Source organism: Streptomyces gobitricini, from assembly GCF_039532985.1.
GTDB classification, from domain to species: Bacteria; Actinomycetota; Actinomycetes; order Streptomycetales; family Streptomycetaceae; genus Streptomyces; species Streptomyces gobitricini.
In genome coordinates, this window is sequence record NZ_BAAASR010000029.1 from 1 (window position 1) to 57,135 (window position 57,135).

Sequence of the window (57,135 nt, forward strand, 5' to 3'; positions counted from 1 at the left end):
GCGCTTTCCCTTTCCGGCGGTTCCGACTCTATCAGATCCTTATCGGGCCTGATTCCCAGTCAGAAGGGTCTGTCATTCCGGCTGTTGGGCCGTTCCGACGTTTCAAACCCTAGCGGATTTCCCGGGCGACTCATAATCGAGCCTTCGAAATATATTTCGGCACACCGAAATATGTCCCGATCGGGAGTCCGTGCTGAGTTTGGTTGCCGCGCAGTGCGGCGGGATGGCTACCGCAGAACCGTTACGGCTCCGTGGCAACCCGAAGAACTTTACGGATCAGGCCGAGGCGTGTCAACCCCCGGCCCCTGGAGCCCGGTTAGTCCAGGTCCTTGAGCCGTCCGCCCGCGTCGGGCTGGGCGTGTTCCACGCGGCGCAGGAGCCGGATGAGCATGTCGCCCAGGGCCCCGCGCTCGTCCGTGGACAGGTCCTGGAGCAGGTCCTCCTCGAAGGCGGTGGCCATGCGCATGGCCTCCAGCCACTTGGTGCGGCCCTCGTCGGTGAGTTCGACGATGACGCGCACCCGGTTGTTCTCGTCCCGGTCGCGGGTGACCAGGCCCTCGGCGGCCATGCGGTCGATGCGGTGGGTCATGGCCGCGGGGGTGAGCCCGAGACGCTTGGCGAGTTCGCCGGGTCCCAGCCGGTACGGCGCGCCGGAGAGGACGAGGTGCTTGAGGACCTCCCACTCGGCGCTGCTGATGCCGAGCTCGGCGACCTGGCGGCCGTACGCGACGTTCATGCGGCGGTTCAGTCGGCCCAGGGCGGAGACCACCTTCTCGACCTGGGGGTCGAGGTCGCGGAACTCGCGCTGATAGGCGGCGATCTGCTCGTCGAGGCTCGGTTCCTGCGTGTCGGACATGCGGGGAGTATCCCACGGCGGTCGTTGGCGTTGAAGTCCTTCGATGTGTACAGTTAAGGATCGAACTTTAGTATTGAAGTCTTCAGGACTGAGTCCTACAGAGTCGAAGTAGGTGAGTGTGACCAAGGCGAGGGGCGCTGCGATGCGCCGGATCCAGGCGGGGAACGTGCTGAGCGCGTTCGGGCTCGGGTTCACCGTTCCGTATCTCTATGTGTATGTGGCTCAGGTGCGGGACCTGGGCGCCGGTACGGCGGGGGCCGTACTGGCGGTCTTCGCCATGGCCGCTCTGGTGGTCCTCCCCTTCATCGGGCGGGCGATCGACCGCCGGGGGCCGTTGCCCGTGCTGGTGGGGGCCGCGCTGCTGGCAGCCCTCGGGGCCCTGGGCATGGGGCTGGCGGGAAGCGTCCCGGCCGTCGTCGGGGCGGCCGCGCTGCTCGGTGCGGGTACGGCGGTGATGCAGCCAGCGCTCGCCACGATGATCGTCTGGTGTTCCTCCACGGCGACCCGGACCCGGGCGTTCGCCATGCAGTTCTTCCTGCAGAACCTCGGGCTCGGTGTCGGCGGTCTGATCGGCGGGCAGCTCGTCGACGAGAGCCGGCCGGGCAGCTTCCTGCTCCTGTTCTCGATCGAGGCCGCGATGTTCCTGGTGCTCGCCGGAATCGCCGTCACCGTGACGATGCCGCGCACGCCGTCCCTCGGCCAGGCCCCCAAGGACGAGAAGTCCGGGGGCGGGCTGCGGGCGCTGCTCGGGCACCGGGCCATGGTGCAGCTGTGCGTGCTGGGCTTCGTGCTGTTCTTCGCGTGCTACGGGCAGTTCGAGTCGGGGCTCGCCGCGTACGGGACCGAGGCCGCCGGGATCGAGCCTTCGGTGCTCGGGATGGCGCTGGCCGCGAACACGGCCGTCATCGTGGCCGCGCAGTTCCTGGTGCTGCGGTTCGTGGAGCGGCGCCGGCGGACGCGGGTGATCGCGTGGGCCGGGCTCATCTGGACCGTGGCGTGGCTTTTCGCGGGGTACGCGGGGCTCGGGCACGGCAGCCAGGCGATGGCCACGGCCGCGTTCATCGCGACGTACGGCCTGTTCGGGCTGGGCGAGGCGATGCTGTCGCCGACCGTGGCCCCGCTGGTGGCCGACCTGGCGCCGGAGTCGATGGTCGGGCAGTACAACTCGGCGTTCGCGCTGGTCAAGCAGCTCGCGCTGGCGGTCGGTCCGGCCGTGGGCGGTCCTATGGGGGCCGCGCTCCATGGGCCGTACATCGTGACCTTCGTGCTCTTCTCGCTGGGCATCACGCTGCTGGCGCTGCGACTGGGCAGGAAGCTCACGCCGGAGCAGGACCACCCCTACCTCGTGGCGAACGCGCGGGTGGTGGCGCGGCACACGCCGGAGCGGGCCGTGGAGGCGGCCGCCTAACCGGGCAGCGCGAACTCGCACCAGACCGCCTTGCCACCCCCCGGTGTGCGGCGGCTGCCCCAGGACGAGGCGATCGTGGCGATGATCGAGATGCCGCGACCCGCCTCGTCCTCCGTTTCGGCACGGCGGCGGCGCGGGAGGTGGTCGTCGCCGTCCGTCACTTCGATGATCAGACGCCGGTCGGTGCGGCGGAGTCTGAGGCGCATGGGCGGGGTGCCGTGCTGGAGGGAGTTGGCCACCAGTTCGCTGGTGGCCAGCACGCCCAGGTCCCGGAGCTCGACCGGGAAACGCCAGCTGGAGAGGACCCCGGAGGCGAAGGCACGCGCGCGTGGCGCCGCCTCGACGCCACCGAGCAGGTCGAGGGCGGCGTTGTGGAACAGCTCCGCGTCCGGTCCCGTGCGGGACGGGTGCTGGAGCACCAGGACGGCGACGTCGTCATCGTGCTCGGCGGTGACGCCGAGTGCCCGCAGCAGCCGGTCGCAGACGACCTGGGGGCTGCCGGTGGCCCCGGACAGGGCGCGCTCCAGAGCGGCGACGCCCTCGTCGATGTCCTCCCTGCGCCGCTCGACCAGGCCGTCGGTGTAGAGCACGGCGGACGAGCCTGGCGGCAGGGCGATGGTCCCGGAGGTGTGGAGCCAGCCGCCGGTGCCGAGCGGGGGGCCGGTCGGTTCCTCGGCGCGGCGTACCGTGCCGTCCTCGTCCCGGACGAGGATCGGCAGGTGGCCGGCCGAGGCGTAGACGAGGCGCCCCTCGTTGGGGTCGTGGACGGCGTAGACGCAGGTGGCGATCTGGCTGGCGTCGATCTCGGCGGCGAGGCCGTCGAGGAGCTGGAGCACCTCGTGGGGTGGCAGGTCGAGGCGGGCGTAGGCGCGCACGGCGGTGCGGAGCTGGCCCATGACGGCCGCCGCTCGGACGCCGCGGCCCATGACGTCACCGATGACGAGAGCGGTACGGCCGGCGCCGAGGGTGATCACGTCGTACCAGTCGCCGCCGACCGCGGCGTCCGTACCGCCCGGCTGGTAGGTGGCGGCCACACGGAGGTCGTCGGGCTGCTCCAGCTCCTGTGGCAGCAGCGAGCGCTGCAGGGTGACGGCGGTCTCGCGGTGGCGGCGCTCGCTGGCCCGCAGCCGCTCGGCGGCCTCCGCGTGGTCGGTGACGTCGGCGGCGTGGACGAGGACCCCGGACTCGGCGGTGCCGCGGGTGTCGACGGGCAGGCAGGTCACCGTGTACGAGCCTCCCGCGTGCGTGCGGCGGGACTTGACCGTGCGGGGCTTTCCGCTGCGCAGCACCTGGTCCATGAGCGGCGGCAGCCCCAGCTCGGCGAGCTCGGGGCAGACGGTGGCGACGGTCGCGCCGGGCGGGCGGGGGCCGAAGGCGGCGGCGTAGGCGTCGTTGACGTATGCGACGCGGTGCTCGGGGCCGTAGGTGAGAGCGACGAGGCCGGGCAGGCTGCCGAGGATCTCCCGTACGGAGAAGTCCTCCAGGGCCGGCACGTCGTCGGACACGGGCTCCAGCTGCTGGTCGGACTCACCTCGCGCCGCGGGGACGGAGTCGCCCCGCTGCGCCGGCGAGACCCCATGGCCGGTGCCGCGCGCGGCGGCGCGGCGCTGCGTACCGGGGAGCCGGGCGCTCCAACGCGTGAAGTTCACGGATCTGTATGCCTCATGGTGTCGGTGCCGAGCGTTGCCGTGCTGAGTCACTCTGTGCAGGTGTGAGCCCACCTATGGTCACACGGCCAGTGTGACCGACCGCACTGACAGGAGGCGTCTGTCGCGTCCCCGCCTCGTCAGGTGCCCTTCCCGGGGTCCTTCGTCAGGTCCTTGTCAGGGGCCTTCCCTTGTCAGGGTCCTTCGTCAGTCGGACTTCGCGCCGCCGTCCGCGGTTCCGCCCTTGGACGCCTCGTCCTGGGGCTCGGGCGGCCGTGGTCCGGCGGCGAGTTCGAACTCGGCACGCGGATGTTCCAGGGAGCCGAGGGAGACGATCTCCCGTTTGAAGAGACCCGCGAGCGTCCACTCGGCCAGGACGCGTGCCTTGCGGTTGAAGGTGGGGACGCGGCTGAGGTGGTACGCGCGGTGCATGAACCAGGCGGGATAGCCCTTCAGTTTGCGGCCGTACACATGGGCGACGCCCTTGTGCAGTCCCAGCGAGGCGACGGAACCCGCGTACCGGTGGGCGTAGTCCTTGAGCGGCCTGCCCTGGAGCGAGGCGACGAGGTTCTCGGCGAGGACCTTGGTCTGGCGCACGGCGTGCTGTGCGTTGGGCGCGCATTCCCGGCCCGGTTCGTCCGCGGTGATGTCGGGGACGGCGGCGGCGTCGCCCGCTGCCCAGGCGTGGTCGGTGCCTTCGACACCGAGGCGGGCGGTGCACTTGATGCGGCCGCGTTCGTTGAGCGGGAGGTCGGTGGAGGCGAGGACGGGGGCGGGCTTCACGCCGGCGGTCCACACGAGCGTGCGGGTCGGGAGCCGGGTGCCGTCGCTGAGCACGGCGACCCGGTCCTCGCACGACTCCAGGCGGGTTTCGAGGCGTACGTCGATGTTGCGGGCGCGCAGCTCGCGCACGGTGTACTTGCCCATGTCCTCGCCGACCTCGGGGAGGATGCGGCCGGTCGCCTCGACCAGGACCCACTTCAGGTCCTGGGGCTTGATGTTGTGGTAGTACCGCGCGGTGTAGCGGGCCATGTCCTCCAGCTCGCCGAGTGCTTCCACGCCCGCGTAGCCGCCGCCGACGAAGACGAAGGTGAGGGCGGCGTCGCGGATGGCGGGGTCGCGGGTGGAGGAGGCGATGTCCATCTGCTCGATGACGTGGTTGCGCAGTCCGATGGCCTCCTCGACGGTCTTGAAGCCGATGCCGTACTCGGCCAGACCGGGCACGGGGAGGGTGCGGGAGACCGAGCCGGGCGCGATGACCAGTTCGTCGTAGGTGAGCTGGACCGGGCCCGCTCCCTCCTCCTCGGTGGCGAGGGTGGTGATGGTCGCCGTGCGCTTGGCGTGGTCGACGGCCTTGGCCTCGCCGATGACGATCCGGCACTTGTCGAGGACCCGGCGCAGCGGGACGACGACGTGGCGGGGTGAGATGTTGCCGGCGGCCGCCTCGGGCAGGAACGGCTGGTACGTCATGTACGGGTCGGGAGTGACCACGGTGATCTCGGCCGTGCCGCTTCTCAGCCCGGCCTTGAGCAGCCGTTGGAGGTGCAGGGCGGTGTACATCCCGACGTAACCACCGCCGACAACGAGAATGCGCACAGGTTCGGTCACCATCCCATGACGCAACGGGCTTCGGCGTTTGTCCACAGGCTCGGCAAATTGTGTGACCGGAGACCCGGCGGGGTCCGGGGTGGCGCGGAAGGCCCGGGCCGGGGAAGGGGCGCAGGTCAGGGGGCGGGAGGGGGGTGGCGTGAGGGGGCAGAATCGGGAGTCTTCCGGTCCTTGCTCCGATCGGGGGGCGCACCGGTCGGAACTGCCCCTTCTGAATTGACCTCGACTCAACTATGTTCGTATGTCGTCGGGGAGACGGTTCGATGCGCATGACCTGAGCGTGTGGTCCGGGCCCCGCTTGTCAGGGTGGGGGAGTCTCCGGGGGGAGACACATCATTTCCGGGGGAACATTTATGCATATTCAGGATTCGCGCTGGTCGACCGCTGTCGCCTCGGCGTCCCCTTCGTCCGGTTCGCCGGCGGAGGGACTCGGCGGCGGGGTGAACGGCCGGATCGGCACCGGCGGGCCTTCCAGTCGTACGGCGCCGCTGCGGGTCGACGCGCAGCGGAACCTCGAGCACGTGCTGCGCGCGGCTCGGGAGGTGTTCGGCGAGCTCGGGTACGGGGCGCCGATGGAGGACGTGGCGCGCAGGGCACGGGTCGGGGTCGGCACGGTGTACCGGCGGTTCCCGAGCAAGGACGTGCTGGTGCGCCGCATAGCGGAGGAGGAGACCTCCCGGCTCACCGAGCAGGCGCGTACGGCGCTGGGGCAGGAGGAGGAGCCGTGGTCGGCGCTCTCCCGGTTCCTGCGGACGTCCGTGGCCTCGGGCGCGGGTCGCCTGCTGCCGCCGCACGTGCTGCGCGTGGGCGTGGACGAGCCGGGCGTGGTCCCGGCCGGGACGGTGGCCGCCGGGCCGGCCGACGAGGCGGCACGGGTGCCTCAGCAGCGGGGCGTGCCTGCCCTGCCGGAGCTGCGGGTGGTTCCGCCCCGCGCGGTGCCGGCGGCGGAGCTGGACGACGCGGGTGCGTCGGAGCTGCTGGAGGTCGTCGGCCAGCTGGTCGACCGCGCCCGGGAGGCGGGTGAGCTGCGTGGCGACGTGACGGTCGCGGACGTGCTGCTGGTCATCGCCACGGCGGCGCCCTCGCTGCCAGACGCGGCGCAGCAGAGCGCCGCGTCGGCCCGGCTGCTCGACATCCTGTTGGAGGGGCTCCGGTCCCGCCCGGCGTGAGGTCCCCCGAACGGGGCATGTCCGTTCCGGCGTTCGGGTCTTTTCCCCGGATGGGTGGTTGACGGGCGCTTGCCCCCGGTGGGGGACGTTCCCTGTGGCACTCTTGCCCGGTGTCCGGGTCTGAGCAGGGGTACGGGGCTTCCGCGACGAGCGGTGAGGGTCGCGACGAGTCGTTCGGCGGCGGGCCCGCCGGGGCCGGTGGGCCGCCCTCGGCACCGCTCCCCCCGCCGGCCGCCGTCCCCTCGCCGGCCGCCGTCCCCTCGCCGCAGGTGCCGGGCCGGGGCGGACCCGGCGAGGCTCCGGCTCCGGCTCCGGCTGGCGGTGACACCGGGGCCACCGTGCCCGCCCAGCGGGAGGGCCGTGCCGGCGGGTCCGTGCTGCCGCCGCCCGTCGAGCTGCCGCCGTCGGACGCCGAGCTGGTCCGGCGGCTGCGCGAAGGTGACGACACTGCGTACGAGGAGCTGTTCCGCCGGCACGCGGAGGCGGTGCGGCGCTACGCCCGGACGTGCTGCCGGGACGCCCACACCGCGGACGACCTGACGGCGGAGGTGTTCGCCCGGACACTCCAGGCGGTGCGCGGGGGCGCCGGGCCCGACCACGCCGTGCGCGCGTACCTGCTGACGACCGTGCGGCGCGTGGCCGCCGCGTGGACGAAGACGTCCAGGCGCGAGCATCTGGTGGAGGACTTCGCGGTGTTCGCCGCGCAGGCGGTGCGGGTCTCCGCGGTGTCGGACGCCGACACCCTGGATCTGGGCGCCGACGTGCGGGCGATGCACGAGGCCGAGCAGTCGCTCGCCATGCGGGCCTTCCGTTCGCTGCCCGAGCGGTGGCAGGCGGTGCTGTGGCACACCACGGTCGAGGAGGAGTCGCCGAGCGAGGTCGCGCCGCTGTTCGGGCTGACCCCGAACGCCACGGCCGTGCTCGCGAGCCGGGCCCGGGAGGGGCTCAAGCAGGCGTACCTCCAGGCGCACGTGAGCCGGTCGCTCACCACGGGCGGGGACTGCGCGCGCTATGCGGACCGGCTGGGTGCCTACGCCCGGGGAGGCCTGCGGATGCGGGCCGAGCGGGGGCTGCGCAAGCACCTGGAGGAGTGCGTCCGGTGCCGGCTGGCGGTGGGTGAACTGGAGCAGGTCAACGCCGGGATCCCGGCGCTGCTGCCGGTCGCCGTCATCGGCTGGTTCGCGGCCGGGTTCTCGCTCAAGGCGGCCGGGCTGGCCGCCGGTGGCGCGGCGGGGGCCGCGGGCGCCGGTGCGGGAGCGGCGGCCGCGGCGAGCGGATCGGGCGGTTCGGCGGCCGGCGGGGTCGCCGCCGAGGGGCTCGGCGCCCCGGTGAAGGCGGGCATCGCCGCGACCGTGGCCGTCACCGCCGTCGCCGGGTTGGTGTGGGCGCTGTCCGGGAACCCGGCGCCCCCGCCCGGGCCGCAGGCACGGCCGCCGGCCGTCGAACCCGTCGTACCGCAGCAGCCCGTGGCCGCGCCGAGCCGGGTCACGCCGCCGCCGGCCCCCGGGCCCGTGGCGGAACCGGTCCCGCCGAGCCGGAAGCCGACGGAACCCGCCCCGTCCACCACGCCCACGCCCGCGCCGCCCGCTCCCGCCGCACCCGGTCCGGGGCCCACGCCGCCCCCTCCGCCGCCACCCGCCCCGCCCGCCCCGTCGGCCCCGGCGCCCGCTCCGACGCCTCCGCCCCCGTCGGCCCCTGCCGCCGTCTACCAGGTCAACCAGCTCGGCTACGGCATCTACGGCGACCACACCGGCCCGGAGGTCCGGCTGGGGGCGTCCAGCTGGATGTGGCAGCGCCGGGGGATGTCGATCGGCGGCGAGCGGTACGGGCACGGCGTCACCGTGCACGCCCGGTCGTCGCTCACCATCGACCTCAACCGCCGCTGCTCGGTCTACGAGGCGCTCGCCGGGCTGGACGACATGGCGCTGGGGCTGGGCGCGGTCCGTTTCTCCGTGTACGGGGACGGCAGCCGGCTGTGGCGCTCGCCGGTGCTGCGCGGCGGTGACGCGGCGGTGCCGCTGCGCGTCGGGATCGCGGGCCGCGGCACCATCCGCCTGGTCGTCGAGCCGGATCCGGCCGCACCCCTCGGTTCCGTGGCGCCCGCCGACTGGGCGGAGTCGCGGATCAGCTGCGGCTAGGGCGGCGCGGCCGTCACGACCGGAGCGTGGGGCGCGGGGGCACCCCGGCCGCCACGGCGCGCTGCCGCGGAGCCGCCGTGCCGGTCCAGCAGGTGCCCCGCCGGGCCAGGAGGCGGCGCAGCCACAGCTCCGTGGAGACCAGGTCGGCCAGCCCGTCCAGCGGGACCGGCTCGCCCTCGGAGGCGGCGCGCAGGGCCTTGCGGACGACCCGGGCCTCGATCAGGCCCGCGTCCGCGAGGAGCGGCGCCTCGAAGAGCGCCATGAGCTGCGGCAGGGCGGCGCGGAGCCCCGCGCGGTTGGCGGTGGCCGTCGGGGCGTGCGAGGTGGCGCCCCAGCCGGGCGGCAGGTCGCGGATGCCCGCGCCGGCCAGGACGGTGCGCAGGATCGCGGCGCGGGCGCCGGGCTGGACGCGCAGCGACTCGGGCAGGTCGCGGCAGGCCCGTACGACCTGGTTGTCGAGGAAGGGCGAGTGGAGCCGCTGGCTGCGGATCTCGGCGGACTGCTCCAGCACGCGGTGGTCCGCCGCGTACCGGGCGAGGGCCGCGCGGGCGCGTGCCTCGCCGGGGCGCTGGACCGAAGTCGGCCTGGTGGCGGCCTGGTTGAGGCGAACCGATACTTCTGCGAGGGCCTCGCCGGTCAGCCAGCGCGCGGCGGGTCCGGGCCGCGCCCAGGCCAGGGCGGCGAGGGAGGCGGACAGCGGGCCGTTCACGGCGGGAGCCGACCGGTTGGCCTCCAGGAGCCGGTCCGCGGCCGATTCCAGACCGGCGCGGTACGGCGTACGGGCCAGTTTGCGGGCGGCCCGGTAGACGGTGAGCGGGACGAGGAGGGAACCGGCCGACGGCCCGGTGGCCTTGGCGAGGGCCGCGACCGGCCGTAGCAGGTGGCGTCGTCTGCGGTCCATCAGCAGGTCGGCCAGGCGCGCGGGGTGGGCGTCGAGCACCTGCCGTGCGCCGTGCCCGGTGAAGTGGTCGGCGCTGCCCGCCGCGAGGCGCCGCCGGTGCCGTTCGGCGGTCACCAGGGAAGGCCCGGGTTCGTCGGTGAGCGGGCCCTCCAGCTCGGCGTACGGCAGCGCCTCCTCGGACGCGGCCACCACGACGTGATGCAGGCGCGGGTTCTCGGCGATGGCGCGGGCGCGGGCCCGTTCCGCCTCGGCGTCCCGCCCGCCGGTGGCCAGGTCGTTGAACGTCACGGCGAGCAGCCGTTCGCCGGCCTCCGTGCCGTGCCCCAGGATCGTGCCCGGTACGCCGGGCAGGCCGGCCGCGAGCAGGGCGAGCGTCCCGGAGGCGCTGCCGCCGGACAGGTCGGCGCCGATGCCGGGCGCGGGGGCTCCGCGCGCGGCGCGCCGTTCGGCGGGACCCATGCCGGGGACGGGGCCGGGGTCGGGCGGCAGCGTCTCGGGGGCGTGCCGGGGCGCGGTGAGCCGCGCGCGCACGGCTTCGACGAGCGCGTGCCGTACGCCGTCCACCGCGTGGTCCGGGTCGATCTGGGGTGCCGCCACGGCGAGCGAGGCAACCGGTTCGTACCCGGTGATCTCGCGCGAGCCCTCGCGCAGCACGAGCGCGTGGCCGGGCGGCACGCGCTTGACGCCGACGTACGGTGTCGAGTCGCGCAGCGCCTCCGGAGTCTCGGGGCAGGCCAGCAGCGCGGCGAGGTGGCCGATGTCGAGCTGGGCCTCGATGAGGTCGGCCAGCGGCAGGGCGGCGGTGGCGTACGCGGTGCCGCGCGCCCAGGGGGTGTGGAAGACGGGCCGGGCGCCGGCCAGGTCGCCGGTGACGATGATGCGGCGGCCGACCCGCACGACGGCGGTGTAACTGCCCGGCCAGGCGGTGAGGTGACGCATCGCACCGCCGCGGGCGGCGAACAGCCCCACCCGCAGTTGGTCGTCGCTCGCGGCACAGCAGCCCAGCACCGCGAGGCGGGTGTCGGCGTCGACGGCGACCACGCGGATCTCGTCGGGGCGCCAGTCGCCGACCGCCCAGAGCGGATCGGGGTCGCCCCACAGGAGTTGCGCACCGACGGGGTGCACGGTGCCGTTCTCGTCATCGTTCCCGACGGTCCCCGCGGTGGTGAAGTCCGCACCGAAACGCGCGGCGATACTGCTCCACCCCACCAGCCACCGCATCGCCGCCTCCACAGCCTGTGGACAACTCAGCACTCTTGATGGAGACATGCTGCCACGACAACGGCGTACGGGAGGGTCCACGGCGCGCCCCCGCGAAAGGGGAACACGCCCCTGGCATTGGCCAGTTGGCAATGATCGGCGAAACGGTTCGGCCGACCGAACGATGGGCGTTATTCAGCCAATCTCCGTGCCTGCCCGAACCACACAAGTGCTTACATACACCCCCACAAGCTCGGTCCGGGAGGCGCTGTCCGCCTCCCGGACCGGTCCGCCACCCGCGGGGATTGAGGCGGCGGTGTCCCCCAGCCCGCCGCTTTCCAGTACGGCGGGCCGACCCACGCAGCACCCATGGAAGCGCTCCCCCACGGGACGAGCCAGAGCGCACGGACAGGCGCACGGCCACACACCGGGAGCACGTCACCGGCGCGGCGCACCTGCGCGGGGCGCGCGCCGCCCGCGCGCGCGTCGCCGGACGGCCGCGCGACGACGCCACCGGGCGCCCGCGCACCGGCCGGGCTCCCGGCCGGCCGGCGCGACCACCCGTACGCACAACAATCCCGCCATACGGAACACCGCCCCTTAACGGTGGGGATGCGGCGAACTACGCTGGGTTTACGAATGCCGCGCGCCTATGCCTGGCGTCGCGGCGGCCGTCTGTGGTCGAGGGGTGGCGCATGTCCAGGGAGCAACGCGGGCCGAACGAGAAGCTCGGCACCGTTCTCGCCCTCGCGGGAATCAGCAACGCCGGTCTGGCCCGGCGGGTCAACGACCTCGGTGCGCAGCGCGGTCTGACCCTTCGGTACGACAAGACGTCGGTCGCCAGGTGGGTGTCGAAGGGCATGGTCCCGCAGGGTGCCGCACCGCACCTCATCGCGGCCGCGATCGGGCAGAAGCTGGGCCGCCCGGTGCCGCTGCACGAGATCGGCCTCGCCGACGCGGACCCGGCGCCCGAGGTGGGGCTGGCCTTCCCGCGCGACGTGGGCGAGGCGGTGAGGTCGGCGACCGAGCTGTACCGGCTCGACCTGGCCGGACGGCGGGCCGGGGGTGGCGGGATCTGGCAGTCGCTGGCCGGCTCCTTCGCGGTCAGCGCGTATGCGACACCCGCCTCCAGATGGCTGATAACCCCCGCGGACTCGTCGGTCGAGCGTTCGGTGACGGCGGCGCCGGACGGTGCCGCCGACGAGGGCGCCGCGGTGCGGGTCGGCCACAGCGACGTGGCGAAGCTGCGGGAGGCCGCGGAGGACGCGCGGCGCTGGGACTCCAAGTACGGCGGCGGGGACTGGCGCTCGTCGATGGTGCCCGAGTGCCTGCGGGTGGACGCGGCACCGCTGCTGCTCGGCTCCTATTCGGACGAGGTCGGCCGGGCGCTGTTCGGCGCGACCGCGGAGCTGACCCGGCTGGCCGGCTGGATGGCCTTCGACACCGGCCAGCAGGAGGCGGCCCAGCGCTACTACATCCAGGCGCTGCGGCTCGCGCGGGCGGCCGCTGACGTGCCGCTCGGCGGGTACGTGCTGGCGTCGATGTCGCTCCAGGCGACCTACCGGGGCTTCGCCGACGAGGGCGTCGACCTGGCGCAGGCGGCGCTGGAGCGCAACCGGGGCTTGGCCACCGCGCGGACCATGTCCTTCTTCCGGCTGGTGGAGGCCCGCGCGCACGCCAAGGCGGGTGACGCCGCGGCGGCGGGGGCGGCGCTGCGGGCCGCGGAGGGGTGGCTCGAGCGGTCCCGGGAGGGCGACACGGACCCGACCTGGCTGGGCTTCTACTCCTACGACCGGTTCTGCGCGGACGCCGCCGAGTGCTACCGGGACCTCAAGGCCCCGCGCCAGGTGCGCCGCTTCACCGAGCAGGCCCTGTCCCGGCCAACGGAGGAGTACGTCCGCTCGCACGGCCTCCGGCTGATCGTGAGCGCCGTGGCCGAACTGGAGTCGGGCAACCTGGACGCCGCCTGCGCGGCCGGTACGCGCGCGGTGGAGGTCGCCGGGCGGATCTCGTCGGCGCGTACGACCGAGTACGTACGGGACCTGCTGCACCGGCTGGAGCCGTACGGCGACGAGCCCCGGGTGGCGGAACTGCGGGAGCGGGCGCGTCCGCTGCTGATGACTCCGGCGTGAGCCGTGTCCCACCTGGTTTAAGGCCATTGTCAGTGGGCCAGTGCACTATCTGGGGTGGGAGGTGGCACAGGTGTCCGCGTACGGCAGCAGGGGCTTCGGCCGGTTCGACTGCGACGTGCTCGTGATCGGCGGCGGGATCGTCGGGCTGTCGACGGCGTACGCGATCACGCGCGCCGCCCCGGGGACACGCGTGGTGGTGCTGGAGAAGGAGCAGGGCCCCGCACGGCACCAGACGGGGCGCAACAGCGGGGTGATCCACAGCGGGATCTACTACCGGCCGGGCTCGCTGAAGGCGCGGTACGCGGTGCGGGGCGCCGCGGAGATGGTGAAGTTCTGCGCGGAGTACGGCCTGCCCCACGAGGTCACGGGCAAACTGATCGTCGCGACCGAGCGGGCCGAGCTGCCCCGGCTGCACGCCCTGGTCCAGCGCGGCCGGGAGAACGGCATTCCGGTGCGGGAGCTGGGCCCGGCCCAGATCTGCGAGTACGAACCGCGGGTGCGGGGCGTGGCCGCCATCCACGTCGGCACGACCGGGGTGTGCGACTACGGGGCGGTGGCGGCGCAGCTGGCGGAGGGTTCCCGGGCGGACATCCGGTACGGGTCGGAGGTCGTCGCCGTGGACCGGCGCCCCTGGGGCGTCGCCGTGCGGACGGCCGACGGGACGATCGTGCGGGGCGGCGTCCTGGTGAACTGCGCGGGTCTGCACTGCGACCGGGTGGCGCGTCTCTCGGGCGACGACCCGGGCATGCGGATCGTTCCGTTCCGGGGCGAGTACTACGAGCTGGCCCGGCCCGAGCTGGTGCGGGGCCTGGTGTACCCGGTGCCGGACCCGGCGTTCCCCTTCCTGGGCGTGCACCTGACGCGCGGCATCGACGGGGGCGTCCACGTGGGGCCGAACGCGGTGCCCGCGCTGGGCCGCGAGGGGTACGGCTGGTCGGTCGTCCGCCCGCGGGAGCTGGCCGGGACGCTGGCGTGGCCGGGTTCCTGGCGGATCGCGCGCCGCCACTGGCGGTACGGGGCGGGCGAGCTGCGCCGGTCGGTGTCGAAGCGGGCGTTCACCGAGGCGGTACGGCGGCTGCTGCCGGCCGTCGGCCCCGAGGATCTCCACCGCGCCCCGGCGGGCGTCCGCGCCCAGGCCGTGCTGCGGGACGGCACCCTCGTCGACGACTTCCTGATCCGCGAGGCCCGGCGGACGGTGCACGTGCTGAACGCCCCGTCCCCGGCGGCGACCGCGTCCCTCCCCATCGGCCGCGAGGTCGCCCGGCGGGCCCTGGCGCACCTGGGCTGACCCGCGGCCGGGGCGCTCGGCGGCCCCGGGGGCGGTGCGGCCCGGAGCGGTGCGCCGACAGGGCGCCGTAGAATCGGGGCATTGTGTCTGAGTCCCGTGAAACCGCCGCCCCCCGCCGGCCCAAGGGTGAGCCCCGCTTCCCCGAGGGGCCCGCGCCCGACCCCGCCGGGTCGCATTTCGAACGGCGGATCCGCAGCTTCCAGCCCCGCCGCAGCCGCGTCACGCCCGGACAGGGCGATGCCCTTCGGCGGCTGTGGGGCACATGGGGCCTGGACATCGACGGGCAGCGCACACTCGACCTGGGCGAGCTGTTCGGCGGGCTTCCGGTCGTGCTGGAGATCGGGTTCGGCATGGGCGAGGCCACCGCGCAGATGGCCGCGGACGACCCGTCGACCGGCATCCTCGCGGTGGACGTGCACACGCCCGGACAGGGCAACCTGCTCTCCCTCGCCGAAAAGGCCGGCCTGACCAACGTACGGGTGGCCAACGGTGACGCGATCATCCTGCTGCGGGAGATGCTGACACCCGGCGCCCTCGACGGCGTACGCGTGTACTTCCCCGACCCCTGGCCCAAGAAGCGGCACCACAAGCGCCGGCTGATCCAGCCCGAGTTCCTCGCTCTGGCGGCCACCCGGATGAAGCCGGGCGCCGTGCTGCACTGCGCCACGGACTGGGAGCCGTACGCGGAGCAGATGCTGGACGTGCTCACCGCGCACCCGGACTTCCGGAACACCCGGCCCGACGGCGGTTACGCGCCGCGCCCCGCCTTCCGGCCGCTCACCCGCTTCGAGGGACAGGGCCTCGACAAGGGTCACGTCGTGCACGACCTGCTGTTCCGGCGGGTGTGACCACGCGCCCGTGCCGCGCGCGGCACGGGCCCGGCCGTGGCGATGCCGTCGCGGGCTGTCGGTGACGGTGGTTAGGGTCGATCGCGTGTCCCATTCGTCTGCGCAGCACCAGTCGCCGTATCCGGCCGTCCCGGCGTACGGAGCACAGCCGTTGTTCGACGCCGTGCCGGAGCGCGCCCGCTGGCGCTACAAACCCCGCCGCGCCTTCTGGCGCGGCAAGGTGGTGCGGGTCTCCGCGGTCGCCGGCGTACTCGCCCTGTGCGGGCTGGTGATCCTCGCGCTGGTACGGGAACAGACCGGCACCGAGGGCTTCCTGGTCGGGCTCGGCCTCGCCCTGCTCCCCGTCCCGCTCCTCATGGCCGCGTTCCGCTGGCTGGACCGGGTGGAGCCGGGCCCGTGGCGGAACCTGCTGTTCTCGTTCGCGTGGGGCGCGTGCGCGGCCGCGCTGATCGCGATCGTCGCCAACACCTTCGCGACCCGCTGGATAGCCACGGCCACCGCCGACCCGGCGTCCGCGGACACGCTCGGCGCCACCGTCGTCGCGCCGGTCGTGGAGGAGAGCGCGAAGGCCGCCGCCGTACTGCTCGTCTTCGTCTTCCGCAGAAGGGACTTCACCGGCATCGTCGACGGCGTGGTCATCGCCGGGTTCACCGCGACCGGGTTCGCCTTCACGGAGAACATCCTCTACCTCGGCAACGCCTTCGGCGAGGACCAGCAGTTCGGGACGTCGGGCTTCGCGTCGGTCACGGCCGCGACCTTCTTCGTACGGATCGTGATGTCGCCGTTCGCGCACCCGCTGTTCACCGTGCTCACCGGTATCGGCTTCGGCGTCGCCGCGGTCACCGCCCGGCACAAGAAGATCCGCAGGGTCGCGCTGCCGCTGCTGGGACTGACCCTGGCGATGGGCGTGCACGCGCTGTGGAACGGCTCGGCGGCGTTGGGGCCATGGGGCTTCTACGCCGTGTACGGGGCGTTCATGGTGCCGGCGTTCGGGCTGTTGACGTGGCTGGCGGTCTGGTCGCGGCAACGCGAGCTGCGCACGATATCCGGCGAGCTGCCCGCGTACGCCGCGGCCGGCTGGCTCTCGCCCGCGGAGCCGCTCGCGCTCTCCTCGATGCGGGCGCGCGGTCTGGCCCGGGGGTACGCGGCGCGCTGCTTCGGCCCGGCGGCGACCCGCGCGGTCGGGGAGTACGAGGCGTTCGCGACCTCGCTGGCGTTCCTGCGCCACCGGGCCCGGCGGGGCGCGGCGGACCCGGACTTCGTGGCGCGCGAGCAGGAGCTGCTGCACCATCTGTGGCAGCGCAAGGAGATGGCGGGGCCGGCGCTGACGTACGCCGCGCGGGCCACCGGCCGGGTGTGGGCGCCGCCCCCGCACCTCGACTACGGCGGCTACAACCCGTACCGGTACTAGCCGGCGGGCGACGCGTGACGGGCGGCGCTTGACGGCCGGGAGGGCGGGGCGGCGAGCCCGGGCTGGCGGGCGGGCGGCGAGCCGTGCCGGGGGCGCCGGGTCCAGGGCCGGAGCCCGGTCGCTCACGAGCGGGAGCCGGTCCTCACGAGCGGGGTCTCAGACGGTGAGGCCCTTGCCGCGCAGCCAGGCCAGCGGGTCGATCCCCCCGCCGCCCGCGGTGTGCACCTCCAGGTGCAGGTGCGGCCCGGTGACGTTGCCGGTGGCGCCGACCCGGCCGATGGTCTCCCCGGTGGTGACCGTCTGACCGGCGCCGACCGTCATCGACGACAGGTGGCAGTACCAGACCTCCGTGCCGTCCTCCAGCTCCAGGACGATGCGGTAGCCGTACGAGCCCGACCATCCGGCCGACTTGACGGTGCCGCCGTGGACGGCCTTGGCGGGCGTGCCCGTGGGCGCGGCCAGGTCGAGGCCCGTGTGGTAGCCGGAGGACCACATGTTGCCGGCCTGGCCGTAGGTGGACGTGATGGTGTACGAGGACGTCGGCAGGGACCAGCTTCCGGCCCGTTCGGCCAGCTCGGCCAGCCGGGCCTCTTCCGCCGCCTTCGCCTCGGCCTCGGCCTTCGCCTTCGCTTCCGCGTCCGCCTTGGCCTTCGCCTCGGCGGCCTGCTTCTCGGCGGCGGTCGCCTGCGCCTTCGCCTCGGCGGCGGCCTGCTCGGCCGCGGCCGTCTCCGCGGCCGCCTTCGCCTCGGCGTCGGCGGACGCCTGCTGCTGCTCGGCCTGCTGGAGGATGCGGGCGCGCAGTGCCTCGCCCGCGTCGGCGCCGCCGCTCTGCTCCCCGGCGGCCTGGTCGGTGGTCCCGGCGAGGGAAGCGGTGGTGAACGGCCCGTCGGCCGCCTCGGCGGAACCGGCGGAGTCGGAGCCGGACTCTTCGGTGCCTTCCGAGTCGCCGGAGATCAGGGAGCCGATGCCGGGCAGGGAACCGGCGTCCGGGAGGCTCTCCGTGAGGGCGTCCGGCAGGGATATGGAGACCGCCGGCTTGTCCTGCGCGGTGGCCATGCCGCCCGCGCCCACCGCGGCGATGACGCCGACGCCGAGGACCGTGGAGCTACGGGCGAGTCCGCCGCGCTGCTTGGCCACGCGGTGACGGCCCCGGACGGGGCGGACGGTTTCCTCGGTGGGGTTCCATTCTTCCCACTCCCCGTTTACGGGGGCGGCGTCCGGGATACCCGAAGAGTTGAACGAGCCGATGGAGCCGTACGGGGCTTCGGGGGCAGGCCTGTTGGACGCCACGGAGGCGCACTCCTTTCCTTCCTTCTCGCCTACCGGGTTAGCTGACGGGTTCGGAGCAGGAAGGTCTCCTACGGGCCCACTTCGGCCCGATTCACCCCAAGGTGGTGGTTCCCCGGTTCCCTCGCGGAATTCGGCGCACGCGCGCGGTGCCGTTTCTGTCGACGGCTGGGACGACCGCGCTGCGTTATCGAACGTTAATAGACGCGGGCTCCGGATTCCAAGCCGTTCCTACTGATCATTAACCAGTAGCGCCATGGATCAACCGGGCCACATCCGGACACACACGGTCGAGTTGACCGCGCATCAGAAACGTTTACCGACCACGGTAATACTGACGGTGTGTCATATGTTATGCGCAGTGACACCCGCCGGTCACAGACCGTGCTCAAGGACCGGGAGCCGACCGGGGCACGACCGGAATCGTCCGCCGCCGCCCCGGCTGCCCCTCCGCCGGCCGGCTCACCGCCAGCAGCGCCAAGTCGTCGGTCGCCCCGCCTCCCGTATGCCGCCGTACGTCGCTCACCAGCGCGTCCAGCACCGCCTCGGGCCCCGGGAAGAGCCGCCCCGCCAGCCGCGCGACCGGATCGTAGAAGACCCCCTCCGCGTCCCGCGCCTCCGACAGACCGTCCGTATAGAGGAGCAGCGTCGCACCCGCCGGGTACGGCACCTCGTACGCCCGGTCCGGCCACCCGCCCAGCTCGGCCATGCCCAGCGGCAGCGCGGGCTCCGCCTGCTCCAGCGGTTCGACGCGCCCGTCCGCGTACAGCATCAGCGGCTCCGGGTGCCCCCGGTCCACCACCCGCACCACCGCCTCCCCGCGCGGGATCTCCGCCAGCACCGCGGTGGTGAACCCCTCGAAGGCGTCCAGACCGTCCCGCCGCGTCCCCTCCCGGGCCAGCGCCCGCTCCAGCCGCTGCGCCACGCCCTCCAGGGAGCTCTCCTGCTCCGCCGCCTCCCGGAACGCCCCGATGACCACCGCCACCGCCTCGACCGCGCCCATGCCCTTCCCGCGTACGTCGCCGACCACCAGCCGCACCCCGTACGGGGTGTCCTGCACCGCGAAGAGGTCACCGCCGATGAAGGCGTCCGCCTGCGCCGCCTCGTACCGCGCCGCCACCTGAAGACCCCCGATCCGCTCGGCGGGCGTCGGCAGCACCGCCCGCTGCGCGGTCTCGGCGATCACCCGGGCCGACGCGAGCCGCTCACCGCCGCGCCGCACCACCCGGTTGATCAGCAGCGCGAGCGCCGCGACCACCGCCACGGTGACGATCTCGGTGATGGTCTGGGTCTCGTCCAGCGTGCCGTTGCCCAGGTGCAGGGCCAGCATGGCCAGGACCGCGAAGAGGCCGGACAGCAGCGTCGTCCGCGCGGCGAACAGCGGCGCCGCGACCAGCGGGGCGGCGACGAACAACGGCACGGCGGTGAAACTGCGCGGGGTCGTCAGCTCGTACGCCACACCCCCCGCGACCAGCAGCCAGGGCAGCGAGCGGGCGAATAGCCGGACACCCTCCCGCCCGCCGTCGCCGTCCCGTGCTCGTCGCGCCACCGCTGCTTTCCTCCCCGGTCCACCCACGGCTGCGGACGGTACCGTGCCCCGTCCCGGCCGCCCGGAGCCGCGCCGCACGGCGGCCCGCCGTCCGCCTACCGAGCGACACGCTCCGGTCCGGACATGACGAAGGCCCGGTGCGCATGCGCACCGGGCCTTCTCATCAGTAGCGGGGACAGGATTTGAACCTGCGACCTCTGGGTTATGAGCCCAGCGAGCTACCGAGCTGCTCCACCCCGCGTCGGTGAACACCACCCTACGCCATCCGGAGCACGATCCCTAACCAATATCGCTGGCAGCCGACCCGGAGGGGACAAAACGGTCCTGATGGCGCCCGGCCCCTGCGCGGCCGGAGCGCGCCTCGTCGCCCCCTGCGGCACCCGGCGGGTCCCGGGGCGGCTTCCGCGGCGTTCCCGAAACGGCGTCAGCCCCAGGTCGGAGAGTCTCCGACCTGGGGCTGATTCGTAGGCCGTGTGGGACTCGAACCCACAACCAACGGATTAAAAGTCCGCTGCTCTGCCAATTGAGCTAACGGCCCTCGACGCGCCACCCCTGAGCATAGCCCCACGGCGCCCGCCATCCGATCGGGTATCGGGTGAACGGGCCACGTCGTGCCGTGGAGTGCGGGGAACAGCCGCAATGGCGCGCGGTGGTGGCGCCGACCGGTGGCCGACGTCACTGCCCCTGGGCGCCGTCGTCCGCGTACGGGTGGATGTCGCAGGTGGTCGTCTGACGGGCCACCAGGTCGGGCCGCCGTCACCCGTCAGGTCACCCGGGGAGGTCAGCGCGTCGCACCGCGCCCGCACCGTGCCCAGCGAGGGGTACGCGGCCGTCGGCACCAGCGCCCTGCCGCGGGCGGGCCGGGTGGACACAGGGCAGGGCCCGTACCTCTGTACGAGATACGGGCCCTGCTCAGGAGGTCACGGCTCAGCCGTTGCGCTTCCAGCGCGGCTTGTCGTCACGGCGCCCGAAGGAGGAGCCGGAACCGGAGCCGGAGCCGGAGCCGCCGCGGTGGTCGTCACGGCGGCCGTAGGGGCGCTCGTGGCCGCCGGAGCGGAAGCCGCCGCCCGAGGGCCGGTCGTCACGACGGTCGCGGTTGAACGGACGGTCGCTGCCGCGGTGTCCGCCGGTGGGCCGGTCGCCCCGGTCGTCACGGCGGAAACCGCCCGACGGACGGTCGTTGTCGCGACGGAAACCACCGGAAGAGGGACGGTCGCTCCGGTCGTCACGGCGGAAACCACCGGACGGACGGTCGTTGTCGCGACGGAAACCACCGGAGGACGGACGGTCGCCGCTCCGGTCGTCACGGCGGAAACCGCCCGACGGACGGTCGTTGTCGCGACGGAAGCCGCCACGGTCGTTGTCACGGCGCTCGAAGGAACGGCCACCACGGTCGTCACGGTCACGGTTGAACCCACCGCGGTCGCCGCCCCGGTCGTCACGGCGGAAACCACCGGACGGACGGTCGTTGTCGCGACGGAAGCCGCCACGGTCGTTGTCACGGCGCTCGAAGGAACGGCCACCACGGTCGTCACGGTCACGGTTGAACCCACCGCGGTCGCCGCCCCGGTCGTCACGGCGGTCACGGCGCTCGTAGTTGCCCCGCTCGTCACGGGACTCGCGCGCCGGCTGCTCCGGTACGGAGGCGATCGCGGCCTGCACCTCGGCCTCGGCGGCCTCGGCCACCTCGGCGACGGCGGCCTCCGGGTCCTCGCCCCGCTCACGGGCGGCACGGGCGACCAGGCGGTCGGCCTCCTCGCGCAGCTCGACGGCACGGCGCTGGAGCCGCTCCAGCTGCTTGGTGAGGTCGGCGACCTCGCGCTCGGCCTGCTTGGCGGCGTTGTTCGCGGAGTCGGCCTGCACCTCGGTCAGCGACCGGGCGCCGGTGATCTCGGCGACCTCCGGTTCGAACGCCCCGGCGCCGCCCACGATGTGGCGCGTGGCGTCGACGCCCGCGTCCTCCATGAGGCGGAAGATCTGGCGGCGCTGGTGCGGCAGGGCCAGCGACACGACGACGCCGGACTTGCCGGCACGGGCGGTGCGGCCCGAACGGTGCAGGTAGTCCTTGTGGTCACCGGCCGGGTCCACGTTCAGGACCAGGTCGATGCCGTCGACGTGGATGCCACGGGCGGCGACGTCGGTGGCGACCAGCGCGTTGACGTAGCCCTTCTTGAAGTCCTCGAGCACGCGGGTACGGGCGCCCTGCGTCATGCCGCCGTGCAGCGCGTCGGCCTTGACGCCGGTGTCCTGCAGCTGCTCGGCGATACGGTCGGCGCCCAGCTGGGTGCGGACGAAGATGATGGTGCGGCCCTTGCGGGCGGCGATCGCGGCGGTGACCGGCGCCTTGTCCTTGGGCTTCACGACCAGGACGTGGTGGGTCATCGTGGTGACGTTGCCCTGGGCGCTGTCGACCTCGTGGACGACCGGGTCGGTCAGGTAGCGCTTGACCAGCGTCGCGATCTCGTTCTCCATCGTCGCGGAGAAGAGCAGGCGCTGGCCGCCCTCGGGGATCTGGTCGAGCAGCTCGGTGACCTCGGGCATGAAGCCCAGGTCGGCCATCTGGTCGGCCTCGTCGAGGACCGCGATCTTCACGGCCTCCAGCGAGCAGGCGCCACGGTTGATGATGTCGCGCAGTCGGCCCGGGGTGGCGACGAGGATGTCGACGCCGCGCTCCAGGGCGTAGATCTGGTTGCCCATCGACGTACCGCCGCAGACGACCTTCATCTTGAGGCCGAGGACGTCGCCGTACGGCTGGAGGGCGTCCGCGACCTGCATCGCGAGCTCACGGGTCGGGGTGAGGATGACGCCGCGGGGCTTCTTCTTGTCGGTGTGGCCGCCCGCCAGGGTGGCGAGCAGCGGCAGACCGAAGGAGAGGGTCTTGCCGGAGCCGGTGCGGCCGCGGCCGAGGATGTCCTTGCCGGCCAGGGCGTCCGGGATGGTCGCGGCCTGGATCGGGAAGGGGGCGGTCACGCCGTTCTGGGCGAGCTTGCGGACGATGCCCTCGGGCAGGCCCAGGTCACCGAAGGTGATCTGCGGCTCGTCCGCCGTCTGCTGCTCGGGGGACTCGACAGCCTCGTCCGTGAGAGCGGTGCTCTCGTCGAGGTCGGCGTTCTCGGGCATAACGGCGTGGTCAGGACTGAAAATGGACATGCGAAATGCGAAACCTTCCGGAGTCTCGGCACGCGCCCGTCAACTCCGTGTTGTCGCAATTCGACCGCCTCGATGCGGTCAGCCACGGCAAGGGAGAGTACGCGCCACACGCGGCGCTCTCGGTAGTGGCGCCGGGCAAAGGGGAACATGGGATCAAACGATCTACCACCATACGCACTCTCCCCCACTCAGCGCAAACCGGCCCACGCCAGCCTGCCCGTGACGTCCGCCTCACCCCCACCGGAGCCCCGCCCTCCCGGCGCCCCGCTGACGGGTCCGCTCCCCGTCGGCGGGCCGGCCCGCCGACGGCCCGTGTCCCGCGGGACCCAGTGCGCCCGCGCCACGGCTCCGCCCCCGCGTGTACGTGCCCGGCGCGACCCCACTGAGCTCCGCCGCCCGTCCACACCACGGCCCACACCCCGCCCCCCGCCCCACCCCGCCCGCGCCTCGCCCCCCGCCCCGTCGGCACCCAGCCGGAGGCGCGCCCCCGCAGGGCACGCGCGGGCTCACGCGGGGGCGGCCTGCGGCGAGGCGGCCGGTTCCGCCCCGGTGCCCGCCCACCGGCTGTCCGGCGCCCGGAGCGACTGGGTGCGGGTGTCGGCGGCCGGCGACGCGGAGGGCGGGTCCGACGGGTCCGGGCTCGGCTCCGGCGGCGGGGGCGGCGGGGGCGTCGACGCCGGGGGCGGTGTCGGCTCCGGCGGCGTCGGCTGCTGGCTCGGCGAGTCTCCGCCGCCCCCGGCCTCTCCGCCGCCTCCGGCCTCTCCGCCCCCTCCGCCCGTGCCCCCACCGCCGGTCGGCGAGGGAGCGGGCGGCTGCGCGGGCCGCGCCCCGGGCTTCCCGTCCGCCGACGGCTTCACCGACGGCTTGCCCGACGGTTCCGACTGCCCCGGTGCGTCGCCGGCCTCCGGCGACGCACCGCCCTCGTCGCCCGGCGCGCCCGCCTGCCCCTGCGCACCGGTCCCGGTCCGCACGTCGTGCAGCCCGCCGGGTGCGTCGGCCACACCTTCCGGCTCCGCCGCCGCGGCTCCGGACGGGCCGGCGGACCTGGCGGGGCCCGGCTTCGCGCCCTCGTCGGAAACGCTCATGCAGCCGCTGACGGAACCTGCGGAGGCCGCTACCGCCAGCGCGGTGACGGCCCATCGGACGGGGGCGGGCAGATGGCGCACGAGGGCACCTCCATGGGTGCGGGACGGGATTTCCCTGCCCAACTCCCCAGGCTCCACAAGGACACGCCCGCCCCGGCGCCCGGATCAGCCGTATCCGAGCTCGTGCAGCCGCTCGTCGTCGATGCCGAAGTGATGGGCGATCTCGTGCACCACCGTCACCTCCGTCTCGGCGACCACGTCCTCCCGCGAATCGCACATCCGCAGCGTCGGCCCCCGGTAGATGGTGATCCGGTCGGGCAGCACGCCCGCGTACCACTCGCCCCGGTCGGTCAGCGGAGTGCCCTCGTACAACCCCAGCAGAGCCGGGTCGTCCGGCGACGGCTCGTCCTCCACGAACACCGCGACGTTGTCCATCAGCCGCGTCAGCTCCGGCGGGATCCTGTCCAGCGCCTCGGCGACCAGTTCCTCGAACTCCTCGCGTGTCATCTCCAGCACGCCGCCATTGTCACGGATGGCCGGGCATGGTGACCCGTCCGCATGGGCATACGGCGGCCATGGCCGCCCGAGCTGCCCTCCGTCCCGCCTACGCCCGCCTGCTGCGCCACTACCGCTCCCGCCGCTCCGCCCCCACGTCCGCCCTGGTCCACGCCCCCCACCCGTATGCCCGCGCCTTCGGCCTGGTCGCCGTGGTGCTGTTCGGCGCGTGGCTCGGCCTTCTGGTCGTCGGCAGTGTCCGTACGCCGGTGGGGCCGATGGACACCAGCATGACCCTGCGGCCCTCCCTGAGCGGCGGCACGAAGATCAACGTCTCGCCGCTCGGCGCCCTCGAACTCGACTCGCACACCGCGCCCGTCCGGCTGGACGTGGATGTCGACCAGCTCGACCCGATCCGCTCCCAGGCCCTCGTCGAGCGCCCCGAACGGATCAACGGCCTCCAGGAGAGAATCACCCAGGACGTCGCCGACGGCACCCGCGAGCTGGCCCTGCGCTCCTGTGTCGCCGTCGTCTCCGGCGCCACCGCCCTCGGCCTCGCCGTCTACCGCCGCCCGCGCCGCGCCCTGGCGGCCGGCGGCCTGGCACTCGCACTGCTGGGAGCCGCCGGGGTGTCGGCCTACGCCACGTGGAACCCCAAGTCCGTGCTGGAGCCCAAGTTCTCGGGGCTGTTGTCGTCCGCCCCCTCCGTGGTGGGCAACGCCCGCTCGATCGTCAGTGAGTTCGACGTCTACCAGAAGGAACTCGCCCAACTGGTCACCAACGTGACGAAGCTGTACGACGCCGCCTCCACGCTCCCCACGTACCAGCCCGACCCGGGCTCCATGCGGGTCCTGCACGTCTCCGACATCCACCTGAACCCGGCCGCGTGGGAGATCATCCGCTCGCTCGTGGCGCAGTACCGGATCGACGTGATCATCGACTCGGGCGACACCATGGACCACGGCACCTCCACCGAGAACGGCTTCCTCGACCCGATCAGCGGCCTCGGCGCGCCCTACGTCTGGGTGCGCGGCAACCACGACTCGCAGGCCACGCAGCGGTACCTGGAGGGCCTCGACAACGTCCACGTCCTCGACGAGGGCCGCGCCGTCACCGTCGCCGGCCTGCGGGTGGCCGGCACCGGCGACCCGCAGTTCACGCCGGACCGCTCGGTGCTGCCGGCCGGCGACGACGCCGAGCGCGCGGCGGGTGCCCGGCTGGCCGCCGCGCTGGGCGCGCAGGCGCGGGCGGGCACACCGGTCGACATCGCGGTGGCCCACAACCCGGTGGCCGCGCTGGAGACCGACGGCGAGGTCCCGCTGGTGCTGGCGGGCCACGTCCACCGCCGCGTGAACAAGCTCCTGCCGGACGGCACCCGCCTCAAGATCGAAGGTTCCACCGGGGGCGGCGGTCTGCGCGCCCTGGAGAAGGACGAGCCGGAGAAGGTCCACGCCTCCGTCCTCTACCTGGACCGGGAGACGCGCCGCCTGCAGGCGTGGGACGAGATCACCCTGGGCGGTCTGGGCCTGACGACGGCCGAGGTCAGCCGCCACGTCCCGGAGGAGGACCCGCGGGCCACCCCCACCGTGACACCGTCCGGACCCGCCTCCGGCGTCCCCTCCCCGGTCCCCTCCGGAATCCCCGCGCGGAGCCCCGCCCCGACCCGTTCCCCATAACCGTTTTGGCGAACGGTCCCCGCATCCCATATGCTTCTCACGTCCCCGACGCGCTGATGAAGCGCCCAGGCGGGCCTCTTAGCCCTCATCGTCTAGTGGCCCAGGACGCCGCCCTTTCAAGGCGGTAGCACGGGTTCGAATCCCGTTGGGGGCACGCATCACCGTGTGCGAGACTAGTGCTCGCACATTGCTTGGTCCTGTGGAGCAGTTTGGAGTGCTCGCCACCCTGTCAAGGTGGAGGCCGCGGGTTCAAATCCCGTCAGGACCGCTGCGGCTCGGAAGAGTCGCGTGGCTGGGTAGCTCAGTTGGTACGAGCGTCCGCCTGAAAAGCGGAAGGTCGCCGGTTCGACCCCGGCCCCAGCCACCACCACCACGAAGGCCCCGTCCCCGGACGGGGCCTTCGTCGTACCCGCCCGCCGAGGCGGTCCCTCCCGGCCCGACCGCCGTCGCCAGGCGGCCACGACGGAGCGGCGGACCGTGCGGTGGCCCACGCCGCCGTGGCCCGCCGCCTCGTCACCGGGCACCCGCCACCGCGCCCCCGCGCCGGTCACGGCACAGAGGGGCGGCAGGGCGGGGAGCGGTCAGGTCCGCTCGCGGCCGCGCCAGCCGCGGACGCCGAGCGTGACCGCGACCACCGCGACCACCGCGAGGAGCAGGGCCCAGTCCGGGACCGCGCGACCGAGCGAGGAGGCCCACTCCTCCACCGCGTACGAGTCGTCGACGGACAGCAGGCCCGGCAGGGCGGTCGTGCCGTCGAAGGCGAGGAACAGTCCACCCAGCACGACGAAGAACAGGCCCGACAACAGCGACGTGCTGTGCAGCTCGAAGCGGCCCGCCCGCAGCGCGCGCCCCCGGAGCCAGCCGCGCCGCCCCAGGTCGTAGCGCTCCCACAGCAGGGCCAGCAGGAACAGCGGAACCGCCATGCCGAGGGCGTACACGGCCAGCAGCAGCCCCCCGTACGCGGGGCTCCCGCTGAGCGCCGCCACCGTCAGGACGCTGCCCAGGATCGGCCCCGCGCAGAAGCCGGCCAGGCCGTACACCAGGCCCAGGGCGTACACGGAGAGCGCCGACACGGGGCGGATCCGGCCGCTCACCTCGGCGATCCGGCGCGAGGCGAAGCCCAGGCCCAGGATCTGCGCCACGCCGAGCACGACGATCGTCCAGCCGCCCACGGCCACCAGCAGGTCGCGGTGGCCGTAGAAGAGGCGCCCCGCGTAGGACCCGGCGGCGCCCAGCGGGACGAGCGTGGTGGCGAGGCCGCCGTAGAAGATCCCGGTGCGGGCGAGCAGCCGGGCACGGGTGTCGATGGAGTACGCGAAGAACGCGGGGAGCAGCAGCGCGCTGCACGGGCTCAGGAGCGCGAGGAGTCCGCCGAGGAAGGCCGCCAGATACCCGATGTCCGTCATCGCCCGGCTTCCCGCTTCGCCGCGTCGATCGCGGCCGTGAACGTCTCCATGGGCTGGGCGCCCGCGATGGGCCGGCCGTTCACCAGGAACGACGGCGTGGACGTGGCGCCGAGTTCGTAGCCCTGCTCCTGGTCCTTGGCCACGGCCTGCCGCGCCGCCTCGCTGTCGACGTCGCGGCCGAAGCGGTCGAGGTCGGCGACACCCGCCTCCCGCGCGAGGGCGGTCACCCGGTCCTTCCCGAAGCCGCGCTCCTTGGCGCCCTCGGCGTACGCGGCCTTGTGGAACTGCCAGAACCGCCCCTGCTGCCCGGCGGCCCAGGCGGCACGGGCGGCCCGCTCGGACTCCTCGCCGAAGATCGGGAAGTTGCGCCACTCGATGCGCAGGGTGCCCTCGCCGACGTACTTCTCGATCAGCTCCGGTTCGGTGTCCCGGGCGAATTTCCCGCAGTAGCCGCACAGGAAGTCGGCGTATTCGATCAGTACGACGGGGGCGTCGGCGCGCCCCACGGCGAGCGGGTCCTTGGCGTCGCGCCGGGCGTACTTCTCCAGCTCGGGGTGGACGCCGGACCGTGGCTCGGCGGATGTCCCCGCGGACGCGCGGGCGGACGCCTCGGCGACGACGGCGGGGGAGCGGTCGGCCGGCTTGGTGGCGGTGTACGAGACGACGCCGAGCAGCGCGGCCGCGGCGGCGACACCCGCGCCGATGAGGTACGAGGTGGACTTGGGCATGGTGGGACTCCTGTGCGCATGGGGAAGTGACCGGCGGGCGAAGGGCGGCGCGCCGGCTATACGCGCAGGACCGACAGGTCCAGTGGCGAGGGCGCGACGAGGGGCGGCGGCCCCCGCTCCGGCCGGACTCCCGGGAGGATCCCGTCCGCGCCCCACGCGCCGGGCGCCGCACGCCCGGCGTGCGGGGCGGGCAGCAGCTCGCCCGGGGAGCAGGAGCGGGGCGGCACGGCGGGCGCCCGGTCCCCGTCGTCGTCGGAGGAGCCGCACCCGGGCGCCCGGCCGGGGCCCGGCCCGGCGGCGTCCACGGCAGCGACGTCCACGGCAGCGACGACCCCGGCGTCAGCGTCGACGGCGGCGACAATCTCGGCGACGGCGACCTCGGTGGTGACCCCGGCGGCGTCCACGGCGGCGGCCTCGGCGGTGACCCGATCCGGACCGGCGGCCGGTCCGCACACCAGCAGCGCCCCCGTCAGCACGAGCAGGGCGGCCGCGACGCGGCACCACCGGCTGCCGGCACTGGGCACGGGCACCGCCTTCCAAGGTCGTCCGGGGGTCTTCGGCTCGCCGGAAATGGTACGGGGAAATCGGTTCGCCACTCCGTCGCCGCGGGTGAGATCCTGGGTCAGGTATGTCTACTTCCTTCGCCGACCTCCAGACCCTGCTGGCCGAGGTCTCGCTGCGCGACGCGCACCGGCTCGGCCGCCGTCTCGAAGGCGCCCGCCGCATCCGCAAGCCCGAAGCCCGGCAGGCCGTGCTGGACGAGATCGCCGCCGAGGCCGGGAAGGCCGCTGCCCGCACCGCCGAGCGCGCGGCCCGGGTGCCGGAGGTCACGTACCCCGAGCAGCTGCCGGTCAGCCAGAAGAAGGACGACATCCTGGAGGCGATACGCGACCACCAGGTCGTGATCGTCGCGGGTGAGACGGGGTCCGGCAAGACCACCCAGATCCCCAAGATCTGCCTGGAGCTGGGGCGTGGTGTCCGGGGCATGATCGGCCATACGCAGCCGAGGCGGATCGCCGCCCGCACGGTCGCCGAACGCGTGGCGGACGAGCTGAGGACACCGCTGGGCGAGGCGGTCGGCTGGAAGGTCCGCTTCACCGACCAGGTGAATCCGGACGCGACCTTCGTCAAGCTGATGACCGACGGCATCCTGCTCGCCGAGATCCAGACGGACCGCGAGCTGCGCGCCTACGACACGATCATCATCGACGAGGCCCACGAGCGCAGCCTCAACATCGACTTCCTGCTCGGCTACCTGGCCCAGCTGCTCCCCAAGCGCCCCGACCTCAAGGTCGTGATCACCTCCGCGACCATCGACCCCGAGCGTTTCTCCCGCCATTTCGGGGACGCCCCCATCGTCGAGGTGTCCGGTCGTACGTACCCGGTCGAGGTGCGTTACCGCCCCCTCCTGGAAGAGGACTCCGAGGAGTCCGACCGCGACCAGATCACCGCGATCTGCGACGCCGTCGACGAACTCCAGGCCGAGGGGCCGGGCGACATCCTGGTCTTCCTCTCCGGCGAGCGCGAGATCCGCGACACTGCGGACGCCCTGGTCAAGAAGAAGCTGCGGAACACCGAGGTCCTCCCCCTCTACGCCCGCCTCTCGCACGCCGAGCAGCACCGTGTCTTCCAGGCCCACTCCGGCCGTCGCGTCGTCCTCGCGACGAACGTCGCCGAGACGTCCCTGACGGTCCCCGGCATCAAGTACGTCATCGATCCCGGCACCGCCCGCGTCTCCCGCTACAGCCACCGCACGAAGGTGCAGCGCCTGCCGATCGAGCGGATCAGCCAGGCCAGCGCCAACCAGCGCAAGGGCCGCTGCGGCCGTACGTCGGACGGCATCTGCGTCCGGCTGTACGACGAGGAGGACTTCCTCGCCCGCCCCGAGTTCACGGACCCCGAGATCCTCCGGACGAACCTGGCCTCGGTCATCCTCCAGATGACGGCCGCCGGGCTGGGCGACATCGAGAAGTTCCCCTTCATCGACCCGCCGGACCACCGCAACATCCGCGACGGTGTGCAGCTCCTCCAGGAGCTGGGTGCGATCGACCCCGCCCAGAAGGACCCGAAGAAGCGGCTCACGCAGGCGGGCCGCAAGCTCGCCCAGCTCCCCGTCGACCCACGCCTGGCGCGGATGGTCCTGGAGGCCGACAAGAACGGCTGCGTACGCGAGGTCATGGTGATCGCGGCCGCGCTGTCGATCCAGGACCCGCGCGAGCGGCCGGCCGAGAAGCAGGCGCAGGCGGACCAGCAGCACGCCCGCTTCAAGGACGAGACGTCCGACTTCCTGGCCTTCCTGAACCTCTGGCGCTACATCCGCGAGCAGCAGAAGGCGCTGTCGTCCTCGGCCTTCCGCCGGATGTGCAAGTCGGAGTACCTCAACTACCTGCGCATTCGCGAATGGCAGGACATCTACACGCAGTTGCGTACGGTCGCCAAGCAGATGGGGATCCACCTCAACGACGAGGACGCGCCCGAGGACCGCGTCCATGTCTCGCTGCTGGCCGGTCTGCTGTCCCACATCGGGATGAAGGACGTGAAGGACGGCGCGAAGAACGAGTACCTGGGCGCCCGCAGCGCCAAGTTCGCGGTCTTCCCCGGGTCGGCGCTGTTCAAGAAGCCACCGCGTTTCATCATGTCGGCCGAGCTGGTGGAGACCTCCCGCCTGTGGGCGCGGGTGAACGCGAAGATCGAGCCCGAGTGGATCGAGCCGCTCGCGGGCCACCTGCTGAAGCGCACGTACTCCGAGCCGCACTGGGAGAAGGACCAGGCGGCGGTGATGGCGTACGAGAAGGTCACCCTGTACGGCGTGCCGATCGTCGCCCAGCGCAAGGTCAACTACGGGCGCATCGACCCGGAGGTCAGCCGGGAGCTGTTCATCCGCAACGCACTGGTGGAGGGCGACTGGCGGACGCACCACAAGTTCTTCGCGGACAACCGCAAGCTGCTGACCGAGGTCGAGGAGCTGGAGCACCGGGCCCGCCGCCGCGACATCCTCGTGGACGACGAGACGCTGTTCGACTTCTACGACCAGCGGGTGCCCGAACACGTCGTGTCCGGCGCGCACTTCGACTCGTGGTGGAAGCACAAGCGCCACGAGGAGCCCGACCTGCTCGACTTCGAGCGCGAGATGCTCATCAACGAGAAGGCGGGCGCGGTCACCAAGGCCGACTACCCGGACTCGTGGCGGCAGGGCGCGCTGAAGTTCCGGGTGACGTACCAGTTCGAGCCGGGCGCGGACGCGGACGGTGTCACCGTCCACGTGCCGCTCCAGGTGCTGAACCAGGTGACGGACGAGGGCTTCGACTGGCAGATCCCGGGCCTGCGCGGGGAGGTCGTCACCGAGATGATCCGCTCCCTGCCGAAGCCGGTCCGCCGCCACTACGTCCCGGCGCCGGACTACGCGCGGAAGTTCCTGGAGCGGGCCGTACCCCTCCAGGAGCCGCTGACGGTGACGCTCGCGCGCGAGCTCCGGCGGATGGTCGGTGTTCCGGTGGACGCGGACGACTTCGACCTGACCAGGGTCCCCGACCATCTGAAGATCACGTTCCGGATCGTTGACGAGCGGCGCCGGAAGCTGGCCGAGGACAAGGATCTGGAGGCCCTGAAGCTCCAGCTGCGCCCGAAGGCCCGTCAGGCGCTGTCCAAGGCGGCCCAGGCCGCCACGGCGGGCCCCTCGGGCTCCGGGCCGTCCCTGGAGCGCACGGGTCTGACGGACTGGACGATCGGCACGCTCACGAAGATCTTCGAGACCCGTCGCGCGGGCCAGCCGGTCAAGGCGTACCCCGCCCTCGTCGACGCCGGCGACACCGTCTCCGTACGGCTCTTCGACACGGAGGCCGAGCAGGCGCAGGCGATGTGGCGCGGCACCCGCAGGCTGATCATGCTGAACATCCCGGTGAACCCGGCCAAGTTCGCCTCCGACAGGCTGACGAACCAGCAGAAGCTCGCCCTCTCCCGCAATCCGCACGGCTCGGTCCAGGCGCTGTTCGACGACTGCGCGACCGCCGCGGCCGACCGGCTGATCGCCGACCACGGCGGCCCGGCGTGGGACGAGGAGTCGTTCCGGAAGCTGTACGACAAGGTCCGCGCCGACCTCGTCGAGCTGACGATCCGCACGGTGGACCAGGTGCAGCAGATCCTGGCCGCCTGGCAGGCCTGTGAGCGCCGCCTGAAGACCACGAACAGCCTGGTCCTGGTGAACAACGTCCAGGACGTACGGGAGCAGCTGGCGGCCCTGGTGCCGCCCGGCTTCGTGACGAGGACCGGTCTGCGGCGCCTGCCGGACCTGATGCGCTACCTGGTGGCGGTGGACCGGCGGCTCCAGCAGATGCCCACGTCCGTCCAGCGCGACACCACGCGGATGGAGAAGGTCCACGAGATGCAGGACGAGTACGCCTGGCTGCTGGAACAGGTGCCCAAGGGCCGGCCCGTGCCGCAGGAGGTCCTGGACATCCGCTGGATGATCGAGGAGCTGCGGGTCAGCTACTTCGCCCACGCCCTGGGGACGGCGTTCCCGGTCTCCGACAAGCGGATCGTGAAGGCGATCGACGCCGCCGCGCCCTGACCGGCTCCGACGGGGCTCTGTCGAGACCGGGAGGGGGCCGTCAGGGGCCGCCGGGCCGTGTCCGGCCGGTCGCCTTGAGTGAGTTCGACCGGACCCTCCGACCTGCTGTACAGTTTGGTTCGCAGCCGCGCGGTCGGCCGCGAGATCAAGGTCCTGTGGAGCAGTTGGTTAGCTCGCCACCCTGTCAAGGTGGAGGTCGCGGGTTCAAGTCCCGTCAGGATCGCAGGAGAAGGAACAGAAGGGCCCGTATCCCCCCGGGGATACGGGCCCTTCTGTCGTGTGCCTTGACGCGGTCATCTGCCACCGGTACCCAAACAACAGGGGATCGGGGGCCCTTCACGGGAGGTGACGCGCATGGCGGCGGCATCCACGGTCAGGCACGAGACTCGCGCGCTGCTCCGCGCCCATCTGGCGGCCGCTTCCGGCTATCGCCACATCACCGGGCACTGCCCCGTCTGCCACCGCCTCCTGCGGCTGGTCATGGAGCACCCGGAGGGCGCCGAGGAGGAGCGGGAGGGCGCCGAGGGCGCGGTCCGGGAGGAGCCGGCGGACCCCGGCGACGACACGGAGCCAGTGTGACGCGAGTCACGAAATGAGTTTTGAGAACCCCTCAACTTACACCCTTCCTACAACCACCCGATTTAGTATGTGCAATTGCACTCTCCTGCGGGGCCTCCACGGACCACCGCCCCGACCGGTCGTGAGCGCACAAAAAGATCGCGCTGGACCCGGCGGAGTCCAGCGCGATCGGTGACGAGGGCCCGTTGGGGCGGGCTCAGGTCGGTGGAGCCAAAAGGTGGGCGTACCGGGTTGGGGGACCCGGAATGGCCCGGTCAATCAGGGTGTTCAGGCCTCGCTGCGCTGCTGCGGAATACCCGCCAGCAGTGCGCGGACCTCTGCCTCGCGGTACCGGCGGTGTCCACCGAGCGTTCGGATGGACGTGAGCTTGCCCGCCTTTGCCCAGCGGGTCACCGTCTTCGGGTCCACGCGGAACATCGTGGCAACCTCAGCGGGGGTCAGCAGCGGCTCGGCATCAGGGGTGCGAGCGGTCATGAGCGGCCTCCTCGGGAGAACCGAACCTTCTCGGTTCTTTCCTCTAAATTCTGCACCTTGACCCGCGTTGCCCGAAATGGCGGACGCGAGCCGAGTCGGTTATAGGACGAACGGCTTGTCCTCGGCACTACAACTACACCATCTGTCCAGCCACGTTCGGCCAAACCGATGGAATTGCCCTCTCAGGTGTTCATCAGCGGCGGAAGCCGATGGACCATGCCATAGCGGACAGTCACGTCACAGTGACGATCAGTCACAGAGCGATCAGGAGTCAACAGACCCCCCATAGCGTGCAATGCTGAGCCTTCCGCCCATACGTGGACGGAAGGAGCCCTCCCCGGACTCCTTGTCCTATTTTGGCATGAGGTCGGGCGATGGGCGCAAGAGCCCAGTTAGTGCTATCCGTCACGCTTGACACAAAGGCCCGGATCGGGACCAACGACCCCCCGGAGCCCTGCGGGCCCCCGGAGCGAGATCATGCGGCAGATCGGCCGCCGGATCCATAGCGGGGCGACGGCACCGGCACGGGACGGGGCCGGACCCGCGGCCGGGCACGACCCGGGGTCATCGTTTCAGTTCGCTTGCTGGAGGTTCCGCACCGCGCGCCACCTCTCGGTGAGCCGCTCGTACGCCTCCCCGGTCGCCGCCCCGTCGCCGGCCCGCAGCGCCGCGAGACCGGCCGCCACGTCCGCCGCGGACCGGTCGTCGGCCAGGGACTCCTCCGCCAGGGCGTGCACGAGACCCCCGTAGTCGAGCTCCACCAGCGAACGCGGGTGGAACTCCTCCAGCCACCGCCCCACGTCCACCAGGCCCTCGCTCAGCGGCCCCTCGTCCAGCGACTCCCGCAGCGTCTTCAGCGCCCGCGCCACCCGCCGCCGGGCCTGCACCATCGGCGTCCGGTAGCGCAGCACCGGCGCCTTGCCGGGGCCGCCGGACGCGACGTACTCGCGCTCCTCGTCCGAGAACAGGGCGAACCACCGCACCGGCACCTGCCAGACCGCCGTACGGATCCACGGCCGGGCGTCCGGGTTCCGCTCCCGCCACCGCTCGTGGTCCGCCTCCGCCTGCTCCCGCACCACCGGCGGCAGCACCGCGTCCAGCACCACGGGCGGCAGCGTGCCCGGCAGTTCCTCCAGGGCCAGCCAGCCGCGCAGCCGCGTCCGCCACGGGCACACGTACACCACACCGTCCACCTCCACCACGAAGGCGTCGGCGCTCTCGTGTACCGGCACCGCGACCGGCGGCGTGGCCAGCAGGTCGGCCAGGGAGCGGCGCAGCTCGTCCTGGGCGGTCGGAGAGGTGCCGCGGCGCGCGTAGCGGGCCCAGTGGCCCCGCTCGGGCTCCGGGAAGGCCGCCAGCGGCTCGTACACCCGCAGGTAGGACGCGTACGGCACGAGGACCGAGGAGACGGCTGGCATGTCACGAATCCTTCCACGCCCGTACTCCGCGAGGGGGTGATCCGCCGCACTCGCTCTCATCTACGCGCAGGTAGGACTTACTCTCTTGCCGTCAAGGTCCTCCCCCACCCGCAAGGAGGGCCCTATCCGCCGCTTCGTACTTGGGAGTCACCACCGTGACCGATGTGACCGACGGCGTCCTGCACACCCTGTTCCGATCGGAGCAGGGGGGCCACGAGCAAGTCGTGCTGTGCCAGGACCGCGCCTCCGGCCTGAAGGCCGTCATCGCCATCCACTCGACCGCTCTGGGCCCGGCCCTCGGCGGTACCCGCTTCTACCCGTACGCCTCCGAGGAAGACGCCGTCGCCGACGCGCTGAACCTGTCCCGGGGCATGTCGTACAAGAACGCCATGGCCGGCCTGGAGCACGGCGGCGGCAAGGCCGTGATCATCGGTGACCCGGAGCTGATCAAGACCGAGCAGCTGCTGCTGGCCTACGGCCGGTTCGTCGCCTCGCTCGGCGGCCGGTACGTGACGGCCTGCGATGTCGGCACCTACGTGGCCGACATGGACGTCGTCGCCCGGGAGAACCGCTGGACCACCGGCCGCTCCCCCGAGAACGGCGGCGCCGGCGACTCCTCCGTCCTCACCGCGTACGGCGTCTTCCAGGGCATGCGCGCCTCCGCCCAGCACGCCTGGGGCGACCCCACGCTCCGCGGCCGCAAGGTCGGCGTCGCGGGTGTCGGCAAGGTCGGCCACTACCTGGTGGAGCACCTGCTCGAGGACGGCGCCGAGGTCGTCATCACGGACGTGCGGGAGGAGTCGGTACGCCGGATCACCGACAAGTTCCCGCAGGTCACCGTGGTCGCCGACACCGACGCGCTGATCCGCACCGAGGGCCTGGACGTCTACGCCCCGTGTGCGCTCGGTGGGGCGCTCAACGACGACACCGTCCCCGTGCTGACGGCGAAGGTGGTGTGCGGCGCGGCCAACAACCAGCTGGCCCACCCGGGCGTCGAGAAGGACATCGAGGACCGCGGGGTCCTCTACGCACCCGACTACGTGGTCAACGCCGGTGGCGTGATCCAGGTGGCCGACGAGCTGCACGGGTTCGACTTCGACCGGTGCAAGGCGAAGGCGTCGAAGATCTTCGACACCACGCTGGCAATATTCGCACGTGCGAAGGAAGACGGGATTCCGCCGGCCGCGGCGGCCGACCGGATCGCCGAGCAGCGCATGGCGGAGGCACGCCGCGGGTAGTCGCCGTGGACCGTGATCCACAGCACCGGCCCGCCGGCCGCGTCGAGCGCGTCCCCCGTGAGGGAGACATGGCTCACGCCGGTCGGCGGGTCGACTGCCAAGAAGAGGTTAAAATCGCAGCTGACCAGCGAGGACGGGGCTCCTCGTCGGTCCTGTTCCGGGGCGCGTCATGCGGGCGGCGTACCGTATGGCCGCGGAAGCAGGTACCGTTGAAGCCCTACGGGCCGGTCTCTCCGCGGAGAGTCCGTTCCGACTCATGAACGCGTGTCAAGACTCTGGGGCCGTCGAGCCCCGTCACCGAGGGGGTCGAGCCATGGGGCGCGGCCGGGCCAAGGCCAAGCAGACGAAGGTCGCCCGCCAGCTGAAGTACAACAGCGGCGGGACTGACCTGTCGCGTCTGGCCAGCGAGCTGGGCGCTTCCACTCCGCAACCGCTCTCGCAGCCGCCGAATGGCGAGCCGTTCGAGGACGAGGACGAGGAAGACGACCCGTACGCCCGCTACGCGGAGCTGTACAACGACGACGAGGACGAGGATGAGGAGTCCGGCCCGTCGTCACAGCGTCGCGGTGCTTGACGCCTGAACTCACCCAACCCGGTCCGGGGCCCCGCCCCGGACCGGGTTCTGTGCTGCTCAGACCGCGTACTCACCGGTCAGGGTCGCGCCCGTGGCGTGCTCGCCGCGCTCGGTGATCTCCCCGGCGATCCAGGCATCCACGCCCCGGTCGGCGAGGGTGGTCAGGGCCACGTCGGCCGACTCGGCGGGAACGACGGCCATCATGCCGACGCCCATGTTCAGGGTCTTCTCCAGCTCCAGGCGCTCCACCCGGCCGGCCGTCCCGACCAGGTCGAACACCGCGCCGGGCGTCCAGGTCGACCGGTCGACCGCGGCGTGCAGTCCGTCCGGGACCACCCGGGCGAGGTTCGCGGCCAGGCCGCCGCCGGTGATGTGGCTGAACGCGTGCACGTCGGTGGTCCGGGTGAGCGCCAGGCAGTCCAGCGAGTAGATCCTGGTGGGCTCCAGCAGCTCCTCGCCGAGCGTCCGGCCGAGTTCCTCGACGTGCTGGTCCAGTCGCATGCCCGCACGGTCGAACAGCACGTGGCGTACGAGCGAGTACCCGTTGGAGTGAAGACCGGAGGACGCCATGGCGATGACCGCGTCCCCCGTACGGATGCGATCGGCACCCAGCAGCCGGTCCGCCTCCACCACGCCCGTACCGGCGCCGGCGACGTCGAAGTCGTCCGGTCCCAGCAGGCCGGGGTGCTCGGCGGTCTCGCCGCCGACCAGGGCGCAGCCGGCCAGGACACAGCCCTCGGCGATGCCCTTGACGATGGCGGCGACCCGCTCGGGGTGGACCTTGCCGACGCAGATGTAGTCGGTCATGAACAGCGGCTCCGCGCCGCAGACGACGATGTCGTCCATGACCATCGCGACCAGGTCGTGGCCGATGGTGTCGTACACGCCCATCTGGCGGGCGATGTCCACCTTCGTACCGACACCGTCGGTGGCGGAGGCGAGCAGCGGGCGCTCGTAGCGCTTGAGGGCGGAGGCGTCGAAGAGCCCGGCGAAGCCGCCGAGGCCACCGAGAACCTCGGGGCGCTGCGTCTTCTTCACCCACTCCTTCATCAGCTCGACGGCGCGGTCGCCCGCTTCGATGTCGACGCCCGCGGCTGCGTAGCTGGCACCGGTGGTCTCAGTCTCAGACATGACTGTGAGAACTTTCGTGTCGTACTGCAGGGATTGCGGGTTGTCCTACGGGCGACGGAGGGCGTCGGCCGCGGCCGTGGCGGCCGGTCCGGCGGCCAGCTCGGTCTCCAGGAGCTGCTTGCCGAGCAGCTCGGGGTCCGGCAGCTCCATGGGGTACTCACCGTCGAAGCAGGCGCGGCAGAGCTTCTGCTTCTCGATGGTGGTGGCCTCGATCATGCCGTCGATGGAGATGTACGAGAGGGAGTCGGCGCCGAGCGACTTGCCGATCTCCTCGACCGTCATGCCGTTGGCGATCAGCTCGGCCCGGGTGGCGAAGTCGATGCCGAAGAAGCACGGCCACTTCACGGGCGGGGAGGAGATCCGGATGTGGACCTCGGCGGCCCCGGCCTCGCGGAGCATCCGGACGAGCGCGCGCTGGGTGTTGCCGCGGACGATCGAGTCGTCCACGACGACCAGGCGCCGGCCCTTGATGACTTCCTTCAGGGGGTTCAGCTTCAGGCGGATACCCAGCTGGCGAATGGTCTGGGACGGCTGGATGAAGGTCCGGCCGACGTACGCGTTCTTCACCAGGCCGGCGCCGAACGGGATGCCGCTGGCCTCCGCGTAACCGATCGCGGCGGGCGTGCCGGATTCGGGCGTCGCTATGACCAGGTCGGCCTCGGCGGGGGCTTCCTTGGCCAGTTTCCGGCCCATCTCCACCCGGGAGAGATACACGTTCCGGCCGGCGATGTCGGTGTCCGGGCGCGCCAGGTAGACGTACTCGAAGACACAGCCCTTGGGCTTCGCTTCCGCGAATCGAGAGGTGCGGATGCCGTTCTCGTCGATCGCGATCAGCTCGCCCGGCTCGACCTCGCGGACGTAGGCGGCACCGCAGATGTCGAGGGCGGCGGACTCGGAGGCGACCACCCAGCCGCGCTCCAGACGGCCGAGGACCAGCGGGCGGATGCCCTGCGGGTCACGGGCGGCGTAGAGGGTGTGCTCGTCCATGAAGACGAGGGAGAAGGCGCCCAGGACCTCGGGAAGCACCTTGGCGGCGGCTTCCTCGATGGTCAGCGGCTTGCCGTCGTCGTCGACCTGGCCCGCGAGGAGGGCGGTGACGAGGTCGGTGTCGTTGGTGGCCGCCACCTGCGTGGCCCGGCCGTCCTTCTTGGGGAGGTCGGCGACCATCTCGGCGAGCTGCGCCGTGTTGACCAGGTTGCCGTTGTGGCCGAGCGCGATGGAGCCGTGGGCGGTGGCCCGGAACGTCGGCTGCGCGTTCTCCCACACGGAGGCGCCAGTGGTCGAGTAGCGGGCGTGACCGACCGCGATGTGACCCTGGAGGGAGCCGAGAGAGGTCTCGTCGAAGACCTGGGAGACCAGGCCCATGTCCTTGAAGACGAGGATCTGGGAGCCGTTGCTGACCGCGATTCCCGCGGATTCCTGACCCCGATGCTGGAGGGCGTAGAGCCCGAAGTACGTGAGCTTTGCGACCTCTTCACCCGGAGCCCAGACACCGAAGACGCCACAAGCGTCCTGGGGGCCCTTTTCGCCGGGAAGCAGATCGTGATTGAGTCGACCGTCACCACGTGGCACGCCACCGAGTGTAGGCGAGATCGACCACTGGTCCGAATTGGGGACGGGCCGGGAGACGGGGCGGGGAACCGACGGTTCCGGTCGCGCCGCCGCCGCCGGGTCCTCCGACCAGCCGCTGGTCAGGCGCCGATCCCCCACCGACCGTCCACCGGCGGACCGCCGATCACGCGCTGACCTGGGCCTGAGCCGGGTATCCCCGGCGTCCGCCCGGGACGCCCGGCGAACGCCGGAGGACCCGCTCGCGCCCCGGCCGGGACCCGGCCGGCACCGGCCGGACCGCCGTGGACCACGACCGGTGTGACGGACCTCGCAGCACGGAGGCCGGGCCCGGGTGCCCGTGGCGCAGCCCGGGGCGGGGCGGGGGTGGAAGCCTGGAGCCGGGTCGGGTCGGGGGCGGGTCGGGGGCCGTGGCACAGCCGGTACGGAGCCGGGGTCTGATGCTGCTTGGGGTCGAGGCGGTGACGGGGCGGGGGTCGGGCCGAGGGCGGGGTCGGGCCGAGGGCGGGGTCGGGCCGAGGGCGGGGCAGTCCCGGGGCTGGGGCGGAGCCGGATCGGGGCCCGGGCCGAGTGAGAGCCGGGGCGAGGGCGGATTCGGGCCCGGGTCCCGGGGGCCGTGGGGCAGCCGGGGCGGGTCCGGGGGCCGTGGGGCAGCCGGGGCGGGGGCGGGTCGGGGCCCGGGCCCAGTGAGAGCCGGGGCCGCGTCCGGCCCGGGCCAGGGGCCGGGTGGGGCGGTTGTCAGCGTTTGGCGGGGGCGGTCGCACCCGGGGTTGGCGCGCCCGCCGCGAAGCCGGTCCCGTCCGGGGCGGTGACCGTGAGCCTGCGGTGGTCGATCGTGTACGCCGTGGCCTTGCCCTCCATGGTCTTGAGCAGGGCGCGCTCCAGTTCCATCTGCGGTCCGGCGCACAGCTTGCGCGTGGTGGTGACGCGGCCGAACGTCATCGTGGAGCCGTCCGTGGTGACGGGGGCGTTGAACTGGTTGCAGCCCAGGGTGCCGCGTACGGAGCCGTCCTTGCCGAACACCAGCGACGCCTCGCCCTCGGTGCCGGCCGGCAGTGAGGCGACGGTCCGGCCGGAGATCAGTGAGGTCACCGTCCACTTGGTGCCGACGAGCGGCGCGGGGGGCTGCTCGTCGAGCTGGACGGTGTCCCCGCCGGTGGTGGTCAGGGTCAGCCGGCCGTCCTTCAGCGTGGCCTTGAGCTTGCCCGTGAGGACGGACTTGAGGGTGTTCTCGAAGTCCTGGAGGGGCTCGGGGCAGCCGATCTCGGTCATGCCCGTGTCGCTGATGGTGACGGTGTCGCCCTCGACGGTCGCCCTGGCGTCGAAGCGGTTGCAGCCGAAGTTGCCCTCGGCCCGGCCCTTGGGGTCGATGCGGACGTGGGCTCCGGGCGGCGCGGCGGTCTTCTCGCCGTCCACGGTGACGCTCTCGACGGTCCAGTGCGTCCCGGTGACCGGCACGTCGGGGCGTACGGAGCTGCTGCCGGCGTCCGCGTCCTGTCCGTTCCCGGACTGGGTGCCGCAGGCGGTGAGGGCGAGGGCGAGGAGCGGGACGAGGACGGCGGCCCGGGTGACGTACGGCTGCTTCTTCGGCATGGTCGGCATGGTGGTGGGACGGACCGGGCGCGGACCCGGTTCCGTCCCTGGGCCGTCCGGGCCCCCACGCCCGGGCCGCTCAGCCGAGGACCGGGAGGTGGGCCGCCAGATCCGCCCGTTCGCCGCTCGCGCGGACCCGCGCCGTGGACAGGGCCTCCGCCCAGGTCGTGCGTCCCGTGGCGAGCCGGATCCAGGTGAGCGGTTCGGTCTCGACCACGTTCGGCGGCGTACCGCGCGTGTGCCGGGGGCCTTCGACGCACTGCACCACCGCGTACGGCGGCACCCGCACCTCCACCGAACCGCCCGGCGCCTTCCCCGCGAGCGCGTCGGCCAGCAGCCGGGTGCAGGCGGCCAGCGCCCCGCGGTCGTACGGGACGGCGAGCCCGGTCGCGTGGTTGAGGTCGTCGGTGTGGACGATCAGCTCGACGGTGCGGGTCACCAGGAAGTCCGCGAGGCGGACACCCCCGAAGCGGGTGACGATCAGCCGCTCGTCCGGGGCGGCCTCCAGGGCGTCGGCGAGCCCCCGCCCGGTCTCCTCGTACAGCGCGGCGAGCGCGGCCGGGTCGTGCGCACCGGCCTCGGCGATCTCGCGGGTGTCGTGGTCGACGTCCCCGGCGTACTGCCGGGTGGCGAGCGGCCAGTCCAGCAGGGTCAGGTCGCGGGTGGCGGGGGCGGGCGCGGCCACCCCGCGGACGACCGAGCGCATCGCCATGGTGATGTGCGCGGCCAGTTCGCGGACCGTCCACTCTCCCAGCCTGGTCGGCCGGCCGAGCTGCTCGGACGTGAGCGTGAGGACGCCCTGGCGTACGTGGTCGAACTGCGCGAGCACGGCGGACCGGATCTTGGCCGGGTCGTAACTGCGGTTGCGCTGGGCGCGCTTGCTCGGTGGCATGGGCCGAGGTTAGCCCGCCGCCGCATGGCACGGGGCGCACTCCGGGCGGACGATGGGAGTGACGGCGAAGACGGGTACGAGAGGCGGGAGACGACCATGAGTGAGCACCCCGACAGCGCCCTGGTCCGCCGGGGTTACGACGCATTCGCCAAGGGCGACATGGCGACCCTCGGTTCGCTGATGATGTCGGACTGCGCCTACCACCTGCCGGGCTCCAGTCAGGTGTCCGGCCACTTCAAGGGCCGTGACAACGTCCTGTCCCTGTTCGGCAGGCTCTTCGAACTGACCGGCGGGACCCTCCGTGTCGACCTCGACGGGGTCTTCGTCGACGGGCGGGGGCACGCCGTCACGGCCCACAAGTGGTACGCCGAGCGGGAGGACCGCGGGATCGAGATGAGGGGCGGCCTCCTCTTCACCATCGTCGGCGGGAGGATCAGCGACATCGACGAGTGCGTCGAGGACATCGACCAGACGGACGCCTTCTGGGACGCGCCCGCTTAGACCTGCGCGGGCTCCCGGGTGAACGCCTCGCCGCCCGCCGGTACGCCCACGCCGCGCCACGTGAACGGGACGCCGCCGGCGGTGCGCGGGTCGGGGCCGTCCATCAGCTGGAAGTGCAGGTGCGGCTCCGTGGAGTTGCCCGAGTTGCCGCAGCTCGCGATCGGCTGCCCGGCGGTGACCCGGTCGCCCGCGCGTACCTGGAGCGAGCCACGCCGAAGGTGCGCGTACATCGCGTACGTACCGTTCCCGAGGTCGAGCACCACGTGGTTGCCGATGATGTGCCGTGGCCCGCCCAGCGACCGGAACGCGCCCTCCACCAGGAAGAAGTACGGCAGCGCGGGCAGCGAGTTGCGGCTGAGATGGTCACGCAGGCCGTCCTCCGCGTGCACCACCGTCGCGTCCGCGACAGCGAGGAGCGGGGCGCCGAAGGCGGGGAAGTCGCCGTTGCGGCGGGCGACGGGCCAGAGCGCGGCGAATGACGGCCTCGGCCGCTCCTGCGACTCGGCCACGATGTCGATGGCGTACGTCTGGGCCAGCGCGTGGGTGCCGTGGCTCGGGACCTTGTCCGCCGGGCTGTTCAGGGCGGACCAGGTGCCGGTCACGGGCGGGTCCACCTCGACCGCGTCCCGGGTGCCGGCGGTGATGCGGCGGTGCTCCGTGCGGCCGAGCACCACGCGGATGGTGACGGCGGCCAGCAGCGGCAGCCAGCCCAGCCAGTAGTTGTAGGGCAGGTCGACGAAGGGCGAGGCGAGCGCCTGGGCGATGAAGCACACCCACAGGACGCGGGCGAGTATCGCGGCGGACGTGCGGATGGACATGGTGGTGTTCCCCCGTGGTCGGTTACGGCCGGGCCGTGGCCAGGGCCACGAGCAGCGGTACCACGCGGCCCGGTGGGACCTCGTAGCGGCCGCGCCCGGCGGCGTGGAGCCAGCCGGCACCGGTCAGTTGGCGCAGGTGGTGGTAGATCTGGCCGGTCGTGCCGACCTCTTCCAGCGCGGCCAGCTCGGCGGCGGTGCGCCGGCCGCCGAGGATCTCGCGCAGGAGCCGGAGCCGCACCGGGTGGCCGAGAGCCGCGAAGGACTCGGCGGCCTCGGTCCAGTCGCCGTCCAGCTGCTCGTCGGTGAGGGCCCCGTACTGCCACTCGTACTGCTCCCCCGTCGGCAGCCGTACGGCTCCGGTGAACAGCACCCCGCCTTCGGACGCGCCCGCCCGGGCGAGCCGCGCCTTGAGCCCTTCCAGGGCCCAGAAGTCACCCTCGCCGACGGGCGGTGCCGCGTGGGCGCCGCCCTCCAGCGCCGCGATACGCCGCTCCAGTTCGGCGACGCGCTCCTCCAGCTCCATGAACCAGAGAATACGTAGTTACGTAATTACGTGCAAGCAGCCTCGGGCAACGGGAGAGCCCCCGCCCGGACCTCGCGGTCCGGGCGGGGGCTCTTGCGCCGTCGCGTCGGGCGGAAGCGGCGGGCGGCCGGGCGGGCGGGCGGGTCAGGCCAGCAGACCCGGGATGGTCGCCTCGTACGCCTCGCGCAGCTCGCTCAGCGCGATGCCGAACTCGCCCTGTACGTCGATCTCGTCACCGTCCACGACACCGATGCGCGTCGCGGGCAGGCCGCGAGCGCCGCACATGTCGGTGAAGCGGAGCTCCTCGCTGCGCGGGACGGCCACGACCGCGCGGCCGGCCGACTCGCTGAACAGGAACGTGAAGGCGTCCAGGCCGTCCGGGACGACCAGGCGCGCGCCCTTCCCGCCGCGCAGGCAGGACTCGACGACCGCCTGGACGAGCCCGCCGTCCGACAGGTCGTGCGCGGCGTCGATCATGCCGTCACGGGAGGCGGCGATCAGGATCTCGCCGAGCAGCTTCTCCCGGTCCAGGTCCACCTTGGGCGGCAGGCCACCGAGGTGGTCGTGCACGACCTCGGACCAGGCCGAGCCGCCGAACTCCTCACGCGTGTCACCCAGCAGGTACAGCAGCTGGCCCTCTTCCGCGAAGGCGATCGGCGTACGGCGGTTGACGTCGTCGATCACACCGAGCACGGCGACGACGGGCGTCGGGTGGATCGCCACCTCACCGGTCTGGTTGTACAGCGACACGTTGCCGCCCGTGACCGGCGTACCCAGCTGCAGGCACCCGTCGGCCAGACCACGCGTGGCCTCGGCGAACTGCCACATGACCGCCGGGTCCTCGGGCGAGCCGAAGTTCAGGCAGTCCGAGATCGCCAGCGGCCTGGCACCGGACGCGGCGACGTTGCGGTACGACTCCGCGAGCGCGAGCTGCGCGCCCGTGTAGGGGTCGAGCTTCGCGTACCGGCCGTTGCCGTCCGTCGCGATCGCCACACCGAGGTTGGTCTCCTCGTCGATCCGGATCATGCCGGAGTCCTCGGGCTGGGCGAGGACGGTGTTGCCCTGCACGTAACGGTCGTACTGGTCGGTGATCCACGCCTTGGACGCCTGGTTGGGGTGGGCGACCAGCTTGAGGACCTGCTCGCGCAGCTCCGCGCCGGACGACGGACGGGCCAGCTTGTTGGCGTCGTCGGCCTGGAGCGCGTCCTGCCACTCCGGGCGGGCGTAGGGGCGGTGGTAGGTCGGTCCCTCGTGGGCGACCGTGCCCGGGGGCACGTCCACGATCTGCTCGCCGTGCCAGAAGATCTCCAGGTGGTCGCCGTCGGTCACCTCACCGATGACGGTGGCGATGACGTCCCACTTCTCGCAGATCTCCATGAAACGGCCGACGTGCTGCGGCTCGACGATCGCGCACATGCGCTCCTGCGACTCGCTCATGAGGATCTCCTCCGGCGAGAGCGACGCGTCACGCAGCGGCACGGTGTCCAGCTCGACGCGCATCCCGCCGGTACCGGCGGAGGCGAGCTCGCTGGTCGCGCAGGACAGGCCCGCGCCACCCAGGTCCTGGATACCCGCGACGAGCTTCTCCTTGAAGATCTCAAGGGTGCACTCGATCAGCAGCTTCTCCTGGAACGGGTCGCCGACCTGGACGGCGGGGCGCTTGGTGGGCTTCGTGTCGTCGAAGGTCTCCGACGCGAGGACCGAGACGCCGCCGATGCCGTCACCACCGGTGCGGGCGCCGTAGAGAATGACCTTGTTGCCCGGGCCGGACGCCTTGGCGAGGTGGATGTCCTCGTGCTTCATCACACCGATGCAGCCGGCGTTGACCAGCGGGTTGCCCTGGTAGCAGGAGTCGAAGACCACCTCGCCGCCGATGTTCGGCAGCCCCAGGCAGTTGCCGTAGCCGCCGATGCCCGCGACGACGCCCGGCAGGACGCGCTTGGTGTCGGGGTGGTCGGCCGCGCCGAACCGCAGCGGGTCGACGACCGCGACCGGGCGGGCGCCCATGGCGAGGATGTCGCGGACGATGCCGCCGACACCGGTGGCCGCGCCCTGGTAGGGCTCGATGTACGAGGGGTGGTTGTGCGACTCGACCTTGAAGGTCACCGCGTACCCCTGGCCGACGTCGACGACGCCCGCGTTCTCGCCGATGCCGACGAGCATCGCGTCGTTCTCGGGGGCCTTCTCGCCGAACTGCTTCAGATGGACCTTGCTGCTCTTGTACGAGCAGTGCTCCGACCACATGACCGAGTACATGGCCAGCTCGGCACCGGTCGGGCGCCGGCCGAGGATCTCCCGGATGCGCGCGTACTCGTCCTTCTTCAGGCCGAGCTCGGCCCACGGCTGCTCGACGTCGGGGGTCTCGGCGGCGTGCTTGACGGTATCGAGGGTCATCAGGCGTTGACCAGCTTCTTGAGGATCGAGGTGAAGAAACCCAGCCCATCGGTACGGCCCGTACCGACCAGCGGCTCCACGGCGTGCTCCGGGTGCGGCATCAGACCGACGACGTTCCCGGCGGCGTTGGTGATGCCGGCGATGTCGCGCAGCGAGCCGTTGGGGTTGAAGTCCCGGTACCGGAAGACGACCCGGCCCTCCGCCTCCAGCTCGTCGAGCGTGCGCTCGTCGGCGACGTACCGCCCGTCGATGTTCTTGAGCGGGATGTGGATCTCCTGGCCCTGCTCGTAATCGAGGGTCCAGGCGGTGTCCGCGTTCTCCACCCGCAGCTTCTGGTCGCGGCAGATGAAGTGCAGGTGGTTGTTGCGCAGCATGGCGCCGGGCAGCAGGTGCGACTCGGTCAGCACCTGGAAGCCGTTGCAGATGCCGAGTACCGGCATACCGGCCCTGGCCTGCTCGATGACCGTCCCCATCACCGGCGAGAAGCGGGAGATGGCGCCGGCGCGCAGGTAGTCGCCGTAGGAGAACCCGCCCGGCAGGACGACCGCGTCGACCTGCTTGAGGTCCTTGTCGCGGTGCCAGAGGGAAACCGGCTCCGCGCCCGCGAGCCGGACCGCGCGGAGCGCGTCCCGGTCGTCGAGGGTCCCGGGGAAGGTGACGACCCCGATGCGAGCGGTCACGACTCCACCTTCACGACGAAGTCCTCGATGACGGTGTTGGCGAGGAACGTCTCGGCCATCTCGTGGATGCGGGCGAGCGCGGCGTCATCGACCGGCCCCTCCACATCGAGCTCGAAACGCTTTCCCTGACGGACGTCGGCGATCCCCTCGAAACCGAGGCGGGGCAGTGCGCGCTGCACCGCCTGGCCCTGCGGGTCGAGGATCTCCGGCTTGAGCATGACGTCGACTACGACGCGTGCCACTGGCACTCCCGGTGGTGTGTTGCGTGGGCGGTTCCCTCAGCGTACCTGTCTCCAAAATCTACGCGAGTAGACATCTGGAGGTCCCTACAAATGGCCACGAGAACAACCGCGGAACCGCAGGAAAAATCCCGCGAAAAAATGCACCCGCCGATTGCCACCGGACACGCTGACGCAATTGGCTGGGCTTCACAATGCCGAGCGTTCCGCTGTACAAAGGAATACAGAGGAAAGCAGCATTGCCCCTCAACAACCGCAAATCCGGTATCGCCGCACGTCAGACATGGCAACAACCATGCCGGACGGGTCGGGGCGGCACACCGCGCGAAAGGACCGATATCCGTGGCGCAGCGCGTAGTGGTCACACTCTTCGACGACCTCGACGGAGGGGAAGCGGCGGAAACGGTCACCTTCGGCCTCGACGGCAGGACGTACGAGATCGACCTCAATCCCGCCAATGCAAAGAAACTGCGCAAGACCCTCGCCCCGTACATGGCGGCCGGCCGCAAGCAGTCCGCCTCCCGCGCGGGTACCGGAGGCGGCCCCGGCCGCCCCCGCGCCGCGTACAAGCACACCTCGCTCGAACCCGACCCGGCGGCGGTCCGCGCCTGGGCACAGTCCAACAAGATGGACGTCCCCGCCCGCGGCCGGATCCCGAAGCGGGTCTACGAGGCCTTCCGCGAGGCGAGCTGAGCGGCCGCCCGGCCGGTCCCGGCAGGAGCGGGGCACGGCGCCGTCCGCACCGAGTTGCGCGACACCCCAGGTGATCCGCTAGAGTCTGGATCACGCCGAGGGGCAAGGCCGAAAGGCCCGAACCTCACGGAGCGTGCGGGTGTAGTTCAGTAGTAGAACATCCCCCTTCCAGGGGGAAGGCGCAGTGTGCGATCCCTGTCACCCGCTCTGCATCACTTGTCGACCACTCCGATGGAGTGGATCAGGTACAGTGGTGTTGGCACCGCCCGGTGAAAGCCGAGCGGCAGCACTGCGGACGTGGCTCAGTTGGTAGAGCATCACCTTGCCAAGGTGAGGGTCGCGAGTTCGAATCTCGTCGTCCGCTCAGAGAACGAAGGCCCCGGTCATCACGACCGGGGCCTTCGTCGTGTCCGCGCCTGCGGCGGGCGGACAACATCGTCATCGGCCCGCCGGCCGATGACATTTGTCATCGGCAACCGGTGACAGCGCGACCTGCCCGCGCGCGGTGGGCGGCGGAAGCCTTGAGACATGACCAAAGTGATTGAGGCGGAGGACGTCCGTCGCAGCTACTCCGGAGGGTTCGAGGCCGTGACCGGGCTCACCTTCTCCGTGTCACGCGGCGAGGTCTTCGCCCTGCTCGGCACCAACGGCGCCGGGAAGACCTCCACCGTGGAGCTGCTCGAAGGCCTCGCCCGCCCGAGCGGCGGCACCGTGCGGGTCCTCGGCCACGACCCCTACACCGAACGCGCCGCCGTCCGGCCGCGGATCGGTGTGATGCTCCAGGAAGGCGGGTTCCCCGCCGACCTCACGGTCGCCGAGACCGTACGGATGTGGGCGGGGTGCACCACCGGTGCCCGGCCGGCAGGGGAGGCACTGGAGACGGTCGGCCTCGGCGGCCGGGCCGGGGTGCGCGTCAAGCAGCTGTCCGGCGGCGAGAAGCGGCGGCTCGATCTGGCACTCGCCCTGCTCGGCCACCCCGAAGTGCTGTTCCTGGACGAGCCGTCGACCGGACTGGACGCCGAGGGGCGCCGCGACACCTGGGAGTTGGTGCGCCGACTCCGGGACGGCGGGACGACCGTGCTGCTGACCACCCATTACCTGGAGGAGGCCGAGACGCTCGCCGACCGGCTGGCGATCATGCACCGGGGCCGGATCGTGACGGCCGGTACGCCCGCCGAGGTGACGGCCGCGCGCCCCTCGCGCATCCGCTTCGTCCTGCCCGAAGCGGTTCCGGCCGCACGGCTGCCGCTGTCGCTGCGGGCCGCCGCGACGGGGCGGCACGTCGAGATCCGTACACACGCCCTCCAGGACTCGCTCGGCGAACTGCTGCTGTGGGCCCGTGAGACGGGCGTACGGCTCGAAGGGCTCGACGCCCGGTCCGCCTCCCTCGAAGAGGCCTTCCTCGACATCGCACGGAACGAAACGGTGGGTGTGTGACGTGGCTACCACGATGACGGCGCGCATGGGCGCGCTGGGGCGGGCCGAGCTGACGCTCCTCGTACGGAACAGGTACGCGCTGTTCACGGCGCTGCTCATGCCCGTCCTGATGGTGGGGGTGCTGCGGTCCTCCCTCGACCGGGTCGACCTGGACCGGGCCGGGATGAGCGCCCTGGAGGCGGCGCTCAGCGGCGGCGTGGTGATGATGCTGATCCTCGTCGTCTACCTCAACCTCGTCTCCGCGTACGTGGCCCGGCGTGAGGAGCTGGTGCTGAAGCGGCTGCGGACGGGCGAGGCCTCCGACCGGGAGATCCTCGTCGGCACCGCGCTGCCGGCGGTCGTGCTCGCGGTGGCGCAGAGCGTGCTGATCGTGGGGGCCGGAGTGGTCCTCCTCGACGTGCGTGCGCCGCAGCGGGCGGACCTCCTGTTGGGGGGCGTGCTGTCGGGGGTCGTGATGCTGGTCGCTCTCGCCGGGGCGACGGCGGCGGTCACGCGCACCGTGGAGAGCGCGCAGATCACCACCATGCCGCTGTTCCTGGTCTCGGCCATGGGCTCCGGGCTGTTCGTCCCCCTGGAGATACTTCCGGAGAAGGTCGCGTCGGTCTGCGAACTGCTGCCCCTGACGGGCGTGATGACGCTCGTACGGGCCGGCTGGCTGGGTGGCGGGGGCGGCGCTGGGGAGCTGGCGGGCGCGGCGCTGACGGCGCTGGCCTGGACGGTGATCTCGGTGTTTGCTGTGCAGCGGTGGTTCCGCTGGGAGCCGCGGCGCTGAACCGGGGACGGGGGGACGGGCATGAAGCTGACCGGGTGGTGGAGCCGGCGGAGCAACCCGGAGAAGGTGGAGCTCTACACCCGCTGGTCGTACCACCTGTTCATCCTGATCGAAGTGACCTCCATCGGCCTGGGCGTGCTGGGCCGGATTCCCCTGCCGCTGGGCGGGTGGCTGTTCCTGCTGGTGGCCGCGCACTCGGTGCTGGGCGGGGTGCTGGCGTCCCGGGCGCTGGACTGGACCGTGGGGCGGCGGGCCCGTCCGCGGCGGCTCATGGTGGCGCACGGGGTGGTCTCCTGCGCGCTCGCCGCGGCGGCGCTGGCGCTGTACCGGTTCGGCGGGCCGAGGGACGTGGAGACCGTCGCCACCCTGGTGGTGGGGATGATGGCCTTCGGCGTCGGCGGAGTGGTGCTGGGCCTGGCCAGGACCCGGCACATGCTCGGTCTGGTGCTGGCCGCGGCGGCCGGCACCGCCACGGCGTGCCTCGGGCTCGGACTGCGGCCGGAGGAGACCGTCGGCCTCGCGGTCGGTGTCCTGCTCGGGGGTGTGTTCCTCGCCGCGACCAGCGGGTTCTCGGGCTGGCTGCTGCGGGCGGTGTGGGAGCTGGACGCGGCGCGTGAACTGCAGGCGCGGCTCGCGGTCGCGGAGGAACGGCTGCGGTTCGGGCGCGACCTGCACGACGTGATGGGCCGCAACCTGTCGGTGATCGCGCTCAAGAGCGAGCTGGCGGTGCAGCTGGCCCGGCGAGGCGGGGCGGAGGCGGCGGTGGACCAGATGACCGAGGTCCAGCGGATCGCGCGGGAGTCCCAGCGGGAGGTCCGGGACGTGGTGCGGGGCTACCGGGAGGCCGATCTGCACACGGAACTGGAAGGCGCGCGGAGCGTGTTGGCGGCGGCCGGGATCACCTGCACGGTGGTGGCCGCGGAGGCGGAGCTCCCGGCGCCGGTCCAGTCGGCGCTCGCCTGGGTGGTGCGGGAGGGCACCACGAACGTGCTGCGGCACGGGGACGCGCGGCGGTGCTCGGTGTCGGTGTCCGTGTCGGTGGGCGCGGAGGAGGGGTGCGCGGTGCTGGTGGTGGAGAACGACGGTGCGGACGGCGGCTCGGGTTCGGGTGCGGGTGCGGGCTTGGGCTCGGGGGCCGGTGCCGGTTCGCGGTTGGTGGCCGGTGCGGGTTCGGGCTCGGGGTTGGTGGCCGGTGCCGGTGCGGGCTCGGGTGTTGGTGCCGGCTCGGGTTCCGGTTTCGGTTACGGCTCCGCAGTGGGGTCGGGGACGGGCCTGGCCGGGCTGCGGGAACGGCTCGCGGCGCTGGACGGGACGCTGGAGGCGGGGCCGGTGAGCGGCGGGCGGTTCCGGGTGACGGCCCGGGTGCCGGTCGGGGCGCCCGTGACGGGAGCCGCGCGGTGACCGCCCCCGTGCGCGTACTGCTCGCCGATGACGAGCACCTGATACGCGGCGCGCTGGCCGCCCTCCTGGGGCTGGAGGACGATCTCGTGGTCGTCGCCGAGGCGGCGTCCGGGCCCGAGGCGCTCGCCATGGCGCGGGCGCACCGGCCGGACGTGGCGGTGCTGGACCTGCAGATGCCCGGCGCCGACGGTGTGAAGGTCGCCACATCGCTGCGGACCGAGCTGCCTGCCTGCCGGACCATGATCGTGACTGGTCATGGGCGTCCCGGGCACCTGAAGCGGGCCCTCGCGGCGGGCGTCCGGGGCTTCGTGCCCAAGACGGTCAGCGCCCAGCGGCTCGCCGAGATCATCCGCACGGTGCACGCCGGGAACCGTTACGTCGACCCGGAGTTGGCCGCCGACGCGATCTCCGCCGGCGACTCGCCGCTGACCGCCCGCGAGGCGGAGGTGCTGGAGCTGGCGGTGGACGGGGCGCCGATAGCGGAGATCGCGGAGCGGGCCTCCCTGTCCCCCGGGACCGTACGGAACTACCTGTCCTCGGCCGCGTCGAAACTCGGTGCCGAGAACCGTCACACGGCGGCGCGTCTCGCCCGGGAGCGGGGTTGGGTATAGTGGTCTCGCGCCACGGCGCATGCGGACGTAGCTCAGTTGGTAGAGCGCAACCTTGCCAAGGTTGAGGTCGCGAGTTCGAGCCTCGTCGTCCGCTCAGACAGAAGCCCCCCGGCCAGTCGGCCGGGGGGCTTCTCCGTGCGTCTACTGCCAAGTGTTTCCCGTCAGCAGCTCGTACGCCTCCAGGTACTTCGCCCGGGTCGCCTCCACGACCTGCTGCGGCAGCGGCGGGGGCGGCTGCTCGCTCTTCCGGTCCCAGCCGGAGGCCGGCGAGGTCAGCCAGTCGCGTACGTACTGCTTGTCGTACGACGGCTGCGCGCGGCCCGGCTCCCACGAGCCGGCCGGCCAGAAGCGGGAGGAGTCCGGGGTCAGCACCTCGTCGGCGAGGACCAGGCCGCTGTCGTCGAGGCCGAACTCGAACTTGGTGTCCGCGAGGATGATCCCCCGGTCCCGGGCGATGTCGCGGGCACGGGAGTAGATCGCGAGGGTCGACTGCCGCAGCTGGGCGGCGGTCTCCGCGCCGACCTGGCGGGCGACCTCCTCGTACGACACGTTCTCGTCGTGGTCGCCGACGGCCGCCTTGGTGGCCGGGGTGAAGATCGGCGCGGGGAGCTCCGAGCCGTCGGCGAGGCCTTCGGGGAGGGCGAGGCCGCAGACCGTACGGGACTCGTCGTACTCGATCAGGCCGGAGCCGGCGAGGTAGCCCCGGGCCACGCACTCGACCGGGACCATGCGCAGCGACCGGCAGATCAGGGTGCGGCCCGCCCAGTCGGCGGGGGCGCCGGCGGGCAGCTCGGTGGAGATGACGTGGTTGGGGATGAGGTCGGCGAGCCGGTCGAACCACCAGAGCGAGAGCTGCGTCAGGACGCGGCCCTTGTCCGGGATCTCGGTGGGCAGCACCCAGTCGTAGGCGGAGATGCGGTCACTGGCGACCATGACGAGGTCGCCCGCCTCGTTCCGGTACAGGTCGCGCACCTTGCCGGTGTGCAGATGCACCAGACCCGGGACCTCGACGGGCTCGGGCTTTTCGACGAATCCGGACACGGTTCCTCCCCGTGGTTCTGTCCAATCGGCTCCGATTCTCCCGCATGCGGGGCCGGGCTTTGGCCAGGGGTCTCGCGGACCGCACGGGATGGTCGGGAAGGATCTTCGAAGGATGGGCTGGAGGGGTCCCGAGCGTGGGCCCGGATCCTTTCCCGGCGGGTTCGTGGTCCGCGCTCCCGACGGGTGCCGGAGGCTGCCGGCGGGTGCCGGCGGGTGCCGACGGGTGCCGGCGGGTGCCGGCGGGTGCCGGCGGGTGCCGGCGGGTGCCGGGAACGGAACTCCTGGGTGCGTTCTAGTCCCGTTTGCAGATGCGGTCCAGGAGGTTGGCCGTGGCGCGCTGGATACGGAGGTCGACATGACCCGGCCGGTCCAGGGCGGGGGACCAGGCGAAGGTGCCCGAGGCGAAGACGAGGGCGCCGGAGGGGGCTCGGTAGAGGGAGGTCTCCTGGTGGCGCACGTGGTTCTCGCCGTCGCGGTAGGGGGAGTGGGCGAGGAGGATGCGCCGCTGGTGCTCGGGGAGGGCGGTGCGCGGGAAGTACCGGTCGGCCTCGCCGGCGACCAGGCCGGGCAGTTCGTCACCCTCGCCGGCGCCGGTGGCGTCCCAGAGCCAGTGCTGGGCGTTGCGGACGACCATCGGGTGCGGTTCGGGGACCCGGCCCGCGTACTGGATGCCGAGCAGTTGCTGCTCGGGGCGGTCGACCTCGCGCCACAGGGCGGGCTTGCCTGGGCCGCGGCGCTTGCGGCAGGTCAGGAGGCGGTCGGGGACGCCGGAGGCCGACGGGGCCAGCTCGACCTGCCAGTACATGGTGTTGGCGGAGAGGAACACCAGCGAGGTGCCCTGGTCCCTGGCCTGTTCCACGGTGCGCCTCATGGGCACCGACCAGTACTCGTCGTGGCCGGGGAAGACCAGGCCCCGGTACTGGGTCGGGTCGACGCGGCCCGCGTGCAGGTCGCGGGCGTCGGCGTAGGCGAGGTCGTAGCCGTACCGCTCGGCCCAGCGGATGAAGTCGTAGGCGTGGCCGACGTGCAGGGGCAGGCCCGCGCCGGCGTAGGGGCGGTCGAAGGAGACGGTGGTGGCGGCGTCCTCCTCGCCGAGCAGACGGCCGTCCTCGTCCCAGGCGTGGTAGAGGCTGGCGCCGGTGCGGCCGTCCTCCGGATACAGGTTGTAGGCCTGCCATGTGATGTCCGGCAGGAGCAGGAGCAGGTCGGCGGGGTGGCTGTCCCGGACGGTGAACGGGATGTGGGAGCGGTAGCCGTCCACGGTGGTGAGGACGGCCACGTACGCGCCGATCGACCAGTACGAGGGGACCTGGAGGCGCCAGGACAGCCACCAGTGGTGGCAGGAGACGGTCCGGTCCGCGGTGAGCGGGGGCGGCTGGACGATGCCGGAGAGACGGGGACTCGTGGTGATCTTGGCGGCGCCGTCCCCCGCGTAGTGCCCGATGCGATAGATGTCGACCGAGAACTGCTGGGGCGGGTCCACGGTGATGTGGAAGTCGATCGCCTCGCCGGGCGCCACCGCGCCGGCGGAGGCGAAGCCCTTGATCTGGCGGCGTACGTCGTCGGCCGATCGTGGGCCGCCGTGGCCGCCGCGCGCGAGGGCGGGGTCCGCGTACCAGGCCACGACCTGGCCGGTGTCGCCGATGTACTGCTCGCTGCCGCGGAGCCAGGGCAGCGGCCCCTGCCCGAACGGGTCCGTGACGGCATGGGCGAGGGCTCCCGATTCCCAGCGCCGAATCTGCTCCGCCCCCATAGGTGCGCCCCTCCCTCGACTCCCCCGCGACTGTCAGTGCCGGTCTCCAGCACATCACATAACGCACGCACTCCGTCACCGTTCGTCGTTAATCGGCGAGAACGGATCGTGGCATTCCGGTCCCGGTGCGCCGGTCGTCCGGCGTTCGGACGGCGTTCAGTCGAGACGGACGGGCTTCTCGGGGCGGACGCCGACGGTCGTCAGCCAGGAGCGCAGGGGCTCCGGATCCGCGTCCTCTATGAGGCTCAGGACCCGGCCGGCGAGGTCGGGATGGCGCTTGCCGCCCACGAGGAGGGTCGGCCCGTCGAGCCAGTCCAGCCCCGGCATGGCACCGGCGGTGTCGACGGCGGCGCAGCACACCATGGCGGTCACGTGGTCGGCCAGCAGTTCGCGCCCGCTGCGGGGCGGCTGCAGCGGGAACAGCGGCAGCGCGTCGCCACCGGGGCCCCACGCGGCATGGCCCAGGTCGCCGGGGACGGATATGGGCGGCACGGCGGGCGGTGCCGGGTCGGGCAGGTCCGGATCCCGCGGGCCGGCCGGTCCCGCCAAGTGGGCGGCCGGTTCCACCGGGTGGGCGGCCGGTTCCGCCGGGTGGGCGGCTTGCGGGGAGGGCGCGTGCTGCGGGGCCCGGGTGGCGGGGCCGGCGGTCGCCTCCGTCCCGGGCGCCGCACCGGGCACCGAGGTCCCGGTGGTGGCCTCACGGGACACTTCGGCCGTGATCGCGGCCGCGAGCGTCTCGCCGGTCCGCGTGGTGGACAGGTGGTCCATCACGCGGGACAGGGTCGCCTCCGCGTCCCGGTCGGCCCCGAGACGGTCCAGGACCCGGTGGAGGCGCGCCGCCTCCGTACGCCACTTGCGGTCGACGACCTCGTCCGGGTACTGCTGCCAGTCCACCGGGGCCCAGTCGGGGCCCACCTCGGCGGGCCCGCCGTGGAAGAGACGGGCGGCGAGCAGAGAGGTGGCCTCGTCGACGAGCCCGGGCTCTTCGAGCAGGTCGCACGCCGGGCGCTCGCCCAGCCGCGAGGTGAAGCCCTCCGCCAGCCGGTCGCGCCGCGACAGCTCGGTCAGCGCCGAGACGACGCCCGCGTCCAGCCGGGAGGGCCAGCGGCCCATGCGCCAGGCGGGCAGGGCCACCCGGGTCAGCAGCCGGTCCCAGCCCGCGTACGCCAGCCCCACCTGCTCCTGGGCGACGATCCGCAGGCCGTAGTCCACAGCCTGTGCACGCTCCGACGCGGCCGCCGCCACGCCCCGCTCCATCTCGGCGGCGTGCAGGCGGCAGCCGCGCAGCAGCACTCGCACCACCGCGCCGACGAGCCGCGCTCCCAGGCGCCGCACCGGATCGAGTCCCGGCCTGTCCGCCACCGCGACGGCCGCGTCCAGGCCCCGGACGAAACGGCGGGCAGCCGCTATGTCGGGGTGGGCGGACGGCCCGGTGCCGGCGACGACCGGAGCCAGCACCGCCCGCAGCTCGGCGACCCGCATCCACCAGAGGAACGGGGAGCCTATGACCAGGACGGGCGGGGTGTCCGAGCGGTGCACGCCCGGTACGGCCGGCCTGCCGTGCGCCGGGTGCGTACGGTCCTCCAGCCAGCTGTCGCAGTCCGGCGTCAGCGCTATGCCCGACGGCACCGGCACGTCCAGGCGCCCCGCCAGGTCCCGCACCATCCGGTACAGGTCCGGGGCCGAAGCCTCGGGGATCTCCACCGTCGGCGTCAGCGCGGGCCTGGCCCGCGCGATCACGGCCGCGACCGCCGCCGCGGCCACCAGCACCACCACCGCGAGCCCGGAGACCGCCCAGCGCGCGGCGTCCCAGCCCGCGCCGGACAGATGGCCCGTGGCAGCCCCGGTCAGCAGCACCACGGCGAGAGCGGCGGGCAGCAGCGCCACGGCCAGCGCCCTGCCGCGGACCCGCAGCACGGCCAGGGCGTGGGCGTACGCGGCCCGCGCACCCCGCTCCTCACCCATCCCGAAACGAGTACCGGAATCGGACACGGCCGTACGTCACCCCCTTCTGCCCTGCGGCGGACTGCCTCGCGGCGGTGTTGGTCATCCCCCCACTGTGGCACCCGCCACTGACATCGCAATGCCGGTGGGCCAAGTGCCGGAACGCTTGCGCGGCACCCTAGTTGGGGTACCGGCAGGCGTCATCCGGATGGCTCAGCCGTCACTCGATGGAATGGCTTTGGGCAAAGGTGCAGACGGTTCAGCGAACCGCGCGGTTCACTTCCGGGTTCACTCCCCGGCGGCCTTGCGCGC

The 57,135-nt window shown here is 72.6% G+C and carries 45 protein-coding genes, 9 tRNA genes and 1 riboswitch (1 of these 55 only partly in view); of the genes, 25 read left to right on the top strand and 29 right to left on the bottom strand.

From position 1 onward, the window contains the following. Nucleotides 1-316 precede the first annotated feature (316 nt). Complete coding sequence (locus ABD347_RS24420; RefSeq protein WP_344365053.1) at nt 317-856, bottom strand: MarR family winged helix-turn-helix transcriptional regulator; 540 nt, start codon at nt 854-856, stop codon at nt 317-319. A gap of 142 nt (nt 857-998) precedes the next feature. Here ABD347_RS24420 and ABD347_RS24425 point away from each other — a divergent pair, with 142 nt between their 5' ends. Next, entirely contained in the window at nt 999-2,264 is a 1,266-nt protein-coding gene (locus tag ABD347_RS24425; RefSeq protein ID WP_344365150.1) for an MFS transporter, read from the top strand. Here ABD347_RS24425 and ABD347_RS24430 read toward each other — a convergent pair. Together ABD347_RS24430 and ABD347_RS24435 are read right to left on the bottom strand one after the other, a co-directional pair. After that, the gene (locus ABD347_RS24430; protein ID WP_344365056.1) at nt 2,261-3,913 is read right to left on the bottom strand and encodes an ATP-binding SpoIIE family protein phosphatase; all 1,653 of its coding nucleotides are present in this window, start codon (nt 3,911-3,913) and stop codon (nt 2,261-2,263) included. The genes ABD347_RS24425 and ABD347_RS24430 overlap by 4 nt on opposite strands. A 204-nt stretch (nt 3,914-4,117) precedes the next feature. Continuing rightward, entirely contained in the window at nt 4,118-5,521 is a 1,404-nt protein-coding gene (locus ABD347_RS24435) for an NAD(P)/FAD-dependent oxidoreductase (protein WP_344365058.1), read from the bottom strand. 350 nt (nt 5,522-5,871) lie between these two features. Here ABD347_RS24435 and ABD347_RS24440 point away from each other — a divergent pair, with 350 nt between their 5' ends. Both ABD347_RS24440 and ABD347_RS24445 read left to right on the top strand, forming a co-directional pair. Further along, nucleotides 5,872-6,687: a TetR/AcrR family transcriptional regulator gene (locus ABD347_RS24440; RefSeq protein ID WP_344365061.1), complete on the top strand. Its 816-nt coding sequence runs from the start codon at nt 5,872-5,874 to the stop codon at nt 6,685-6,687. A gap of 110 nt (nt 6,688-6,797) precedes the next feature. After that, nucleotides 6,798-8,825 (top strand): sigma-70 family RNA polymerase sigma factor, encoded by a 2,028-nt coding sequence (locus ABD347_RS24445; RefSeq protein ID WP_425575754.1) that lies wholly within the window; start codon nt 6,798-6,800, stop codon nt 8,823-8,825. A 13-nt stretch (nt 8,826-8,838) separates the two neighbouring features. Here ABD347_RS24445 and ABD347_RS24450 read toward each other — a convergent pair whose 3' ends face one another. Continuing rightward, nucleotides 8,839-10,947 carry an asparagine synthase-related protein gene (locus tag ABD347_RS24450; protein WP_344365063.1) on the bottom strand — a complete coding sequence of 703 codons (2,109 nt, stop codon included), beginning with the start codon at nt 10,945-10,947 and terminating at the stop codon, nt 8,839-8,841. A gap of 674 nt (nt 10,948-11,621) precedes the next feature. Between ABD347_RS24450 and ABD347_RS24455 the strand changes: the two genes are divergently transcribed. From ABD347_RS24455 to ABD347_RS24470, 4 genes are all read left to right on the top strand, one after another. Continuing rightward, nucleotides 11,622-13,058, top strand: coding sequence for an NsdA family TPR-like regulatory protein (locus tag ABD347_RS24455; protein ID WP_344365066.1), 1,437 nt, complete (start codon nt 11,622-11,624; stop codon nt 13,056-13,058). Between the two features lie 61 nt (nt 13,059-13,119). Beyond that, complete coding sequence (gene lhgO / locus ABD347_RS24460; RefSeq protein ID WP_344365068.1) at nt 13,120-14,346, top strand: L-2-hydroxyglutarate oxidase; 1,227 nt, start codon at nt 13,120-13,122, stop codon at nt 14,344-14,346. Nucleotides 14,347-14,429: 83 nt separating this feature from the next. After that, entirely contained in the window at nt 14,430-15,194 is a 765-nt protein-coding gene (trmB, locus tag ABD347_RS24465) for a tRNA (guanosine(46)-N7)-methyltransferase TrmB (RefSeq protein ID WP_344365070.1), read from the top strand. Between the two features lie 85 nt (nt 15,195-15,279). Further along, nucleotides 15,280-16,605, top strand: coding sequence for a PrsW family intramembrane metalloprotease (locus tag ABD347_RS24470; protein WP_344365073.1), 1,326 nt, complete (start codon nt 15,280-15,282; stop codon nt 16,603-16,605). Nucleotides 16,606-16,761: 156 nt separating this feature from the next. On the opposite strand, the gene ABD347_RS24475 is transcribed toward ABD347_RS24470, so the two are convergent. The 7 genes from ABD347_RS24475 to ABD347_RS24505 form a co-directional block, all read right to left on the bottom strand. Continuing rightward, nucleotides 16,762-17,895 (bottom strand): M23 family metallopeptidase, encoded by a 1,134-nt coding sequence (locus ABD347_RS24475; protein WP_344365076.1) that lies wholly within the window; start codon nt 17,893-17,895, stop codon nt 16,762-16,764. An 11-nt stretch (nt 17,896-17,906) separates the two neighbouring features. Continuing rightward, a riboswitch (cyclic di-AMP (ydaO/yuaA leader) is annotated at nt 17,907-18,041 on the bottom strand. A 239-nt stretch (nt 18,042-18,280) separates the two neighbouring features. After that, on the bottom strand, nt 18,281-19,441 hold the full coding sequence (locus ABD347_RS24480; RefSeq protein ID WP_344365078.1) for a PP2C family protein-serine/threonine phosphatase: 1,161 nt from the start codon (nt 19,439-19,441) through the stop codon (nt 18,281-18,283). A gap of 167 nt (nt 19,442-19,608) precedes the next feature. Next, nucleotides 19,609-19,682: transfer RNA gene (locus ABD347_RS24485), tRNA-Met, on the bottom strand. A 224-nt stretch (nt 19,683-19,906) separates the two neighbouring features. Then, nucleotides 19,907-19,979: transfer RNA gene (locus tag ABD347_RS24490), tRNA-Lys, on the bottom strand. A 389-nt stretch (nt 19,980-20,368) separates the two neighbouring features. Further along, on the bottom strand, nt 20,369-22,591 hold the full coding sequence (locus ABD347_RS24495) for a DEAD/DEAH box helicase (RefSeq protein WP_344365080.1): 2,223 nt from the start codon (nt 22,589-22,591) through the stop codon (nt 20,369-20,371). Between the two features lie 506 nt (nt 22,592-23,097). Further along, the gene (locus ABD347_RS24500; RefSeq protein WP_344365083.1) at nt 23,098-23,676 is read right to left on the bottom strand and encodes a hypothetical protein; all 579 of its coding nucleotides are present in this window, start codon (nt 23,674-23,676) and stop codon (nt 23,098-23,100) included. Nucleotides 23,677-23,841: 165 nt separating this feature from the next. Further along, entirely contained in the window at nt 23,842-24,192 is a 351-nt protein-coding gene (locus ABD347_RS24505) for a metallopeptidase family protein (protein ID WP_344365086.1), read from the bottom strand. 59 nt (nt 24,193-24,251) lie between these two features. Between ABD347_RS24505 and ABD347_RS24510 the strand changes: the two genes are divergently transcribed. The 4 genes from ABD347_RS24510 (at nt 24,252) to ABD347_RS24525 (ending at nt 26,214) form a co-directional block, all read left to right on the top strand. Beyond that, entirely contained in the window at nt 24,252-25,847 is a 1,596-nt protein-coding gene (locus ABD347_RS24510) for a metallophosphoesterase family protein (RefSeq protein ID WP_344365089.1), read from the top strand. Nucleotides 25,848-25,928: 81 nt separating this feature from the next. Then, nucleotides 25,929-26,001: transfer RNA gene (locus ABD347_RS24515), tRNA-Glu, on the top strand. Between the two features lie 39 nt (nt 26,002-26,040). Then, nucleotides 26,041-26,115, top strand: a tRNA-Asp gene (locus tag ABD347_RS24520). Nucleotides 26,116-26,137: 22 nt separating this feature from the next. Continuing rightward, nucleotides 26,138-26,214 (top strand) — tRNA-Phe (locus ABD347_RS24525). Nucleotides 26,215-26,428: 214 nt separating this feature from the next. On the opposite strand, the gene ABD347_RS24530 is transcribed toward ABD347_RS24525, so the two are convergent. From ABD347_RS24530 to ABD347_RS24540, 3 genes are read right to left on the bottom strand one after another with little or no spacing between them, the layout of a single operon-like run. After that, nucleotides 26,429-27,253, bottom strand: a complete 825-nt coding sequence (locus ABD347_RS24530) for a cytochrome c biogenesis CcdA family protein (protein WP_344365092.1) — start codon at nt 27,251-27,253, stop codon at nt 26,429-26,431. Then, nucleotides 27,250-27,981 (bottom strand): DsbA family protein, encoded by a 732-nt coding sequence (locus ABD347_RS24535; protein ID WP_344365094.1) that lies wholly within the window; start codon nt 27,979-27,981, stop codon nt 27,250-27,252. The genes ABD347_RS24530 and ABD347_RS24535 overlap by 4 nt, the downstream gene beginning before the upstream one ends. 56 nt (nt 27,982-28,037) lie before the next feature. Next, a complete protein-coding gene (locus ABD347_RS24540) occupies nt 28,038-28,505 on the bottom strand; it encodes a hypothetical protein (RefSeq protein WP_344365097.1) in 468 nt (155 codons plus the stop codon). A 104-nt stretch (nt 28,506-28,609) separates the two neighbouring features. Between ABD347_RS24540 and hrpA the strand changes: the two genes are divergently transcribed. From hrpA to ABD347_RS24555, 3 genes are all read left to right on the top strand, one after another. Next, the gene (hrpA, locus tag ABD347_RS24545; protein WP_344365099.1) at nt 28,610-32,548 is read left to right on the top strand and encodes an ATP-dependent RNA helicase HrpA; all 3,939 of its coding nucleotides are present in this window, start codon (nt 28,610-28,612) and stop codon (nt 32,546-32,548) included. A gap of 149 nt (nt 32,549-32,697) precedes the next feature. Continuing rightward, nucleotides 32,698-32,771, top strand: a tRNA-Asp gene (locus ABD347_RS24550). A gap of 131 nt (nt 32,772-32,902) precedes the next feature. Beyond that, entirely contained in the window at nt 32,903-33,127 is a 225-nt protein-coding gene (locus tag ABD347_RS24555; protein WP_344365101.1) for a DUF6274 family protein, read from the top strand. Nucleotides 33,128-33,394: 267 nt separating this feature from the next. Here the strand turns inward: ABD347_RS24555 and bldC are convergent, their stop codons facing one another. Together bldC and ABD347_RS24565 are read right to left on the bottom strand one after the other, a co-directional pair. Further along, nucleotides 33,395-33,601, bottom strand: coding sequence for a developmental transcriptional regulator BldC (gene bldC, locus ABD347_RS24560; protein WP_003949541.1), 207 nt, complete (start codon nt 33,599-33,601; stop codon nt 33,395-33,397). Nucleotides 33,602-34,173: 572 nt separating this feature from the next. Next, nucleotides 34,174-35,019 carry a DUF8083 family protein gene (locus ABD347_RS24565; RefSeq protein ID WP_344365102.1) on the bottom strand — a complete coding sequence of 282 codons (846 nt, stop codon included), beginning with the start codon at nt 35,017-35,019 and terminating at the stop codon, nt 34,174-34,176. 155 nt (nt 35,020-35,174) lie between these two features. Here ABD347_RS24565 and ABD347_RS24570 point away from each other — a divergent pair, with 155 nt between their 5' ends. After that, on the top strand, nt 35,175-36,257 hold the full coding sequence (locus ABD347_RS24570; protein WP_344365104.1) for a Leu/Phe/Val dehydrogenase: 1,083 nt from the start codon (nt 35,175-35,177) through the stop codon (nt 36,255-36,257). A gap of 313 nt (nt 36,258-36,570) precedes the next feature. Beyond that, on the top strand, nt 36,571-36,831 hold the full coding sequence (locus ABD347_RS24575) for a DUF3073 domain-containing protein (RefSeq protein ID WP_344365105.1): 261 nt from the start codon (nt 36,571-36,573) through the stop codon (nt 36,829-36,831). A gap of 57 nt (nt 36,832-36,888) precedes the next feature. On the opposite strand, the gene purM is transcribed toward ABD347_RS24575, so the two are convergent. The 4 genes from purM to ABD347_RS24595 all read right to left on the bottom strand — a co-directional run bounded on the left by purM (nt 36,889) and on the right by ABD347_RS24595 (nt 42,016). After that, nucleotides 36,889-37,962: a phosphoribosylformylglycinamidine cyclo-ligase gene (gene purM / locus ABD347_RS24580; protein ID WP_344365107.1), complete on the bottom strand. Its 1,074-nt coding sequence runs from the start codon at nt 37,960-37,962 to the stop codon at nt 36,889-36,891. 45 nt (nt 37,963-38,007) lie between these two features. Further along, entirely contained in the window at nt 38,008-39,534 is a 1,527-nt protein-coding gene (purF, locus tag ABD347_RS24585; RefSeq protein WP_344365109.1) for an amidophosphoribosyltransferase, read from the bottom strand. A 735-nt stretch (nt 39,535-40,269) separates the two neighbouring features. Beyond that, entirely contained in the window at nt 40,270-41,124 is an 855-nt protein-coding gene (locus ABD347_RS24590) for an META domain-containing protein (RefSeq protein WP_344365111.1), read from the bottom strand. 79 nt (nt 41,125-41,203) lie between these two features. Then, entirely contained in the window at nt 41,204-42,016 is an 813-nt protein-coding gene (locus ABD347_RS24595) for a maleylpyruvate isomerase family mycothiol-dependent enzyme (protein ID WP_344365113.1), read from the bottom strand. Between the two features lie 96 nt (nt 42,017-42,112). On the opposite strand from ABD347_RS24595, the gene ABD347_RS24600 reads away from it, so the two are divergent. Beyond that, entirely contained in the window at nt 42,113-42,517 is a 405-nt protein-coding gene (locus ABD347_RS24600; RefSeq protein ID WP_344365116.1) for a nuclear transport factor 2 family protein, read from the top strand. Here the strand turns inward: ABD347_RS24600 and ABD347_RS24605 are convergent. The 5 genes from ABD347_RS24605 to purS all read right to left on the bottom strand — a co-directional run bounded on the left by ABD347_RS24605 (nt 42,514) and on the right by purS (nt 47,174). Next, nucleotides 42,514-43,335, bottom strand: coding sequence for a M23 family metallopeptidase (locus ABD347_RS24605; protein WP_344365119.1), 822 nt, complete (start codon nt 43,333-43,335; stop codon nt 42,514-42,516). The two genes, ABD347_RS24600 and ABD347_RS24605, sit on opposite strands and share 4 nt — an antisense overlap. Nucleotides 43,336-43,357: 22 nt before the next feature. Next, nucleotides 43,358-43,858: an ArsR/SmtB family transcription factor gene (locus ABD347_RS24610; RefSeq protein WP_344365121.1), complete on the bottom strand. Its 501-nt coding sequence runs from the start codon at nt 43,856-43,858 to the stop codon at nt 43,358-43,360. Between the two features lie 144 nt (nt 43,859-44,002). After that, nucleotides 44,003-46,252: a phosphoribosylformylglycinamidine synthase subunit PurL gene (gene purL / locus ABD347_RS24615; RefSeq protein WP_344365124.1), complete on the bottom strand. Its 2,250-nt coding sequence runs from the start codon at nt 46,250-46,252 to the stop codon at nt 44,003-44,005. Next, nucleotides 46,252-46,932, bottom strand: coding sequence for a phosphoribosylformylglycinamidine synthase subunit PurQ (purQ, locus tag ABD347_RS24620; RefSeq protein ID WP_344365126.1), 681 nt, complete (start codon nt 46,930-46,932; stop codon nt 46,252-46,254). Before purQ ends, purL begins: the two co-directional genes overlap by 1 nt. Next, complete coding sequence (gene purS, locus ABD347_RS24625) at nt 46,929-47,174, bottom strand: phosphoribosylformylglycinamidine synthase subunit PurS (protein WP_073756364.1); 246 nt, start codon at nt 47,172-47,174, stop codon at nt 46,929-46,931. The genes purQ and purS overlap by 4 nt, the downstream gene beginning before the upstream one ends. Nucleotides 47,175-47,513: 339 nt before the next feature. Here purS and ABD347_RS24630 point away from each other — a divergent pair, with 339 nt between their 5' ends. The 8 genes from ABD347_RS24630 (at nt 47,514) to ABD347_RS24665 (ending at nt 52,179) form a co-directional block, all read left to right on the top strand. Next, nucleotides 47,514-47,864, top strand: coding sequence for a histone-like nucleoid-structuring protein Lsr2 (locus ABD347_RS24630; RefSeq protein WP_344365129.1), 351 nt, complete (start codon nt 47,514-47,516; stop codon nt 47,862-47,864). 135 nt (nt 47,865-47,999) lie between these two features. Continuing rightward, a tRNA-Gly gene (locus ABD347_RS24635) sits at nt 48,000-48,071 on the top strand. An 84-nt stretch (nt 48,072-48,155) separates the two neighbouring features. Next, a tRNA-Gly gene (locus tag ABD347_RS24640) sits at nt 48,156-48,228 on the top strand. Nucleotides 48,229-48,392: 164 nt separating this feature from the next. Then, entirely contained in the window at nt 48,393-49,301 is a 909-nt protein-coding gene (locus ABD347_RS24645) for an ABC transporter ATP-binding protein (RefSeq protein ID WP_344365131.1), read from the top strand. A 13-nt stretch (nt 49,302-49,314) separates the two neighbouring features. Beyond that, nucleotides 49,315-50,073, top strand: coding sequence for an ABC transporter permease (locus tag ABD347_RS24650; RefSeq protein WP_344365155.1), 759 nt, complete (start codon nt 49,315-49,317; stop codon nt 50,071-50,073). A gap of 21 nt (nt 50,074-50,094) precedes the next feature. Next, entirely contained in the window at nt 50,095-51,474 is a 1,380-nt protein-coding gene (locus tag ABD347_RS24655) for a sensor histidine kinase (protein ID WP_344365134.1), read from the top strand. Next, complete coding sequence (locus tag ABD347_RS24660; protein WP_344365136.1) at nt 51,471-52,085, top strand: response regulator; 615 nt, start codon at nt 51,471-51,473, stop codon at nt 52,083-52,085. Before ABD347_RS24655 ends, ABD347_RS24660 begins: the two co-directional genes overlap by 4 nt. Before the next feature lie 21 nt (nt 52,086-52,106). Next, nucleotides 52,107-52,179, top strand: a tRNA-Gly gene (locus ABD347_RS24665). A 47-nt stretch (nt 52,180-52,226) separates the two neighbouring features. Here ABD347_RS24665 and ABD347_RS24670 read toward each other — a convergent pair. The 4 genes from ABD347_RS24670 to purD form a co-directional block, all read right to left on the bottom strand. Further along, nucleotides 52,227-53,126: a phosphoribosylaminoimidazolesuccinocarboxamide synthase gene (locus ABD347_RS24670; RefSeq protein ID WP_344365138.1), complete on the bottom strand. Its 900-nt coding sequence runs from the start codon at nt 53,124-53,126 to the stop codon at nt 52,227-52,229. 292 nt (nt 53,127-53,418) lie between these two features. Beyond that, the gene (locus ABD347_RS24675; protein WP_344365141.1) at nt 53,419-54,879 is read right to left on the bottom strand and encodes a N,N-dimethylformamidase beta subunit family domain-containing protein; all 1,461 of its coding nucleotides are present in this window, start codon (nt 54,877-54,879) and stop codon (nt 53,419-53,421) included. Nucleotides 54,880-55,035: 156 nt separating this feature from the next. Continuing rightward, nucleotides 55,036-56,844, bottom strand: coding sequence for a M48 family metalloprotease (locus ABD347_RS24680; RefSeq protein ID WP_344365144.1), 1,809 nt, complete (start codon nt 56,842-56,844; stop codon nt 55,036-55,038). 267 nt (nt 56,845-57,111) lie between these two features. Beyond that, on the bottom strand, nt 57,112-57,135 hold the 3' portion of the coding sequence (purD, locus tag ABD347_RS24685; RefSeq protein WP_344365147.1) for a phosphoribosylamine--glycine ligase. 1,227 nt of this gene lie beyond the right edge of the window; only the last 24 of its 1,251 coding nucleotides appear in the window; its start codon lies off the right edge, out of view; the stop codon is at nt 57,112-57,114.

Excerpts from the sequence above, each read along its gene's own strand:
- ABD347_RS24420 (WP_344365053.1), bottom strand. The coding sequence starts at position 856 with ATGTCCGACACGCAGGAACCGAGCCTCGACGAGCAGATCGCCGCCTAT.
- ABD347_RS24425 (WP_344365150.1), top strand. The coding sequence starts at position 999 with ATGCGCCGGATCCAGGCGGGGAACGTGCTGAGCGCGTTCGGGCTCGGG.
- ABD347_RS24435 (WP_344365058.1), bottom strand. The coding sequence starts at position 5,521 with ATGGTGACCGAACCTGTGCGCATTCTCGTTGTCGGCGGTGGTTACGTC.
- ABD347_RS24440 (WP_344365061.1), top strand. The coding sequence starts at position 5,872 with ATGCATATTCAGGATTCGCGCTGGTCGACCGCTGTCGCCTCGGCGTCC.
- ABD347_RS24450 (WP_344365063.1), bottom strand. The coding sequence starts at position 10,947 with ATGCGGTGGCTGGTGGGGTGGAGCAGTATCGCCGCGCGTTTCGGTGCG.
- ABD347_RS24455 (WP_344365066.1), top strand. The coding sequence starts at position 11,622 with ATGTCCAGGGAGCAACGCGGGCCGAACGAGAAGCTCGGCACCGTTCTC.
- ABD347_RS24495 (WP_344365080.1), bottom strand. The coding sequence starts at position 22,591 with ATGTCCATTTTCAGTCCTGACCACGCCGTTATGCCCGAGAACGCCGAC.
- ABD347_RS24500 (WP_344365083.1), bottom strand. The coding sequence starts at position 23,676 with ATGAGCGTTTCCGACGAGGGCGCGAAGCCGGGCCCCGCCAGGTCCGCC.
- ABD347_RS24510 (WP_344365089.1), top strand. The coding sequence starts at position 24,252 with ATGGCCGCCCGAGCTGCCCTCCGTCCCGCCTACGCCCGCCTGCTGCGC.
- ABD347_RS24530 (WP_344365092.1), bottom strand. The coding sequence starts at position 27,253 with ATGACGGACATCGGGTATCTGGCGGCCTTCCTCGGCGGACTCCTCGCG.
- ABD347_RS24535 (WP_344365094.1), bottom strand. The coding sequence starts at position 27,981 with ATGCCCAAGTCCACCTCGTACCTCATCGGCGCGGGTGTCGCCGCCGCG.
- hrpA (WP_344365099.1), top strand. The coding sequence starts at position 28,610 with ATGTCTACTTCCTTCGCCGACCTCCAGACCCTGCTGGCCGAGGTCTCG.
- ABD347_RS24555 (WP_344365101.1), top strand. The coding sequence starts at position 32,903 with ATGGCGGCGGCATCCACGGTCAGGCACGAGACTCGCGCGCTGCTCCGC.
- bldC (WP_003949541.1), bottom strand. The coding sequence starts at position 33,601 with ATGACCGCTCGCACCCCTGATGCCGAGCCGCTGCTGACCCCCGCTGAG.
- ABD347_RS24565 (WP_344365102.1), bottom strand. The coding sequence starts at position 35,019 with ATGCCAGCCGTCTCCTCGGTCCTCGTGCCGTACGCGTCCTACCTGCGG.
- ABD347_RS24575 (WP_344365105.1), top strand. The coding sequence starts at position 36,571 with ATGGGGCGCGGCCGGGCCAAGGCCAAGCAGACGAAGGTCGCCCGCCAG.
- purM (WP_344365107.1), bottom strand. The coding sequence starts at position 37,962 with ATGTCTGAGACTGAGACCACCGGTGCCAGCTACGCAGCCGCGGGCGTC.
- ABD347_RS24590 (WP_344365111.1), bottom strand. The coding sequence starts at position 41,124 with ATGCCGAAGAAGCAGCCGTACGTCACCCGGGCCGCCGTCCTCGTCCCG.
- ABD347_RS24595 (WP_344365113.1), bottom strand. The coding sequence starts at position 42,016 with ATGCCACCGAGCAAGCGCGCCCAGCGCAACCGCAGTTACGACCCGGCC.
- ABD347_RS24600 (WP_344365116.1), top strand. The coding sequence starts at position 42,113 with ATGAGTGAGCACCCCGACAGCGCCCTGGTCCGCCGGGGTTACGACGCA.
- ABD347_RS24605 (WP_344365119.1), bottom strand. The coding sequence starts at position 43,335 with ATGTCCATCCGCACGTCCGCCGCGATACTCGCCCGCGTCCTGTGGGTG.
- ABD347_RS24610 (WP_344365121.1), bottom strand. The coding sequence starts at position 43,858 with ATGGAGCTGGAGGAGCGCGTCGCCGAACTGGAGCGGCGTATCGCGGCG.
- purL (WP_344365124.1), bottom strand. The coding sequence starts at position 46,252 with ATGACCCTCGATACCGTCAAGCACGCCGCCGAGACCCCCGACGTCGAG.
- ABD347_RS24645 (WP_344365131.1), top strand. The coding sequence starts at position 48,393 with ATGACCAAAGTGATTGAGGCGGAGGACGTCCGTCGCAGCTACTCCGGA.
- ABD347_RS24650 (WP_344365155.1), top strand. The coding sequence starts at position 49,315 with ATGACGGCGCGCATGGGCGCGCTGGGGCGGGCCGAGCTGACGCTCCTC.
- ABD347_RS24655 (WP_344365134.1), top strand. The coding sequence starts at position 50,095 with ATGAAGCTGACCGGGTGGTGGAGCCGGCGGAGCAACCCGGAGAAGGTG.
- ABD347_RS24675 (WP_344365141.1), bottom strand. The coding sequence starts at position 54,879 with ATGGGGGCGGAGCAGATTCGGCGCTGGGAATCGGGAGCCCTCGCCCAT.
- ABD347_RS24680 (WP_344365144.1), bottom strand. The coding sequence starts at position 56,844 with ATGGGTGAGGAGCGGGGTGCGCGGGCCGCGTACGCCCACGCCCTGGCC.